49 protein-coding genes and 2 pseudogenes (2 of these 51 running past the window's edge) are annotated in these 56,239 nt (G+C 74.6%); 17 read left to right on the top strand and 34 right to left on the bottom strand.

Features of this window, described 5'->3' with window-relative positions; genetic code table 11:
- Positions 1-1,099, top strand: partial view of an ROK family protein gene (locus tag AB0947_RS27320; protein WP_366752968.1) — the 3' portion only. 86 nt of this gene lie to the left of the window's left edge; the window shows 1,099 of its 1,185 coding nt (coding positions 87-1,185); its start codon lies beyond the left edge, outside the window; its stop codon occupies positions 1,097-1,099.
- A gap of 106 nt (positions 1,100-1,205) precedes the next feature.
- On the top strand, positions 1,206-3,920 hold the full coding sequence (locus tag AB0947_RS27315) for a sugar-binding domain-containing protein (RefSeq protein ID WP_366752967.1): 2,715 nt from the start codon (positions 1,206-1,208) through the stop codon (positions 3,918-3,920).
- A 47-nt stretch (positions 3,921-3,967) separates the two neighbouring features.
- Here the strand turns inward: AB0947_RS27315 and AB0947_RS27310 are convergent, their stop codons facing one another.
- Positions 3,968-5,425, bottom strand: a complete 1,458-nt coding sequence (locus AB0947_RS27310; protein ID WP_366752966.1) for a hydrolase — start codon at positions 5,423-5,425, stop codon at positions 3,968-3,970.
- A 227-nt stretch (positions 5,426-5,652) separates the two neighbouring features.
- Here AB0947_RS27310 and AB0947_RS27305 point away from each other — a divergent pair, with 227 nt between their 5' ends.
- Entirely contained in the window at positions 5,653-5,916 is a 264-nt protein-coding gene (locus tag AB0947_RS27305; protein WP_366752965.1) for a GlsB/YeaQ/YmgE family stress response membrane protein, read from the top strand.
- A gap of 1 nt (position 5,917) precedes the next feature.
- On the opposite strand, the gene AB0947_RS27300 is transcribed toward AB0947_RS27305, so the two are convergent.
- Together AB0947_RS27300 and AB0947_RS27295 are read right to left on the bottom strand one after the other, a co-directional pair.
- Positions 5,918-6,694, bottom strand: coding sequence for a GNAT family N-acetyltransferase (locus tag AB0947_RS27300; protein WP_366752964.1), 777 nt, complete (start codon positions 6,692-6,694; stop codon positions 5,918-5,920).
- A gap of 73 nt (positions 6,695-6,767) precedes the next feature.
- A complete protein-coding gene (locus AB0947_RS27295; RefSeq protein ID WP_366752963.1) occupies positions 6,768-7,139 on the bottom strand; it encodes a MerR family transcriptional regulator in 372 nt (123 codons plus the stop codon).
- Between the two features lie 60 nt (positions 7,140-7,199).
- Between AB0947_RS27295 and AB0947_RS27290 the strand changes: the two genes are divergently transcribed.
- Together AB0947_RS27290 and AB0947_RS27285 are read left to right on the top strand one after the other, a co-directional pair.
- A complete protein-coding gene (locus tag AB0947_RS27290; RefSeq protein WP_366752962.1) occupies positions 7,200-8,486 on the top strand; it encodes an MFS transporter in 1,287 nt (428 codons plus the stop codon).
- Entirely contained in the window at positions 8,470-8,961 is a 492-nt protein-coding gene (locus AB0947_RS27285; protein WP_366752961.1) for a nucleoside deaminase, read from the top strand. The genes AB0947_RS27290 and AB0947_RS27285 overlap by 17 nt, the downstream gene beginning before the upstream one ends.
- 3 nt (positions 8,962-8,964) lie before the next feature.
- Here AB0947_RS27285 and AB0947_RS27280 read toward each other — a convergent pair whose 3' ends face one another.
- Both AB0947_RS27280 and AB0947_RS27275 read right to left on the bottom strand, forming a co-directional pair.
- Entirely contained in the window at positions 8,965-9,819 is an 855-nt protein-coding gene (locus AB0947_RS27280; protein ID WP_366752960.1) for a GNAT family N-acetyltransferase, read from the bottom strand.
- 238 nt (positions 9,820-10,057) lie between these two features.
- Positions 10,058-10,738, bottom strand: coding sequence for a chaplin (locus tag AB0947_RS27275; protein WP_366752959.1), 681 nt, complete (start codon positions 10,736-10,738; stop codon positions 10,058-10,060).
- Positions 10,739-11,023: 285 nt separating this feature from the next.
- Between AB0947_RS27275 and AB0947_RS27270 the strand changes: the two genes are divergently transcribed.
- Positions 11,024-12,628 (top strand): alpha/beta hydrolase, encoded by a 1,605-nt coding sequence (locus AB0947_RS27270; protein WP_366752958.1) that lies wholly within the window; start codon positions 11,024-11,026, stop codon positions 12,626-12,628.
- 181 nt (positions 12,629-12,809) lie between these two features.
- Positions 12,810-13,334: a DUF4232 domain-containing protein gene (locus tag AB0947_RS27265; RefSeq protein ID WP_366752957.1), complete on the top strand. Its 525-nt coding sequence runs from the start codon at positions 12,810-12,812 to the stop codon at positions 13,332-13,334.
- A gap of 4 nt (positions 13,335-13,338) precedes the next feature.
- Here AB0947_RS27265 and asnB read toward each other — a convergent pair whose 3' ends face one another.
- On the bottom strand, positions 13,339-15,180 hold the full coding sequence (gene asnB / locus AB0947_RS27260) for an asparagine synthase (glutamine-hydrolyzing) (RefSeq protein ID WP_366752956.1): 1,842 nt from the start codon (positions 15,178-15,180) through the stop codon (positions 13,339-13,341).
- Positions 15,181-15,649: 469 nt separating this feature from the next.
- Between asnB and AB0947_RS27255 the strand changes: the two genes are divergently transcribed.
- Positions 15,650-16,744, top strand: a complete 1,095-nt coding sequence (locus tag AB0947_RS27255) for a chemotaxis protein (protein WP_366752955.1) — start codon at positions 15,650-15,652, stop codon at positions 16,742-16,744.
- A 65-nt stretch (positions 16,745-16,809) separates the two neighbouring features.
- Positions 16,810-17,834 (top strand): annotated as a pseudogene (locus AB0947_RS27250) (Gfo/Idh/MocA family oxidoreductase).
- A 55-nt stretch (positions 17,835-17,889) separates the two neighbouring features.
- Here the strand turns inward: AB0947_RS27250 and AB0947_RS27245 are convergent.
- Positions 17,890-18,303: an SsgA family sporulation/cell division regulator gene (locus tag AB0947_RS27245; RefSeq protein ID WP_366752954.1), complete on the bottom strand. Its 414-nt coding sequence runs from the start codon at positions 18,301-18,303 to the stop codon at positions 17,890-17,892.
- 347 nt (positions 18,304-18,650) lie between these two features.
- Between AB0947_RS27245 and AB0947_RS27240 the strand changes: the two genes are divergently transcribed.
- Positions 18,651-20,090, top strand: coding sequence for a SpoIIE family protein phosphatase (locus tag AB0947_RS27240; RefSeq protein WP_366752953.1), 1,440 nt, complete (start codon positions 18,651-18,653; stop codon positions 20,088-20,090).
- Positions 20,091-20,138: 48 nt separating this feature from the next.
- Here AB0947_RS27240 and AB0947_RS27235 read toward each other — a convergent pair whose 3' ends face one another.
- On the bottom strand, positions 20,139-21,635 hold the full coding sequence (locus AB0947_RS27235) for a hypothetical protein (protein WP_366752952.1): 1,497 nt from the start codon (positions 21,633-21,635) through the stop codon (positions 20,139-20,141).
- Positions 21,636-21,979: 344 nt separating this feature from the next.
- On the opposite strand from AB0947_RS27235, the gene AB0947_RS27230 reads away from it, so the two are divergent.
- Together AB0947_RS27230 and AB0947_RS27225 are read left to right on the top strand one after the other, a co-directional pair.
- The gene (locus AB0947_RS27230; protein WP_366752951.1) at positions 21,980-23,125 is read left to right on the top strand and encodes an aminoglycoside phosphotransferase family protein; all 1,146 of its coding nucleotides are present in this window, start codon (positions 21,980-21,982) and stop codon (positions 23,123-23,125) included.
- 264 nt (positions 23,126-23,389) lie between these two features.
- Positions 23,390-25,360 carry an N-acetylmuramoyl-L-alanine amidase gene (locus AB0947_RS27225; protein WP_366752950.1) on the top strand — a complete coding sequence of 657 codons (1,971 nt, stop codon included), beginning with the start codon at positions 23,390-23,392 and terminating at the stop codon, positions 25,358-25,360.
- A gap of 48 nt (positions 25,361-25,408) precedes the next feature.
- Here AB0947_RS27225 and AB0947_RS27220 read toward each other — a convergent pair whose 3' ends face one another.
- The 7 genes and pseudogenes from AB0947_RS27220 to AB0947_RS27190 form a co-directional block, all read right to left on the bottom strand.
- Entirely contained in the window at positions 25,409-25,906 is a 498-nt protein-coding gene (locus tag AB0947_RS27220) for a hypothetical protein (protein ID WP_366752949.1), read from the bottom strand.
- A 97-nt stretch (positions 25,907-26,003) separates the two neighbouring features.
- Complete coding sequence (locus AB0947_RS27215) at positions 26,004-27,467, bottom strand: 3-hydroxybutyrate oligomer hydrolase family protein (protein ID WP_366752948.1); 1,464 nt, start codon at positions 27,465-27,467, stop codon at positions 26,004-26,006.
- Positions 27,468-27,607: 140 nt separating this feature from the next.
- The gene (locus AB0947_RS27210; RefSeq protein WP_366752947.1) at positions 27,608-28,879 is read right to left on the bottom strand and encodes a PHB depolymerase family esterase; all 1,272 of its coding nucleotides are present in this window, start codon (positions 28,877-28,879) and stop codon (positions 27,608-27,610) included.
- A gap of 269 nt (positions 28,880-29,148) precedes the next feature.
- Positions 29,149-30,051: a universal stress protein gene (locus AB0947_RS27205; protein WP_366752946.1), complete on the bottom strand. Its 903-nt coding sequence runs from the start codon at positions 30,049-30,051 to the stop codon at positions 29,149-29,151.
- A gap of 117 nt (positions 30,052-30,168) precedes the next feature.
- Positions 30,169-30,411 carry a DUF397 domain-containing protein gene (locus AB0947_RS27200; RefSeq protein WP_366752945.1) on the bottom strand — a complete coding sequence of 81 codons (243 nt, stop codon included), beginning with the start codon at positions 30,409-30,411 and terminating at the stop codon, positions 30,169-30,171.
- A 116-nt stretch (positions 30,412-30,527) separates the two neighbouring features.
- Positions 30,528-30,765: pseudogene (locus tag AB0947_RS27195) on the bottom strand (thiolase domain-containing protein); the annotation flags it as partial.
- Between the two features lie 39 nt (positions 30,766-30,804).
- Positions 30,805-31,641 (bottom strand): alpha/beta hydrolase, encoded by an 837-nt coding sequence (locus AB0947_RS27190; protein ID WP_366752944.1) that lies wholly within the window; start codon positions 31,639-31,641, stop codon positions 30,805-30,807.
- A gap of 171 nt (positions 31,642-31,812) precedes the next feature.
- Between AB0947_RS27190 and paaK the strand changes: the two genes are divergently transcribed.
- The 3 genes from paaK (at position 31,813) to AB0947_RS27175 (ending at position 34,566) form a co-directional block, all read left to right on the top strand.
- Positions 31,813-33,117, top strand: coding sequence for a phenylacetate--CoA ligase PaaK (gene paaK, locus AB0947_RS27185; RefSeq protein WP_366752943.1), 1,305 nt, complete (start codon positions 31,813-31,815; stop codon positions 33,115-33,117).
- A gap of 120 nt (positions 33,118-33,237) precedes the next feature.
- Positions 33,238-33,570, top strand: a complete 333-nt coding sequence (locus AB0947_RS27180; protein ID WP_366752942.1) for a metalloregulator ArsR/SmtB family transcription factor — start codon at positions 33,238-33,240, stop codon at positions 33,568-33,570.
- A 114-nt stretch (positions 33,571-33,684) separates the two neighbouring features.
- Positions 33,685-34,566, top strand: coding sequence for a TIGR03620 family F420-dependent LLM class oxidoreductase (locus tag AB0947_RS27175; protein WP_366752941.1), 882 nt, complete (start codon positions 33,685-33,687; stop codon positions 34,564-34,566).
- 89 nt (positions 34,567-34,655) lie between these two features.
- Here the strand turns inward: AB0947_RS27175 and AB0947_RS27170 are convergent, their stop codons facing one another.
- A complete protein-coding gene (locus tag AB0947_RS27170; RefSeq protein ID WP_366752940.1) occupies positions 34,656-36,152 on the bottom strand; it encodes an acyl-CoA synthetase in 1,497 nt (498 codons plus the stop codon).
- A gap of 255 nt (positions 36,153-36,407) precedes the next feature.
- Between AB0947_RS27170 and AB0947_RS27165 the strand changes: the two genes are divergently transcribed.
- Complete coding sequence (locus tag AB0947_RS27165; protein ID WP_366752939.1) at positions 36,408-38,195, top strand: serine hydrolase; 1,788 nt, start codon at positions 36,408-36,410, stop codon at positions 38,193-38,195.
- A 14-nt stretch (positions 38,196-38,209) separates the two neighbouring features.
- On the opposite strand, the gene AB0947_RS27160 is transcribed toward AB0947_RS27165, so the two are convergent.
- The 3 genes from AB0947_RS27160 to AB0947_RS27150 form a co-directional block, all read right to left on the bottom strand.
- The gene (locus AB0947_RS27160; RefSeq protein WP_366752938.1) at positions 38,210-39,772 is read right to left on the bottom strand and encodes an NAD(P)/FAD-dependent oxidoreductase; all 1,563 of its coding nucleotides are present in this window, start codon (positions 39,770-39,772) and stop codon (positions 38,210-38,212) included.
- Positions 39,773-39,825: 53 nt separating this feature from the next.
- The gene (locus AB0947_RS27155; RefSeq protein WP_366753050.1) at positions 39,826-40,623 is read right to left on the bottom strand and encodes an oxygenase MpaB family protein; all 798 of its coding nucleotides are present in this window, start codon (positions 40,621-40,623) and stop codon (positions 39,826-39,828) included.
- A gap of 345 nt (positions 40,624-40,968) precedes the next feature.
- Positions 40,969-41,340 (bottom strand): ferredoxin, encoded by a 372-nt coding sequence (locus AB0947_RS27150; RefSeq protein ID WP_366752937.1) that lies wholly within the window; start codon positions 41,338-41,340, stop codon positions 40,969-40,971.
- A 130-nt stretch (positions 41,341-41,470) separates the two neighbouring features.
- Between AB0947_RS27150 and AB0947_RS27145 the strand changes: the two genes are divergently transcribed.
- Positions 41,471-41,836, top strand: coding sequence for a DUF6479 family protein (locus AB0947_RS27145; RefSeq protein WP_366752936.1), 366 nt, complete (start codon positions 41,471-41,473; stop codon positions 41,834-41,836).
- Between the two features lie 46 nt (positions 41,837-41,882).
- Here AB0947_RS27145 and AB0947_RS27140 read toward each other — a convergent pair whose 3' ends face one another.
- The 15 genes from AB0947_RS27140 to AB0947_RS27070 form a co-directional block, all read right to left on the bottom strand.
- Positions 41,883-42,332 (bottom strand): RpiB/LacA/LacB family sugar-phosphate isomerase, encoded by a 450-nt coding sequence (locus AB0947_RS27140; RefSeq protein WP_366752935.1) that lies wholly within the window; start codon positions 42,330-42,332, stop codon positions 41,883-41,885.
- A 95-nt stretch (positions 42,333-42,427) separates the two neighbouring features.
- Complete coding sequence (locus AB0947_RS27135) at positions 42,428-42,631, bottom strand: hypothetical protein (protein WP_014670861.1); 204 nt, start codon at positions 42,629-42,631, stop codon at positions 42,428-42,430.
- 99 nt (positions 42,632-42,730) lie between these two features.
- Positions 42,731-43,981 (bottom strand): ANTAR domain-containing protein, encoded by a 1,251-nt coding sequence (locus AB0947_RS27130; protein ID WP_366752934.1) that lies wholly within the window; start codon positions 43,979-43,981, stop codon positions 42,731-42,733.
- 134 nt (positions 43,982-44,115) lie between these two features.
- Positions 44,116-44,634, bottom strand: a complete 519-nt coding sequence (locus AB0947_RS27125) for an anti-sigma factor antagonist (protein ID WP_366752933.1) — start codon at positions 44,632-44,634, stop codon at positions 44,116-44,118.
- Between the two features lie 123 nt (positions 44,635-44,757).
- Positions 44,758-45,690, bottom strand: a complete 933-nt coding sequence (locus AB0947_RS27120) for a glycosyltransferase (RefSeq protein ID WP_366752932.1) — start codon at positions 45,688-45,690, stop codon at positions 44,758-44,760.
- Positions 45,691-45,853: 163 nt separating this feature from the next.
- Positions 45,854-46,795 (bottom strand): glycosyltransferase, encoded by a 942-nt coding sequence (locus tag AB0947_RS27115; RefSeq protein ID WP_366752931.1) that lies wholly within the window; start codon positions 46,793-46,795, stop codon positions 45,854-45,856.
- Positions 46,785-47,789, bottom strand: coding sequence for a glycosyltransferase family 9 protein (locus AB0947_RS27110; RefSeq protein ID WP_366752930.1), 1,005 nt, complete (start codon positions 47,787-47,789; stop codon positions 46,785-46,787). The genes AB0947_RS27115 and AB0947_RS27110 overlap by 11 nt, the downstream gene beginning before the upstream one ends.
- A gap of 382 nt (positions 47,790-48,171) precedes the next feature.
- Positions 48,172-49,593: a PfkB family carbohydrate kinase gene (locus AB0947_RS27105; RefSeq protein ID WP_366752929.1), complete on the bottom strand. Its 1,422-nt coding sequence runs from the start codon at positions 49,591-49,593 to the stop codon at positions 48,172-48,174.
- Positions 49,590-50,387 (bottom strand): SIS domain-containing protein, encoded by a 798-nt coding sequence (locus tag AB0947_RS27100; RefSeq protein WP_366752928.1) that lies wholly within the window; start codon positions 50,385-50,387, stop codon positions 49,590-49,592. The genes AB0947_RS27105 and AB0947_RS27100 overlap by 4 nt, the downstream gene beginning before the upstream one ends.
- A complete protein-coding gene (locus tag AB0947_RS27095) occupies positions 50,384-51,616 on the bottom strand; it encodes a glycosyltransferase (protein ID WP_366752927.1) in 1,233 nt (410 codons plus the stop codon). The genes AB0947_RS27100 and AB0947_RS27095 overlap by 4 nt, the downstream gene beginning before the upstream one ends.
- A complete protein-coding gene (locus tag AB0947_RS27090) occupies positions 51,613-52,575 on the bottom strand; it encodes a glycosyltransferase (protein ID WP_366752926.1) in 963 nt (320 codons plus the stop codon). The genes AB0947_RS27095 and AB0947_RS27090 overlap by 4 nt, the downstream gene beginning before the upstream one ends.
- On the bottom strand, positions 52,572-53,582 hold the full coding sequence (locus AB0947_RS27085; protein ID WP_366752925.1) for a glycosyltransferase family 9 protein: 1,011 nt from the start codon (positions 53,580-53,582) through the stop codon (positions 52,572-52,574). Before AB0947_RS27085 ends, AB0947_RS27090 begins: the two co-directional genes overlap by 4 nt.
- The gene (locus tag AB0947_RS27080; RefSeq protein ID WP_366752924.1) at positions 53,579-54,613 is read right to left on the bottom strand and encodes an HAD-IIIA family hydrolase; all 1,035 of its coding nucleotides are present in this window, start codon (positions 54,611-54,613) and stop codon (positions 53,579-53,581) included. The genes AB0947_RS27085 and AB0947_RS27080 overlap by 4 nt, the downstream gene beginning before the upstream one ends.
- Positions 54,610-55,605 (bottom strand): glycosyltransferase, encoded by a 996-nt coding sequence (locus tag AB0947_RS27075; protein WP_366752923.1) that lies wholly within the window; start codon positions 55,603-55,605, stop codon positions 54,610-54,612. Before AB0947_RS27075 ends, AB0947_RS27080 begins: the two co-directional genes overlap by 4 nt.
- On the bottom strand, positions 55,602-56,239 hold the final stretch of the coding sequence (locus AB0947_RS27070; protein WP_366752922.1) for a carbamoyltransferase C-terminal domain-containing protein. It continues 997 nt past the right edge of the window; the window shows 638 of its 1,635 coding nt (coding positions 998-1,635); its start codon lies off the right edge, out of view; the stop codon is at positions 55,602-55,604. Before AB0947_RS27070 ends, AB0947_RS27075 begins: the two co-directional genes overlap by 4 nt.

Raw genomic sequence — 56,239 nt, 5'->3', positions numbered from 1 at the left:
CCGGCTGCGTGCCCTCGGCTCCGCCTCGCGCGCCCAACTGGCCCGGGAGACCGGCCTGTCCAAGCCGACGGTGTCCAGCGCGCTGGCCTCGCTGGCGGCGGCCGGGCTGGTGCACGAGGTCGGCACGCAGGCCCCGGAGCGCGGGCGCACCGCCGTGCTCTACGCACCCGATCCGGCCGCCGGGTACGCGCTCGGCGTGGACATCGGCCGGGGCTGGCTGCGCGTGGCGGTGGTGGACCTGGACGGCACGGTCGTGGCGCGGGCCGACAGACGCAACCGGGCGCGCGCCTCGGCCGCCCTCACCGACCTGGTCGTGGGCACCGCCCGCCAGGTGATCGCCAACTCGGGCGTGGACCCGGCTCAGGTGGTGAACGGGGTGGTGGGCACGCCGGGGGTGTACGACGAGAAGCGGCGGCGGGTGCGCTACGCGATGCACCTGCCGGGATGGGGGCGGGCCGGGCTGGTGGACGGCATGCGCACGGAGCTGGGCGTGCCGCTGGAGGTGCACAACGACGCCAATCTGGCGGCGCTCGGCGAGTACACCTACGGCGTCGGCGCGGGCAGCCGGCTCTTCGCGTACATCCTGATCGGCACCGGCCTGGGGATGGGGGTGGTCAGCGAGGGCCGGCTGTTCACGGGCGCGCACGGGCTGGCCGGGGAGATCGGCTTCCTGCCGTGGCACGGCCGGCAGAAGCAGGAGCGGCTGGAGGACGCGGTGTCGGGGGTGGCGGTGGTGGAGTCCGCCCGCGAGTTCGGGATGCGCGGGCAGCTCACGGCGAAGGCCGTGTTCGACGCGGCCCGGCAGGGACATCCGGGCGCGGTGCGGGCGGTGGAGCTGGAGGGCGAGCGGATAGCGCACACCGTGGCGGCGGCCGCCGCCGTGCTGGATCCGGACCTCGTGGTGCTCGGCGGTGGTGTCGGGCACAGCGTCGACCTGCTGCTGCGGCCCGTGCGGGAGCGGCTGCGCGCGCTGACCCCGCTGCGGCCCCGGATCGCGCCGAGCCGGCTCGGTGAGGACGCCGTGCTGCTGGGCGCGGTGGCGACGGCCCTGGACACGGCCCGCGACCTGGTGTTCGAACGCCGTACGGCCGGAACCTGACCCGTTCAACGGCCACCGCGGCGGGGGTCGTTGACACGGTCCACGGCGCGCCCTAGCGTGGCCGGAGTTAGTAAAGTTTCCTAACTTTACGAGGCTGGAGACCGCCGTGTTCCCTCGCCCCGCCCGCCGGCTCCCCATGACCGCCGCACTCATCGCCCTGGTCGGCTCCCTGACCGCCGGCGCCTGGGCCGGCCCCCGGGACACGGCGGAACCCCACCGGCCCGCCCCGATCACCCATGTGCCCTCCGCCGCCGGCAGCAGCACCCCGCTGTCCGGCTACGCCGTCCAGTCCACGGCGAAGGTGGGCGACTCGGCGGCGGCCGTGTCCTCCCCCGGTTATCGGGCGCGGGACTGGTATCCGGCGGGCCCGCGCTCCACGGTACTGGCCGCACTGCTGGCGAACGGGGTCTACGGCGACCCGTTCCACTCCACCGACCAGCGGAAGATCCCCCGGGCCGACTTCGAGGTGCCCTGGTGGTACCGCGCCGACTTCACCGTCCGGGACACCCGGCAGCGCACTTCCCTCGACTTCAGCGGGGTCGTCTCGGCGGCGGACGTCTACGTGAACGGCCGGCGGGTGGCGAAGGCCGCCGAGGTGACCGGCGCCTACACCCGCCACGAGCTCGACATCACCCCGCTGGTCAGGTCCGGCACCAACACGGTCGCGTTCCGCGTCCGGCCCAACGACCCGCTCAAGGACCTGACCATGGGCTGGATCGACTGGCTCCAGCCGCCGCCCGACCAGAACATGGGAATCGTCCGGGACGTGCTGGTCCGCAGGGGCGGCCCGGTCGCCCTGCGCGACGCGCACGTGGTCACGAAGCTGGCGGTGCCGAAGCTCGGCACGGCCGACCTGACGGTCAAGGCACAGGCCCGCAACGACACGGACGCGCCGGTCACGGCGGAGGTCGGCGGCAGCGTCGCCGGGACCGCTTTCCGTACGACGGTGCCGCTCGCCGCGCACGAGACGAAGACCGTCACCTTCTCCCCCGCCGGCACCCCCGGCCTGCACCTGACCGGCCCCAAGGTGTGGTGGCCGGCCGGCATGGGCGGGCAGCCGCTGTACGACCTCCGCCTCACCGCCACCGTGGCCGGCACCACGTCGGACACCGCGCACGAGACCTTCGGCATCCGGGACGTGAAGGCCCCGCTGGACTCCCACGGCGCCCGGCAGTACCGGATCAACGGCCGCAGGCTGCTGATCAAGGGCGGCGGCTGGTCCCCGGACGAGTTCCTGCGCTGGGACCCCGCCTATGTCGAGGACCGCCTGAAGTACGCCCTGGACCTGGGCCTGAACACCCTCCGCCTGGAAGGACACCTGGAACCGGACGAGTTCTTCGCCCTGGCCGACCGCTACGGCCTGCTCACCCTGCCGGGCTGGGAGTGCTGCGACAAATGGGAGGGCCAGGTCAACGGCAGCGAGAAGGGCGACCGGTGGACCGACGCCGACTACCCGGTCGCCCGGGCGTCCATGGCCGCCGAGGCCGCGCGGCTGCGTGACCACCCGAGCGTCGTCTCCTTCCTGATCGGCAGCGACTTCGCCCCCGACGCGACGATCGAGAAGACCTACCTGGACGCCCTGGAGTCCGCCGACTGGCCCACCCCCGTGGTCTCCTCCGCCTCCGACCGGTCCTCCCCCCGGCTGGGCAGCTCGGGCATGAAGATGACCGGCCCCTACGACTGGGTACCGCCCGGCTACTGGTACGCCAAGCGGGAGGGCGGGGCGACCGGGTTCAACTCCGAGACCAGCGCGGGCCCCAGCATCCCCACCCTCGACACCCTGCGCCGGATGATGACACCCGCCGAACTCGACACCCTGTGGAAGGACCCGGACGCCAGGCAGTACCACCGCTCGCCGTCCCCCGTCTTCGGCACGCTGAAGATCTACGACGACGCCCTCGCCGGCCGCTACGGCGCCCCGACCGGCCTCACCGACTACGTCCGCAAGGCCCAGCTGGCCCAGTACGAGAACGTCCGCGCCCAGTTCGAGGCGTACGGACGCAACGCGACCGACCGGGACCGGCCCGCCACCGGGGTGATCCACTGGATGTTCAACAGCGGCTGGACGTCCCTGCACTGGCAGCTGACCGACCGCTACCTCGACCAGAACGGCTCCTACTACGGCGCGAAGAAGGCGAACGAGCCGCTGCACATCCAGTACTCCTACGACGACCGCTCGGTCGTGGTGGTGAACAACCGGCCCGCCGCCGCCGAGGGCCTCACCGCGCGGGCCACGCTGTTCGATCCCGACGGCACCCGGAAGTACGACAGGACCGTCACCGGTGTCGCGGTGGGCGGCGGCGGGGCGCACGGCACACCGCTCACCCTGCCGTCCTCGGTGAGCGGGCTGGCGCGGACGTACCTGCTCCGGCTGGTGCTGACGGACGCGGACGGCAGGGAGGTCAGCCGGAACGTGTACTGGCTCTCCACCCGGCCCGACAGCCTCGACTGGAACGGCACCACCTGGTACCACACGCCGACGACGAGCTACGCCGACATGAAGGGGCTCACCTCGATGGCGCGGGTCCCGGTGACGGCGACGGCGACCACGCGGGCCTCGGACGGTACGGCGACCACGACCGTGACCCTGCGCCACGGCGGAAGCGGGGCGACCCCGGCGCTGCTGACGGACGTGCACCTCGTCGACGAGCACGGCAAGCCCGTGCTGCCGGTGCGCTGGTCGGACAACGAGGTGAGCCTGTGGCCGGGCGAGTCGGTGACGCTGACCGCCACCTACCGGACGGCCGGCCTGCGCGGCTCGGCACCGGCCGTGCGGATCTCCGGGTGGAACACGCCGGAGCGGACGGTGCCGGCGGGCTGACACCGCACAGGGGGGCGGACCCGCGTGGCCCACCCCCCCGTCCCGGCTCAGCTCACGGTGAGCGCGGTGTCGTCGAGGACGAACGACGTCTGGAGGGTGGAGCCCTCGGTGCCGGTGAACTTGATCGTCACGGTCTGGCCGGCGTAGCTCGCGAGGTTGAAGCTGCGCTGGGTGTAGCCGCTCCCCGCGTTCAGGTTCGAGTAGGTCGCGAGGGTGGACAGCACCGTTCCGCCGCTGCCCAGGACCTGGGCCTTGAGGGTGTCGTAGGCCGTCGTGGTGGTCGTCTCGGCGGTGTCGACGTGGAGGTAGAAGCTCAGGGTGGCGCTCGTGCAGCCGGCCGGGATGGTCACCGACTGCGCGAGGGTGTCGGTGCGGGCCGAGCCGTAGCCGTCCAGCCAGGCCTTGTAGGAGCCGGTGCGGGCGGCCTCGCCGGTGTCGTTGGTGATCACACCGCTGGAGGCGGTCCAGGAGGCGGCGCCGGACTCGAAGCCGGGGTTGGCCAGGAGCTGGGCGGACGTGCAGGTGCCGCCACCTCCACCGCCGCCACCGCCGCCGCCACTGCCGCTCGCGCCGGACAGCCACTCGGTGGCGTTGAGGGCGAGGGCCGCGTCGTTGGCGGAGGAGTCGTTCCAGCCGTCGTACAGCGTGTTGCCGGACTGGCCGGTGCCGTCGTCGATCGGGGAGCTGTCGCCCCAGAACGCCACCCGGCCGCTGCCGAAGGTGCTGGTGGCGAAGAAGACACCGGTGTTGCCGGAGTAACCGGTGCGGTGGAGCAGGCCCTTGACGGACGGGTTGTCGGCGGGCTTGAGCGTGGCGGTCGTACCGCTGGCGATCAGGCTCTTGGTGACGGTACCGAAGGAGCCGTGCAGCACCGGGTCGGTGCTGTCGCTGATCGCGGCCGGGTGGTCGGAGCTGATGCTCAGCGAGTCGACGGAGAAGCCGAACGGGTCGGTGGAGTCGACGCTGTTGTTCGTCATCAGGTCGTTGAGGATCTCGACCGCGTCGTAGCCGTCGTTGTTGCGGTCGGCGCCCGTGTGGTCGGAGATCATGAACAGGCCGCCGCCGTTCTTCACGAAGTTCATGATCGCCGTCTTCTCGGCGCTCGTGAACAGCGTGTTGGGTTCCGGCAGGACCAGCGTGTCGAAGTTCGACAGGTCGGTCGCGGACGTGCCGCCGTAGGCGAGGCTGGAGCCCGACGGCAGCGTCTTCAGGCTGTAGCCGCCGGTCTTCTGCAGCGCCACGCCCCAGGAGGACAGCGCGCCGGTCCAGTCCGTCTCGGCGGACGGGGTGGAGTCCTGGCCGAGCGGGTCGGGCTGGCTGGTGGAGATGATCCAGTCGGCGTTGCCGGCCGTCTCGGCGTGGGCGTTGTCGAACAGGACGCGGTGCGTGGTCGCCGCGTGGGCGGGGGTGCCGGTGCCGGCCTGGAGGGCGGCTGCGGTGACCAGCAGGCCGAGGCCGGCCAGGGCGGTGGTGAATCTGGGGCGGGATCTCCCGGATCCGGGCATCCGTCGAACCTCCGTGAAGGGGTGGGGAAGCGGGCGGTGCGGGCGCCAAGTCTGCGCGCGTAGAACCGGCGTGAGGTTCTACACGCGTCGAACGGTTGAAAGGTACATGGCATGAAGGGCCGTGAACAGAGGCTTCCGGGGACAACCGGGGCGGAGTGGCTCCGCTTACAGCGGGCACATGCCACATCAACGGGGATCATCAACAAGACCGTCAAGGAGGGTCGGCCATGGAGATCTCGGGCATCATCAGCGCCATCGTCATCGGCCTCGTCATCGGTGTGCTGGGGCGGCTGGTCGTCCCGGGGCGGCAGCACATCGGGATCCTGTGGACCGTCGTCGTCGGCATCGTGGCCGCGCTGCTGGGCTCGGCGATCGCCGCCGGGCTGGGGGTCGCCGACACCAAGGGGCCCGACTGGATCGAGTGGCTCATCCAGATAGCCCTGGCGGCCGTCGGAGTGGCCGCGCTGGACCGGAGCCGGGCCCGGCGCTGAGTCAGTTCCCGTAGAGGTACGGCGTCGTCGTGGTCAGCGCGTGGAAGCCGAGGCGGTCCAGGATCGGGCGGCTCATGGACGAGGCGTCGACGTGGACGTAGCGGTAGCCCCGGGCGGCGGCGACGCGGACGCGGTGGGCGATCAGGGCGCGGTAGATGCCCCTGCCCCGCCAGGCCGCGACCGTGCCGCCGCCCCACAGCCCGGCGAACCGGGTGCCGGGCACCAGCTCCATGCGGGCGGCGGCGACCGGCTCGCCGCCGGCGAGGGCGGCCACGGCCACGACCGTGCCGGGGTCGGTGGCCAGGCGGGAGAGCAACCGGTGCCGCAGCCCGCCGCCGTCGGTCCCGAAGACCCGCTCGTGCACGTCCACGACGAGGTCGACGCCGGCCGGATCGGTGGCCTCGACGAAGCGGACGCCGGCCGGTGGCGCGGTGTCCAGCGGCAGCTCGGTCACCTCGGCCACCATGAGTGTCTCCGCGGGCTCGGCCCGGAATCCGGCGGCGAGCAGCCGGTCGCCGAGATCGGCCGGCTCGTCGTGGGCGTAGAGCTTCCACTCGAAGTCCAGTCCCAGACCGCCGAAGTAGGCGATCTGGTCGCGGACGGCCCGGTCCGCGTCCGCCGCGTCCAGGGCGGACCAGAGCACGCCGTTCCAGCCGGGCGCGTCCGCGACCTGGCGCACCACCCCGCCGGCCCGCTCGATCCGGGCCCCGGGTCCGTCGGGCCGGGCACCCTCGCGCAGGTCACGGTCGTACACAGCGAGCACTGAGGCATGATCCATGGCCCCACTTCAGCACGGCGGCCGGGCCGGGACAAAGGATTAACCAGCCGGTCCGGCGGCAACCGACGGGACGTCAGCGGCCGTCCGGCCGTACCGCCGCCAGGTACGCGGTGAGGCGGTCGCGGTTGCGGGCCAGGCAGTCGATGCGGGACTGGATGCGGTCGATGTGCCCCTGGAGCAGGGCGGCCGTCTCCGCCGGCACGTCCTCGGGGGCCGGCACGAGATGCCCCGGACCGCACAGGTACGGCAGGATCGCGCGGATCATCTCGGTGGTCAGGCCGGAGTCCAGCAGGCCGCGGATCTGTCCCACCCGCGCGACCGCGGACTCCGGATAGCTGCGGTAGCCGTTGCCGGCGCGTTCCGGATGGAGCAGGTGCTGCTCCTCGTAGTACCGCAGCAGCCGGGCGGGGACGCCCGTACGGCGGGACAGCTCACCGATCCGCATGCCGGCCTCCCGGAGCCGCGCTTGACCTTCACACTGATGTGAGGCTTCGACCATGGTGGCATGACCCTGTCCTCCCAGGTCAAGGGCGGCCGCCTGCCGTGGTCGGGGCTGCTCGCCCTGTCCTGCGCCGCGTTCACCGCCGTACTGACCGAACTCCTCCCGGCGGGCCTGCTGCCCGCGATGGCGCCCCCGCTGGGGGTGGCCGAGTCCCGGATCGGTTTCCTCGTCACCGCCTACGCCGCGGCCTCGTTCGTGGCCGCGATCCCGTTGACCGCGGCCCTGCGGGGGCTCCCCCGGCGGCCGGTCCTGTGCGGCGCGCTGCTGGGGTTCGCCGCGGCGAACGCGCTCGTCGCGGTGTCGTCGTCGTACCCGCTCACCGTCGCGGCCCGGCTGCTGGCCGGGGCGACGGGCGGCACGCTGTGGGCGATGCTCGCCGGGTACGCGGCCCGCATGGTGCCGGCCGAGCGGCGCGGCCGGGCCGTCGCGGTGGTGCTCGCCGGGATCACCCTGGCCCTGGCGCTGGGCGTGCCCGCGGGTACCGCGCTGGCCGGGGCGGTGGGCTGGCGGGCCGCGTTCGGCACGCTCGCCGTGCTCGCCGTGCTGCTCGTGGGCTGGGTACGGCTGCGGGTGCCCCGCTTCCCGGGCGCACCCCCGCACGCGCGCCTGCCCCTGGTCCGGGTCGCCGTGCGCCCCGGGATCCGCCCGGTGCTGTCCGTCACGCTGTTCCTGCTGCTGGGGCACCAGGTGATGTACACCTACGTCGCCCCGTTCGCCGCGCACGCGGGATACGGCCGTACGGACGTGCTGCTCGCGGTGTTCGGCTGCGCCACGGTGGCCGGCGTCTGGCTCACCGGCCTGCTGGTCGACCGCAAGCCGCGTCCCACCCTGCTCACGGCGCTCGCCCTGGTCGCGGCCGTGCTGCCGGTGATGGGCCTGGGCGCCCGGGTGCCCTGGCTGCTGGCCGGCGCGGTGGCGCTGTGGGGTGTGGCCTTCGGCGGGGCGCCCACGCTGATCCAGACGGCGCTCGTCGACGTGTCGGGGCCGGCCGACGCCGATGTGGCGACCTCGTTGCAGACCACGGTGTACAACGCGGGCATCGCGGCCGGGTCGTTCACCGGCGGTCTGGCGCTGGACGCCGCGGGCGCGGGGGCCCTGCCCTGGACCGCCTTGCCGCCGGTGCTGCTGGCGCTCGCCACGGTCGCGGCCGGGCGCCGGTACGCCTTCCCGGCGCGGCGGCCGGCCGTTGCCACTGAGGCAAACGCGCTGGCGGGGGCGGCCGAGGTGGCCGTAACGTGCCCCGCCGGAGATCATGCCGTGAGGAGGTGGGCCGATGGTACGGGACAGTGAGCTGCGGTACCTGCGCCGCTGTGTGGAGCTGGCCGAGGAGGCGCTGGACGCAGGTGACGAGCCCTTCGGTTCGGTGCTCGTGGCCGGGGACGGGACCGTGCTGGCGGAGGACCGCAACCGGGTGGCGGGCGGGGACCGCACCCGGCATCCCGAGTTCGAGCTGGCCCGCTGGTCGGCCGCGCACCTGACGCCCGGGGAGCGGGCGGCGGCGACCGTCTACACCTCCGGCGAGCACTGCCCGATGTGCGCGGCGGCGCACGCCTGGGTGGGACTCGGCCGGATCGTGTACGTCGTCTCCTCCGTCCAGCTCTCCGGTCTGCTGGCCGAGCTGGGTGTGCCCGCGCCGCCGGTGCGCACGCTGCCCGTGCGGGACATCGCGCCCGACGTGGCGGTGGAGGGGCCGGTACCGGAACTGGTGGACGAGGTAGGGCGGTTGCACCGCCGTTTCCACGCCGGGAACGCCGAACGCGCCTGACGGTCAGCCGAGTTCGAGCGTGGTGACGCCGAACACCCGCTGCCGGGCGTACGCGCGCACCGGTCCCGTGTACATGCGGGCGGTCTCGAAGGAGGGGCGCAGGCCCGCCTCTTCGGCGAGGGCGACGGCGGCCGTGTTCGGCTCGGGGACGTCGATCGCCACCTCGCTGCCGGCCGCCTCGGCGGTGAGGGCGGCGAACAGGACCCGGGCGTCGTCGGCGGTGTCCGCGAAGAGGGGGCCGACGCGCAGGGTGTCGTGGCCGGGGCGGAGCACGCCGTAGCCGGTCGGGCGACCGCCCTCCTCCCGGACGACGGCACGGTGGCCGGGCGTGCGCAGCCACTCGGCGAGGAAGCGGGGGCGGTCCGCGGGGTGGCAGGCGCTGTCGTAGGCGGTGAGCGCGGCCAGGTCGGCGGGTCCGGCCGGGCGGACACCGGCGGGGGTGCCGGTGTGGGGGGCGGTGCCGGTGAAGCGGATGGTGCGGTGGGCGGGACGGAAGCCGGACCGGCGGTAGTTGGCCTGCTGGGCGACGACTCCGTCCAGGCCCACGGTGCGGTTCCCGGCGTGGGCGAGCGCGGTCTTCCACGTGGTGAGCCCGTGTCCCTGGCCGCGCAGGTCGGGACGGACCAGGTAGCAGCCGAGGAAGGCGTAGTCGGGGCCGTGGTTGACGACGGAGATGGCCGACACCGGCTCCCCGTCGATCCGGCCGAGGAAGAACCCCTCGGGGTCCTGCGCGAAGAACGCGGGCCCGTCGGACAGCCCGGGGTTCCATCCCTCCGCGGCCGCCCACCCGCTGATCACCGGCCAGTCGTCGAGAGTGGCCCGCGTGACGACGAGGTCGTGGGGGGTGGCAGGGGTCATCGCTGCGCTCCGTTCTCCGTCGGGGTGGGGCTGTCCGCACGGCAGGGGCGTCCGCCGGCCGCCCGCAGCATCCTTCCGGATCAAGACGGGCCGCGCCACGGGGGGACCGGACGGTGCGGCTGGACTGCGCCGCTGGGGCGGGGAGTTGGAAGACTCTCGGGTACGGAGAGGCGAGGGCAGGAGGGGACGCGGCACGGCCCCGCCGGGCCGGGGTCCGGTGGGGCCGCGTGGGGGTGGGTCAGTGGGCCCGGCCCGGGCGGAAGCGGCGGTACAGGATCGCTCCGGTGAGCAGGAGCGCGGCGCTGCCGGCGACGGCGGGGGCCGTCACGTCGGCTCCCGTGTGCGCCAGCGTGGAGGTCGCCGGGTGCGGGGCGGGGTGCGACCGGACGGGGGCCGGCGGCTTCGGCGCCCGGTGCGTCGGGGCCGGGGTCCGCGGGGGCCGGGTCGGCTCCTCGCCGGGGCCGTTGACCGACTGGTTGCCGTGGGCCGGGTTGCCGATGCCGACGACGTCGACGCTGTTCCCGCTGACGTTGACCGGCAGATCGACGGGGAGCTGGATGCCGTTGCCCGACAGCACCCCGGGCGAGTCCTCGGCGCCACCGTGGGCGGAGGCGCCCCCGGACGCGGTCGCCGCCTCGGTCTTCCCCGTGCCGCCGCTCCTGCCGCCGGTGTTCGCGCACGCGTTGCCCGCGGCCGGATCGAGCAGCCCGACGACGTCCACCGTGTTGCCGCAGACGTTCACCGGCACGTGCACCGGCAGCTGGATGTCGTTGCCGGAGACCAGCCCGGGCGAGCCGGCCGCCGAGCCGCGGGCGTCGGACCCGCCCGCCGCGAAGGCGGTGGACACCGGCAGCGCCACGGCCATCGCGCCGGAGGCGGCGGCGACGGCGATCACACCGTTTCGGGTAGCCCGTCTCATAGGTTCCCTGCCTTCCAGACTTCATCGCGAGCACTCACCCGCACCACCTAAAACGGAGTCGAACCAATCGGAGTTATGGCTAATCGGTCTTTCACCCCATCGAGCGGCACGGTTATCGAACTGCATGTGAAGCCGCCGAAAGATCACCAACAGGGGCATGGAGGGCGCGCAGATTACACCGGCCGCAGCCGCCCCGCTCGCCCGGAGGCGGGCCGTCCGGGGCCCGCTTAACCTGATCCGAGGGCGCCGTCCCCGGTCCCGGCGGGCGCCCCGGGAGGCGTAACGATGCTGGCCAAGCTGTCCACACGGCCCGCCGTCCGGCGCTGCGCGGGTGCCTCGGCCCTCGTCCTGGCGCTGCTCGGAGCCGGGCTGCCCGCGGCTGCCGCCGACCAGCCGCAGCCCGACCTGTCGCGGTTCTACCGGCAGAAGCTCACCTGGACCGCCTGTCCGGGGACGGACACGCCCGACGACCTCCAGTGCGCGAAGGTCACCGTCCCCCTCGACTACGCGCGACCACGCGACGGCACGCTCGACGTGGCCCTGGCCCGCTACCGCGCCAGCGGGACGTCCCGGGGCTCGCTGCTGCTGAACTTCGGCGGTCCGGGCGGCGCCGGCGTCCCCGCGCTGGCCGCCGAGGGCAAGCAGTTCATGGACCTGACCAAGGGCTACGACGTGGTCACCTTCGACCCGCGCGGGGTCGGCCGGTCCTCCCCCGTCAGCTGCGGCGACGGCGACGCCCTCGCCTCGGCCTGGACGGAGGGGGACACCGACGCCGGCCGTCCGCAGACGCTGCTCAAGCAGCTGCGGCAGGCCGCCGACCGGTGCGCCCGGTCCTCCGGCCCGGTGCTGGCGCACATCGGCACCGTGAACGCCTCCCGCGACCTGGACGTCATCCGCCAGGCGCTCGGCGACGACCGGCTCAACTACCTGGGCTTCTCCTACGGCAGCCGGCTCGGCGCGGTGTACGCGGCGCAGTTCCCCGGCAAGGTCGGCCGGGTCGTCCTGGACGGCGTGGACACGCTGACCGAGTCGCCGGCCGAGCAGGGGGTGGCGGGGGCCGAGGGGCAGCAGACGGCACTGGACGACTTCCTGGACTGGTGTACGACGGATCTCGGCTGTCCGTTCGGGCAGGACCGGCGCAGGGCCGGGGACCAGGTGATCCGGCTGGTGCGCTCGCTCGACGAGAACCCGGTGCCCACGGACTTCGGCGGCTCGTTCTCCGGCCAGGACCTGGTGGGCGCCATCGGACAGGGCCTGTACAGCAGGGAGCTGTGGCCCTCGCTGGAGCGGGCGCTGGCCTCGCTGATCGACGACGGCGACACCCGGCGCGTCCTGGCCTTCGCCACGGGCGGCATCGGCCTGCCCCGCGAGCGGCACCGGACGGACGGCGGGCTGGCCGACACCGAGGACGTCCCGGCGGACAACCTGCCGGCGGCGCTGATGGCGATCAACTGCGCGGACGACCCCGACCGGCCCACCGCGGCACGGCTCACCAGGGACCTGAAGGACCTGCGGGCCGTCTACGACCAGGCGTCACCGGTCTTCGGCCGCTACCGGCTCACCCAGTTGCTGCTGTGCTACGGCCGGCCCAAGGGCACCGACTTCATCCGCGACCGGGTGAAGGACGTGCACACGGCGAAGATGCTGCTCGTCGGCACGCGCGGCGATCCGGCGACGCCGTACCAGTGGACCGTGGAGACGGCGCAGCGGCTCGGCCCGTCGGCGGTGGTGCTCGACAACAAGGGTGAGGGCCACACCGGGTACTCGTCCTCCGTGTGTGTGCACCGCAAGGTCAACGACTTCCTGCTGTACGGCTCGCTGCCCGCGAACGGCAGCTCCTGCCCGGCCGACGCGGGTCGCCAGAGTGTCACCCCGGGCAGCGGCGGCTGAGGGCCGCACGCCACCGGCCGCCGGTCGCCGCCGCACCGGCCGGCACCGGCTGTGGCGCATCCGGGTGAACGCCGCGCACCGGGGCAACCTCCCGGCCGCCCCGGCCGTCCCCCACGACAAGGCGCGCCCAGGCCGCCGTGTCCCGCCCCATCCCGTACCTGACCGTGACAGGGAGCCCGTCATGCGCATGCGCGCCGTCATCGCCGTACCCGCCGCCTCGGCCGCCGTGGCGGCCCTGCTGCTGACCGCCCCGCAGAGCCAGGCCGCCACCGGCCCGGACCGGCCCGCCCGCTGCGCGGAGAAGACGCTGACGATCCGGGCGCAGGCCGTGAGCGGTCACCCGACCGTGCTGCGCACCAGCGTCACCAACCGCGGCCCGCGCGCGTGCGTCGTCGACCGGGTGCCCACGGTGAGCTTCGGGGACCTGGACGGGATCGCGTTGCCGGTGCCGGAGGGCGGCGCGGGCGGCTACCGGCTGGCGGCCGGCAGCACGGCGTACGCCGACGTGCGGACCATCGCCGACCCGGCGGACCCGCAGGCCCGCCGGGTGGTGGGGGTCGGGGTGGCGGCGTCGGCCGAGCACTGGGGCCGCTCGTTCACCGCGGGGCGGCTGGGCACCGGGCGCCGGGTGCTGGTGTGGGAGCCGGTGACCACGTGGTGGCAGCGGTCGGCGGCGGCCGCCGACCGTGCCATCGGACTCGGCTGACCGCTCAGTCGAGCACCAGCTCGGGCGAGTAGAGGTCCAGCCACGCCGCGAGGTCCAGGGTGCGTTCCAGGCCCCGCCGGGCCGCCTGGGTGCTGACCGGCGCCTCGCGTTCGGCGGCCTGCCGGACCCGGTCCCGGTCGACGAGGTCGAAGACGCGGTGGGAGGGCCGGGCGAGCAGGTCCTTGGCCTGCTCCTGGAGGGCGCGGGCGTAGCGGGGGTCCTGCGTGGACGGATACGGGCTCTTGACCCGCTCGTACACCGAACGCGGCAGCACGTCCGCCGACGCCTCCCGCAGCAGGCTCTTCTCCCGGCCGTCGAAGGACTTCAGGGCCCAGGGCGTGTTGTAGACGTACTCGACCAGCCGGTGGTCGCAGAACGGCACCCGGACCTCCAGTCCGACGGCCATGCTCATGCGGTCCTTGCGGTCGAGCAGCATGCGCACGAAGCGGGTCAGGTGCAGGTGGCTGATCTGCCGCATCCGGTACTCGAAGTCGCTCTCGCCGTCCAGCCGGTCGATGCCGGCGACGGCGGTGCGGTAGCCGTCGGCGACATAGCTCTCCAGGTCGAGGGACTTGGCGAGGTCGGCGCGCACCACGCCGGCGTCCTCGCCGAAGTGGCGGCTCATGGTCGTCAGCCACGGGAAGGCGTCGGCGCGGCGCGCCTCCTCGTCGAAGAACTGGAGGTAGCCGCCGAAGACCTCGTCGGCGGACTCGCCGGACAGGGCCACCGTGGACTTCTCCCGGATGGCGCGGAAGAGCAGCAGCAGGGAACTGTCCATGTCGCCGAGGCCGGACGGCAGGTCACGGGCCCGGATGACCTGGGCGCGGACGGCGGGGTCGGCGAGGGCCTCGGCGTCGAGCACGATGTCCTGGTGGTCGGTGCCGGCGAGCCGGGCCACGTCGTGCACGAAGGGCGTGTCGGGGGTGCCGCGCAGCTCGTCGGCGACGAAGTTGTCGGTCTGGCCGACGAAGTCGACGGCGAAGCTGCGCACCTTCTCGCCCTGCGCGGCGAGTTGCCGGGCGGCCAGGGCGGTCATGGCGCTGGAGTCGAGCCCGCCGGAGAGCAGGGTGCAGCGCGGCACGTCGGCGACCAGCTGGCGGCGCACGATGTCGTCGAGGAGCGAGCGCACGGTGGCGATGGTGGTGTCGCGGTCGTCGGTGTGGGGGCGGGTCTCCAGGCTCCAGTACACGCGGGTGGACAGGCCGGAGCGGTCGACGGTGACGACCGTGCCGGGCTCCACCTCGCGCATGCCGTCCCAGAAGGCGTGGCCCGGCGTCTTGACCATGACGAACAGCTCGCGCAGGCCGTCCAGCGTGACGCGGGGCCGGACCAGCGGGTTGGCGAGGATCGCCTTGGGTTCCGAGCCGAAGAGGACGCCGTCGGCGGTGGGCTGGTAGTAGAACGGCTTGATGCCCATGCGGTCGCGGATCATGACCAGCTTGTCGGCGCGGCCGTCCCACACGGCGAACGCGTACATGCCGTTGAGCCGTTCCGCGACGGCGTCGCCCCACTCCAGGTAGCCGTGCAGCACGACCTCGGTGTCGGAGTCGGTGGTGAAGCGGTGACCGCGGTCCGTCAGTTCCCGGCGCAGCTCGGTGAAGTTGTAGGCCTCCCCGCTGTAGACGAGGGCGACGGTGCCCTCGGGGGTCGGCACTGACATCGGCTGCCGGCCGCCGGGGAGGTCGATGATGGCGAGCCGGCGGTGTCCGAGGGCGGCGGGGCCCTCGGTCCAGGTGCCGCGGTCGTCCGGGCCCCGGCAGGCCATCGTCTCGGTCATCGCATGCAATGTGGTGGCCTCGGCCGTCAGGTCACGGTCGAAGGAGACCCACCCGGTGATGCCGCACATGCGCTACCTCCTGCCTCCGGCTGCCCGTCGGCCCCGCGTTCAGCTGCGCTTTCGCGGCCGCGGGAGTTCGGCCGGCAAACCAGTTGTATCGAGCACCTATATGACGAGCGTCCGCCAGCCGGTCGGCCGAGTCAACGCGGCCGTAACACGGCGGGGACATCCGCCCCACGGTTTCGGCCGCGTTTTGCCTCAGCGAAATCCGCGGACAGGCCCGCCACCGGGCACGGGGCGAAAAGAACCGGCCACAGGAAAAAACTTCCTCAAGCGGCCCAGGCGGTACGCCCACGCTACGCCTTCGCGGTCAGAAACGAGCCCGGCACCCGGACCGGCCCGGCCGGGCTCCGCGGTCACCGGCCGCGGGCTCCGTGTCACCGCCGTTCACCGGGGCCGCCGACGGCGGTCGGCCGGGGGCACCGGGGCCCGGATTAGCCCGAATGCCGTAATGGTGAATCCGCCCTATCGTCGTGTCATGGAGCACGCACTGAGTCCCGTGACCCTTGCCGAACTGCGGCGCCCGCGCCCCTATCCGGCAGTCTCCGTTCTGACCCCGACGCACCGTCGCGAACGCGGGAGCGGCCAGGACCCGGTCCGGCTGCGCAACGCGCTGACCGAGGCGCGCAGGCGCCTGGAGTCCGACCCCGCCGTCACCCGTGAGCGGCGCGCCGACGTCGTGGCACAGCTCGACCGCGCCCTCGCGGAGGTCGACCTGACGCATGCCGAGGACGGCCTGGTGATCTTCGCGGCGCCGGGTGAGCACCAGGTCTGGTCCCTGGCCCGGACCGTCCCCGAGCGGGTGGTGCTGTCCGACACCTTCCTCACCCGCAACCTGGTTGCCGCGCACACCGCCGAGCGGCCCTACTGGGTGCTGTCCGTCTCCGCGGACCGCGTCACCCTGTGGAGCGGCGGCCCGGACCGCGTCGTGGAGGAACGCTGGGGCGGCTTCCCGCTGGAGCGCAGGCGGGAGAACTTCGACGCGGAGCGCCAGATGCGCATCGGTGATCTGCCGAGCACCTTCCGCGACGAGGGCACCCGCCAGTTCCTGCGCGAGGCGGACACCGCCATGAGCACGGTCCTGCGCGAACAGCCCCGGCCGCTCTACGTCATCGGCGAGCAGGCGGCGCTGTCGCTGCTGGGCGAGGTCGGCAGCGTCGCCGCGTGCGCCGTCCACGTCCCGCGCGGCGGCCTCGGACACGCCGGCCCCGACGCGGTCTGGCAGGCGCTGCGCCCGGTCCTGGAGGAGGAGTCCCGCAAGGACACCACGGCCGTGGTCGAGGAGCTGGTCTCGGCGCGCGGTCACCGCACGTACGCGGCCGGGCTGGACGAGCTGTGGCAGAGCGCCCGGGAGGGCCGGGTGCGGCTGCTGGCGGTGGAGGAGGACTTCCGGGCCACCGTCCGCGATCTCGGCGAACATCTGGTGCCGGCCGAGCCCGGCGACCTGGACGCCCGCGACGACATCGTGGACGAGATCGTCGAGCAGTGCCTGGAGACGGGCGCCGAGGTGCGCTTCGTGCCCGACGGCGCGCTCGGCGACGCCCACGGCATCGCGGGAGTGCTGCGGTACTGACCCCGAAGGGCCCCCGTGCGTCGGCGTACGCTACGGCGTGATCGTCGGCGTAAGGGAGCACACGCATGGGTGACCTGCTGGGTGTGGCGGTACTGGGTGCCGGGCACATGGGGGCCGATCACATACGACGGCTCGACCGGGTGGTCAGCGGAGCCAGGGTCGCGGCGGTGGCCGACCCCGATGCCGAGCGGGCCGCGTCAGCGGTGGCCGGGCTCGACGGGGTCAGCGTGCACACGGACCCGCTCGCCGCGCTCGACGCGCCCGGTGTCGCGGCCGTCCTCATCGCCTCCCCCGGCCCCGCGCACGAGGAGGCGCTGCTCGCCGCCTTCGCGCGGCGGCTGCCGGTGCTGTGCGAGAAGCCCATGGTGCCGGACTCCGCCGGTGCCCTGCGGATCGTGGAGGCCGAGGCGGCGCTCGGCCGCCGGCTGGCCCAGATCGGCTTCATGCGCCGCTACGACGCCGAGTACCGGCGGCTGAAGGCGCTGCTGAACGGGGGCGGCCTGGGCCGGCCGCTGATGCTGCACTGCACGCACCGCAACGTCTCCTCCCCCGCCGGCTTCACCAGCGCCATGCTCGTCAACAGTTCCGTCTCGCACGAAATCGACGCGGCCCGCTGGCTGCTCGGGCAGGAGCTGACGGCGGTCACCGTGCTGCGGCCCACGCCGGCCTCGGGCGCGCCCGAGGGCCTGCTCGACCCGCAGTTCGTGCTGTTCGAGACCGGGCGCGGCGCGCTGGTGGACGTGGAGGTCTTCGTGAACAGCGGCTTCGGCTACCAGGTCCGCTGCGAGGCCGTGTGCGAGGCGGGCAGCGCCCGGATCGGCGACGAGCACACCATGGTGGTCACCACCCGGGGCGGCGCCCGGGAGGAGGTGGCGCAGGACTACCTCGTCCGCTTCGCCGACGCCTACGACCGCGAGGTGCAGGCGTGGGTCGACGCGACCCGGCGCGGGAGGTCACCGGGCCGGACGTGTGGGACGGCTACGCGGCGTCCGCCGTCGCCGAGGCGGGGGTCCGGGCGCTGGAGACGGGAGGCCGGGCGGCCGTCGACCTGGCCCCGCGTCCGGACCTGTACGCCACCGCGAGCCGCTGACGCCGGGGCGCGGCCGGCCGGCGACCCAGCCGCCACCGCTCGGGGAACCGCCGCCTCACACCCCGCCGAACAGCGCGCTCAGCCCCCGCTCCACCACGTCCGCCACGTCCTCCTGCCCGCCCGCCACCACCTCGTACGTGCGCACCAGGAAGCGGCGCAGCGACGACTCCGGGAACAGCAGCAGGGCCATGCCGTGCGGCGAGTGGAACTCCACGACCGTCCGGGTCCGGCCGTACGGCCATATCTGCACGTCCCCGTGGCCGGCCGGGGCCCGCAGCCCCTGGTCGAGCAGGGCGCGCGCGAAGGTCCAGGTGACCTCCTCGCCGTTCAGCGCGGCCTCGGCCGGGAAGTCCACGAACACGGCGAGGGGGTCGTCGGCGGTGTAACGAAGAGTGGCGGACACCGGGACCTCCTGGTCCTGGGCGGTGACGAGCCGGGCCTCGGCGAGCTGTGCGACGGTGATGTCCATGCTCTTAAGGAGTCGGCGCGGCCCCGTCGCATGCCGCCAATTCCGGTCAGACTTCGGCAGGTACCGGCCGCTTGGCATCGCCATGGAACACACATGCGACGAACATGCGCTTGAGCCCTGGGGACGGAGCGTGTCGACTGGCTCAACTCGCGTATCGATGCTACGACTTGACCGCCCCGCCGCGTACGCCATTCGTCCCCGCGGAACCCTCCGGGAAGACTCTGGCATATGCCGGAAGCACCACCGTATCGTGTGTTGCCGAATCCCTTACAGGGCGTCGCGGGCTGTGCGACAGTCGTAGCGGTCCCCCATCGTCCCCGTCGTACCGTCCCCCATCGGAGTGCGTCATGCCGTCCCCAGTCTCCGCGGACCGCCCAGCCGCCCAGCCGCCCGGGCGCGGCTCGGTCGAAGCGCTGATCACGCAGGCGCGGCGGCTCAAAGGCGACGTGGACGCCGTACGGCGGGACACCCGGAGCGACGGTGCGGACCCCGAGGAACGCTGGCAGCGCGCCCTGTGCGACCTCGCCCTGCACCAACTCGACGATCTGGACGCCCACCTGGCCCAGCTGCGGGACGGCCCGCAGCCCGCTCCTGCCGAGCCCGCGACAGCGCCCCCGGAGCCGCCCGCGCCGCCCGCTCCGGCCGCCGCCCCGAGCGGCTCGCTGCTCAGCCGCGTCGGCAGCGCCGAGTGGGATCTGCTGACGGACGAGGCCACCTGGTCCGGCGAGCTGTACCGGATCCTCGGCCTCGACCCGGCCCGTCCGGCCCTCACCCTGGACGAGCTGCCCAGCCTGGTCCTGGACGAGGACCGGCCGAAACTCACCGCCATGGTCACGGACTGCCTGGTCGACGCCAAGCCGATCGACGGCGAGTTCCGTGTCGTACGGCCCGACGCCTCCGTGCGGACCGTGCACATGATGGGCGAGCCGGTGCTCGGCGCCGACGGCGGGACGACCTCCATGTGGGCCGTGCTGCGCGACGTCAGCGAACTGCGCCGCAGCCAGCGCACGGTGCGCGAGACCCGTGACTCGCTGCACCGCCACCGCCGGCAGGAGCAGACCGAACACCGGATCGCGGCAGAGTTGCAGGAAGCCGTGCTGCCGCCCTGGCGCGGCTCCCTGCGGCTCCCGCGCCAGGGGCCGGGCGCGCTGGACCTGGCGGCCCACCGGCTCCCGGCCGCCGCCCCCACGCTGCTCGGCGGTGACTGGTACGACGCCCTGGAACTGACCGACGGTCAGACGCTGCTCAGCGTCGGCGACCTCACCGGACAGGGCGTGGCCGTCGCCTCCGGCATGGCCACGCTGCTCGGCGCCGTACGCGGGATGGCGATGGCCGGCACCGAGCCCGGTCACCTGCTCACCCTGCTCAACCGGTTACTCGACACCACCGTGCAGCCCGCCCTCGGCAGCGCCGTCTGCTGCCGCTACCGGCCCGAGACCCGCACCCTGGTCTGGGCGCAGGCAGGACACCCCGCCCCGCTGCTGTACCGCGACGGGACGGGGCGCGTGCTGAACACACCGGACGGCGTCCTGCTCGGCGCCTCCTCGGGCGCCGTCTACGGACAGTCCGTCCTCACCCTGCGACCGGGCGACCTGCTTCTCCTGCACACCGACGGGCTGCTGTCGGGGCACAGCGGGACGGCGGCCGCGGACCGGCTGCTCGGCCTCGCCCCGCGGTTCGGCGCGGCGCGTACCGCGCAGGACTGTGTGCGCACGGTCGTCGAGGAGTTCGGTGGCGCAGGGCGCGAGGACGACGCGTGCGTGCTCGTCGCCAAGGTCACGACCTGACGGTCACCCCATGTGAGCGGCCCGCCGGGCCGGTCGGCGCCCAGGCCCCTATGCCTGTGCGCTGGTGCCGTCCCCCTTGCTCCTTGGCTTGGGCAGCGCGAGCCGGATCTCCTCCCGCAGTTCGTGGATCCTCGGGTAGCCGGCGTACTCCGCGGTCAGCCGGTACATCTGCCGCAGCCGGTCCCAGGTGCGCCGGGAGGAGTTCGAGCCCATCGACATCAGGGCCAGCCGGGCGTAGCGGTCGGCCTGTTCGGGGTCGTCGGCGATGAAGCAGGCCGACGCCATGGACAGATGGTCGAAGATCTTCGACCGCTCCCGCCCGTCGACGCGCAGGGCGAGCGCCTTCTCCGCGTAGTGCTGGGCGTGCGCGGCCGCGCCCGGGTCGAACTCCGCCAGCGTGCGGTACGCGAGCGCCTGCATGCCGTACAGATCCTCGTCCTTGAAGGTCTGCATCCAGTCCGGCGGTTCCACGTCCTGCCGGTCGGAGACGAAGAGGTCCTCCGCCCGCCCGAGCGTGCGGCGCATCGCCTGGCCCTTGCCCATCGACGCCTGCGCCCAGGCCTCGATGGTGTGGAACATCGCCTTCGTCCGTGGCTGCAGACGGTCGCCGGCGCCGGACCGGGCGAGCTTCATCAGGTCCAGGGCGTCGTCGGGCCGGCCGAGGTGCACCATCTGCCGGGCCGCCCGGGACAGCGCCTCACCCGCGCGCGGCCGGTCACCGCCCTCTCTGGCGGCGTGGGCGGCGATGACGAAGTACTTCTGCGCCGTGGGCTCCAGGCCGACGTCGTGCGACATCCAGCCCGCGAGGACGGCGAGGTTGGCCGCGACGCCCCACAGACGCCGCTGGAGGTGGGGTGGATGGCGGTAGGCGAGCATGCCGCCCACCTCGTTGAGCTGGCCCACGACCGCCTTGCGCTGGAGCCCGCCGCCACGGGCCGCGTCCCAGGCGCGGAACACCTCGACCGAGCGCTCCAGCTCCTCGATCTCCTGGGACCCGATGGGAGCGGCCTCGTAGCGGTCGTATCCGGCGGGGTCGGCGTTCAAGGGGTCGTCGAGGACAGGGGCGTCGGCCCTCAGGGCCGGGTCGGTGTGCAGCCAGTCGTGCATGGCGCTGCTGAGTGTGGATCCCGCGGCGAGCGCGGCACCCGCGCCCACCAAGCCGCGTCGGTTGAGCATGAGGTCCATTCCCGTGAATTCGGTGAGGACCGCGGCGGTCCGTTCGGGCGCCCACGGCACACCGTCGGGATGTTCCTCGATCCCGTCGCTCTGCCGTTTCCCCGTACGCCCGTGCCGCACCAGACCTAGGTCCTCGATGGTCACGACACGGCCGAGACGCTCGGTGAACAGGGCCGCCAGCACCCGCGGCACCGGATCGCGCGGGATCTCTCCCATGTCGATCCACCGCCGCACCCGGGAGGTGTCGGTCGCCAGCTGGGAGTGGCCCATGGCCGCCGCCTGCCGGTTGACCAGCCTCGCGAGTTCGCCCTTCGACCAGCCGGCCAGGCCGAACAGGTCCGCAAGGCGGGTGTTGGGTTGTCCGCTCACGTCAAGCCCCCAGGTTCTCGGCTGAGTTGACAGTAGCCCGGTGCAACTTGCCGAGCGACTATTCGCCACGGTTCGCCAGGGTCCGCCAGATGGTGTGCCACCGGCGATCGGGTGTCAGGTAGGAACGCGCCACCCCGACCCGGTCGCCACCCGCATATGACGGCCGTATACGGCGGAGCACGGCGGGCGACGACGGGCACACTCCCCAGGGTGTACCCGGACGGCCGGGCCGGGTGGGCGCACGCTCCCGGAACCACGCTCACGGGGCACGCGACCTGAGCACGAGTTCGGGACGCGGACGTACAGGCAGGCACCGCAGGCACACGAAGGGATCTGTTTCTCCCATGTACGCAGCATCGTCCTCCGTGTCCGCCCCGCCCCGGCCGCTGCGCCCCCGCCCGGCGGGCGGCGGGCCCTACCTCGACCCGGCACCGCGCCCGGGCGGTCCCGTGCCGGTCGCGGGCCGGGCCCGGCGGGTCCCGGGCCAGCCCGGCACCCAACCGCTCAGCGGGAGGCTGGACCTGTCCGGCCCCCAGGGCGCGCAGCTGCGCACCGCGCTCGCCTCGGTGCAGCGGATCTGCCCGGAGTTCGCCCCGGTGCAGGTCCTGCGGCGCAGCGGACGGTCCGTCCTCCTCGTCGGGACGACAGGGCGCAGCACGGCCGTCGCGAAGTGTCTCCTGGACCACTCGCCCGCCTGGGCGGAGCGGAGCCGCCAGGAAATAGCCGCATACCGCTCGTTCGTCCGGCACCGGCCGCCGGTCCGGGTGCCCAGGCTGATCGCGGCGGACCCGGACAACTGCACGCTGGTGATCGAGCGGATGCCGGGCCGGACGGCCTCGTTCCAGCGGCATCCGGTGGAGGCCCCGCCGCGCGCGGACATCCGGGCCGCGCTCGGCGCGATCTGCCGGCTGAACGCCTGGCGGCCCCCGGCGGGCACCTTCGACATGCCGCTGGACTACGCGGCCCGGATCTCCCGGTACCACGAACTGGGCCTGTTCACCGACCGGGACCTCGGCGACCTGCAGAAGCTGCTGCACGGCATCGCCCAAGAGGTGGGCCGGCACGGCATGCTCCAGTTCTGCCACGGCGACGCCCTGCTGTCGAACATCCTGTTGTCACCGGCCGGTCCAGTGCTGGTGGACTGGGAGCACGCGGGCTGGTATCTGCCGGGGTACGACCTGGCGACGCTGTGGCTGGTCCTCGGGGACGCGCCGGTGGCCCGGCGGCAGATCAGCCAGATCGCCCAGTCGGCGGGCCCGGCCTCCCGGGACGCCTTCCTGGTGAACCTGATGCTCCTGCTGACCCGGGAGATCCGTACGTACGAGACGGCCGTGCAGCGTTCGATGCAGGACACGGCCCCGGCGGCACCGGTCGCGGCTCACCCCGGTGCCATGCCGTCCGGCGAGGAACAGCGGCTGCTGCTCAGGCGGTTGCACGACGACTGCCAGATGGCTCGCAAGGCCGTCCGCGCGGCGGTCGGTACTCGCTGACCGGGCGACGGCTCCGCGGTGCGCCCTGAGCGGCGGCGTGCCGCGGACCTTCGTGAGCGTGCCCGGACTCCGGGATCCACTGGTGTATGCCAGTGACGCCCCGCAGGCCCGGGCGCCGCCGCCGCGAAACTCGCCGGAAACCCTCCGTGACATGGGAAATCACGTTTCCCCGGGCATCATTGACGGATCGTCGGCAAGCCGGTACCACTGACCCAGCTCGGCGCCGTACGCCCCGCCACGCCCTGCCCGTCACAGGAGGCCGCATTGCGAGGACCCGCCACCGCCCCCACGTCCACACCCGGCCACAGACGTCTGCGGCGGACCGCCGTCCCGCTGGCCTCCGCGGCCCTGTTGCTGCCCCTGCTCGGCGCCGCCCCGGCCCCCGCCGCCGCGGATTCCGCGCACCGGCTGCAGCACGCGTTCGCCACCGCGGCGGCCGACTACCACGTGCCGCAGAGCGTGCTGCTGGCCGTCTCCTACCTCCAGTCCCGCTGGGACGCGCACGGTGGCGCGCCGAGCGTGACCGGCGGCTACGGCCCGATGCACCTCACCGACGCCCGGACCGCGCTCGCCACCACGGAGCACTTCGCCGAGGGAACGGAGGACGCCCGGGGCGACAGCGCTCGTGCCGCGCTGCACCCCGTGGCCGACGTGCCGGCCGAGTCGGCGGTCCCGGCCCGGCTGAAGACGCTGCCGAGGGCGGCCGAGCTGAGCGGCATCCCCGCCGAGGAGCTGCGCACCGACCCGGCGGCGAACGTGGCGGGCGGCGCCGCCCTGCTCGCCGCCACGCAGAAGGAGCTGGGCCGGCCGCTGAGCGCCGACCCGGCCGACTGGTACGGGGCGGTGGCCCGGTTCTCCGGCGCCGACGACACCGCGACCGCCACCGCGTACGCCGACGACGTGTACGACGTGCTGCGCACCGGCGAGGAACGCGTCACGGACGACGGCCAGCGGGTGTCCCTGGCCGCCCGGCCACGGCTGACCGCCGACAGCAGCAGGCTGGGGCGGACGGGCCTGCGCACGCTGTCCGCGGACGGCACCGAGTGCCCCCGGTCGGTGTCCTGCGTGTCGGTCCCGGCGCCGTACGAGGAGTTCGGCGACAACGACTACGGCAACCACGACCTCGGCGACCGCCCGGCGTCGCAGAGCGTCAAGTACATCGTCATCCATGACACCGAGGGCGCCTGGGACGGGGTCATGAACCTCATCAAGGACCCCACCTATGTGTCCTGGAACTACACGATCCGCTCCACCGACGGTCTGATCGCCCAGCACGTCCAGGGCAAGGACGTGGCCTGGCACGCCGGCAACTGGTACGTCAACGCCAAGTCGATCGGCATCGAGCACGAGGGGTTCCTCGTCTCGCCGGACCCCTGGTACACGGAGGCGATGTACCGGTCCTCGGCGCGGCTGGTGCGGTACCTGGCCCGGACGTACGACGTCCCGCTGGACCGGCAGCACATCCTGGGCCACGACAACGTGCCCGGTCCGACCGCGTCCAGTGTCCCGGGGATGCACACGGACCCCGGCCCGTACTGGGACTGGCAGCACTACTTCCAGCTGCTCGGCCACCCGTTCCGGCCCACGGCCGGCCGGCACGCCGGCGTGGTGACGATCCTGCCCGACTACACCTCGAACCGGCCCGTGTACACCGGCTGCACCACCAAGGGCGAGCCGTGCCCGGCGCACGGGTCCAGCGAGGTGCGGCTGTACACCGACCATGACGTGACCGCCCCGCTGGTCAGGGACATCGGCCTGAAGACGGACCCGACGGACGGGGTCAACGACCTGTCCTCACGGGTCTCCACCGGCCAGCAGTACGCGGTGGCGGACCGCTGGGGCGACTGGACGGCCATCTGGTACCTGGGGCAGAAGGCCTGGTTCCGCAACCCCCTCAAGGACCCGGCGGCCGTGCCGGCGAGGGGCCTCCTGGTGCGGCCGAGGGACGGCCTGACCAGCATCCCGGTGTACGGCCGCGCCTACCCGGAGAAGGAGGCCTACCCGGCGGGCGTCCCCGCCCAGTCGGTGGTGCCGCTGCCCTACACGATCCCGGCCGGGCAGAAGTACGTGGTGGGTGACGAGGTACCGGGCGAGTACTACTACGCGGTGACCTTCACGCCCGACTCGCACCGGGTCGTGGTGGGCCAGGACCTGTACTACGAGATCCAGTACGGCCACCGGGTCGAGTTCGTCCGGGCGGCGGACGTGACGCTCGAAAGGCCGGCGCACCAGTGAGGGCCGGGGTGTCTCACCCCGGCCCTCACCCCGCGCGCGTCCCTGCTCTCAGCCCTGCTGGAAAAGCTCCGCCGGGAGCGGCTTCAGCAGGGCGTACAGGTCGTCGGTGATCGGGCGGTCCCAGGCGGCGATGGTGACGAGGACGCCGTCGCTGCGGTCGAACTGGACGCAGGAGATCCGGCTCTCGGAGAGCTTCAGCCGCCGCACGATGAGGAGGTTGTCGCCCTGGAGCACCGGGGTGTCCTCGACGCCGACGACGGTGACCTCCTCGTCGTTCTCCAGCGCCAGCAGCAGCTGCCCCACCTCGAAGGGGATCTCCCCCTCGGCGACGTCACGGGCCGGGGAGCCCGCGGGGAGGTTGCCGATGATCATGGCGGGGCCGCGTCCGCCGAACAGGTCGTAACGCAGGAAGACGCCCTGGCAGGTCCCGTCGGGGGCGGGCAGCAGACCCGCGCCGAGGTTGCCCGGCCAGTCGCCCGGGTCCATGGCCAGCACGTCGAAGTCGGGTCCGGCAGGGGTCGCGCTGCGGCGGCGGAGGAACGACATGCGGCCATGGTACGTGCCCGGGCTCCGGCGGGTGACCTGTGGGCGCCCGGAAGATCGACTGCGCCCTGCCGTTCGGACCCGTCCCGGGACAGCACACCTAGCGCAGGGGGCAGCTGGTGAGCAGGGTGGTGGGGTCCGCGCCGGCGGGGCGGGCGACGGTGCGGTCGGCGGGCGGGCGGGCGGTCCCGGCGAGCCAGCGTTCCAGGGCCGTGAAGGCGGAGCGGTGGCAGGGCACCATCGGGCGGAGCCGGTCGGGGAAGACGTCGGCGAGCGAGTCGGTGTGCGTGCCGTCCTCGATGCGGTAATAGCGCAGCAGGGAGCCGCGGCCCGCCTCGTGCACCATGCGCGCGTAGACGTCCGAGTCCTGGCTGATCGGCAGCAGTACGTCGAGGGTGCCCTGGAGGGTGATCAAGGGCTTGCCGATGCGTCCGGTCAGAGCGATGCGGTCGACCGCCCGGTGGACGGCGGCGGGCCGGTCCGGGTAGGCGTAGTCGGCGTCGCAGGCCGGGGTGCCGGAGGCGCAGTACGGGGTGCCGGCCTCGGTGTCACCGTCGTAGCCGGGGTCGAGTTCCTCGCGGTAGATCCGCTGGGTGAGGTCCCAGTAGACCTGGTAGTGGTACGGCCACAGGAACTCGGAGCCGGCCGGGAAGCCGGCCCGGTGCAGCGCCGCCTCGGCCTCGGCCGCGCCGGGGCCGCCCGCGGCGTACGCCGGGTAGTGGCGCAGCGCGGCCGGCAGGAAGGTGAACAGGTTGGGGCCGTCGGTGCGCCAGAGGGTGCCCTCCCAGTCGACTCCGCCGTCGTACAGCTCCGGGTGGTGCTCCAGCTGCCAGCGCACCAGGTAGCCGCCGTTGGAGATGCCGGTGGCGAGGGTGCGGGCCGGGGGCCGCTGGTAGCGCTGGGTGACGACGGCGCGGGCGGCGCGGGTGAGCTGGGTGAGGCGGGTGTTCCATTCGGCGATGGCGTCGCCGGGACGGCGGCCATCGCGGTAGAAGGCCGTGCCGGTGTTGCCCTTGTCGGTGGCGGCGTAGGCGTAGCCGCGGGCGAGCACCCAGTCGGCGATGGCCCGGTCGTTCGCGTACTGCTCGCGGTTGCCGGGGGTGCCGGCGACCACCAGGCCGCCGTTCCAGTGGTCGGGCAGCCGGATGACGAACTGGGAGTCGTGGTGCCAGCCGTGGTTGGTGTTGGTGGTGGAGGTGTCCGGGAAGTAGCCGTCGATCTGGATGCCGGGGACGCCGCTGGGGGTGGGCAGGTCCTTGGGGGTGAGGCCCGCGTAGTCGGCCGGGTCGGTGTGGCCGGTGGCCACGGTCCCGGCGGTGGTCAGCTCGTCCAGGCAGTCGGCCTGCTGGCGGGCGGCCCCGGGGACGTGCAGGCGGGCCTGCTCCGCGCAGTGGGCGTCCATGGGATCCGGGCCGACGGGTGCCGCGGTGGCGGGGGTGACCAGGAGGGAGCAGGCGGCGGCCAGCGAGAGCGCGGTCAACGCGGTGCGTCGCACGGCCCGGGCGCGCCGTCCGGGGCCGGGCCGTCCGGGGTGGCCGAGCGGTGGTGTGTGGTGGGGCAGCATGTGGTTCCTCCGGCGGGTTGGGGACGCGCTGGAGGCTAGGGGCGGTATGAGGGTTCCGGACATGTGTGGGGCCACCATGATGACGGCGCGTTCGGCGGCGTCGGCCACCATGGTGGCCCGTCTCGGTCGCTGACCGCCTGTCAGGGGCAGCCGGTGTCGGCGAGGGTGAAGTATCCCTGGGGCGCTTCCTTCAGGGTGTGGGTGACGAACGTGTTGTAGAGGCCCATGTTCTGCTGGGATCCCTTGGCGTAGGTGTAGCCGCCGCTGGTGGTGGCCCGGCCCGCCTGTACGTGGGCGTAGTTGCTCGCCGTCCAGCAGGCGGCGGTGCCGCCGCCCGGGTCCGGGTCCCCGCCGCCCGGGTCCCCGCCGCCCGGGTCGCTGGTGTCCAGGCCGAAGAACCGGGCGATCCAGCGGCTGGAGCAGATCGAGTCGAGGAAGTACGGGGCCGCGGTGCTTCCGCACTGTTCGCCGCCGGTCCCCGGGTCGACCGGGGTGCCGTGCCCGATGCCCGGGACCCGGTCGACCTCGACGGCGACCGTGCCGTCGGCGGCCAGGTACTGGTCCTGCCGGGTGGCGTCCGGCCCGATCGTCGTCGTGCGCGTGGGCGTCTGGGACAGGCCGTGGAGGGCCGTCCACTGGTCGCGCAGTTCGGTGGCGTTGCGCGGTGCGACGGTGGTGTCCTGGTCGCCGTACCAGATGGCCGCGCGCGGCCACGGCCCGCCGTACGAGGGGTAGGCGTCCCGCACCCGCTGGGCCCACGCGGCCGGACTCAGGTCGACGCCGGGGTTCATGCAGGTGTAAGGGCTGTTGTCCCGGGCGCAGTCGTAGGGCAGGCCGGCGACGACCGCGCCCGCCGAGAACACGTCCGGGTAGGCGGCGAGCATGACCGCGGTCATCGCGCCGCCGGCGGACAGGCCGGTGACATAGACGCGCTGCGGGTCGGCGCCGTAGGTGGTGACGGCTTGGCTCACCATCTGCCGGACGGACAGGGCCTCGCCCTGACCGCGCCGGTTGTCGCCGGTCTGGAACCAGTTGAAGCACTTGCTCGCGTTGTTGGCGGTGCCGGTCTCGGCGAGCACCAGCAGGAAGCCGTCGCGGTCGGCGAGTTGGGGCAGCCCGGAGTTGTCGGCGTAGACCTGGGCGCTCTGGGTGCAGCCGTGCAGGGCGACGACCACCGGTGGGTGGGCCGGCAGGGTGGCGGGCCGGTAGACGTACATGGTGAGGGCGCCCGGGTTGGAACCGAAGTCGCTGACCCGGGTGAGCGTGACGGCGGCGTGGGCCCGGGGCGCGGGACCGGCGAGCGCGGTGCCGAGGACGACGGCGAGGACGGCGAGCAGGCGGGGCAGGAGGCGAGGCAGCGGGCGGGCCCGTGGTGGCGCTCCGGGTGCCCTGCTGAACGGGGGCAGTGGCATGGCGGCTCCTTCGGTGGACACATGGGTCCCGGCCGCTCCCACGCGGGGGCGCGCCTGGCGCGCCGAGCGCGGCGGACCAGCCGGGAGTGCCGGAACCATAGGTTCGGGTGTGTCCGGGCACCATGGCGCGGCGCACCACAGCGGTGGGATCGCCGGTCGGCACCGGACGGATTGCGCAGCGCGGGGCGGTCTGCTAGGCCGACGCCGCCATGGATCACGCGGACTGGATCACGCCGCCCGCATCCGTGAGCCGACCGACTCTGCCGGCCTCACTCCTGTGGTGGCGCCGGTGGCACGACCGCGACCGGGCTCGCCGCGTGCAGCAGTACGGCCTGGGTGACCGAGCCCATCATGCGGGCCGGGGCGAGCAGCCGCCGCCGGTGCCGGCCGACGACGACCAGATCGGCGTCCTTCGAGGCGGCGACGAGGTGGCCGGCCGCGTCGCCCGGCAGCGCCTCGGCGTCGGCGCGTACCTCGGGGTGCCGCTCGCGGTGCGGGGCGAGGAAGCCCTCGGCGAGGGTGCGGGTCTCGTGCGCCACGGCGTCCTGGTCGATCGGGGGCGGCACCATCTGGGCGGGCGCCGACCAGGTCGGCACCGGCCACGGGTAGGCGGCGATCACCTGGAGCCGGGCGCCGCGCAGGGCGGCCTCGGCGAACGCGAGGCCGAGGACGGACTCGTCGGGGCTGTCGACGTGCAGACCGGCGACGACCCGCGGCCCGGGTTCGGCCGGACCCTCCCCGTGCACCTCCCGGTCGGGCCGGGGCACGACGACCACCGGGCACTCGGCGTCCCGGGCGGCGGCGAGGCCGTTGGAGCCGAGGAGCAGGCTGGCGAAGCCGCCGCGGCCCCGGGAGCCGAGCACCAGCAGCTGGGCGTCGGCGCCGAGTTCGGGCAGGACGGCACCCGGTACGCCCTCCACGGCGAGGTACTCCACGGCCGGTGGCGCGGCGTGGTCCGCGAGCCGGCCGCGCGCCTCGTCGAGCACCGGATCGCCCTCCGCCCCGGGCGGCCCGGCGACCAGCACGTCGGCCTGGCCCCAGGCGGCGTACTGCCGTACGTGCACCACGCGCAGTGGTGCCGCGCGGCGGCGGGCGGCGTCCAGGGCCCAGTCCAGGGCGCGCAGACTGTCCGCGGAACCGTCGACCGCGGCGATGACCGGCGCAGCGTTCATCCTTGCCCCACCTCCGGAACACGACCTTCCCCTTGCTGGGGCCAGCCTGGCTCAGGTCCGGCCCCGGCAGGGCCCTGCCGGTCGCGTGTCCGGAAATCGGGCCGGAACACCCCCGGTTCAGGTGAGGTCGAACTCGCCCTCCCGGGCGCCGGAGACGAAGGCGCCCCATTCGGCGGGGGTGAAGATCAGGGAAGGACTCTCCGCCCGGCCGCTGTTGCGCATCGCGATGAAGCCCTCGACGAAGGCGATCTGGACGTCGCCCAGACCGCGGCTGCTGGACTGCCACTCGGCCTTGCTCAGGTCCAGCTCGGGCTTGTCCCAGCCCGCGAGCGGCGGCTGCTGGATGGTGCTCTCGGCCACGTCCCTGCTCCTCCCGGTTCGTCGTCCGCGGGTCAGCCTAGCGACCGGTCGCCATGGCGGACAGGGCACGCGGGGAGAACCCTCCGGCGGGCCGGCCGGCCGCCGCGGCGGGACCGTCAGGAGTCGGGGGCTCGGCGCGCACGAGCCCCCGTCGAGAAGAGCGGGGAGCCGCCGCCGTACGCGTGCCGGAGCACCCTGCGGGCGCCGTCCGCCCGCGGTGGACAGCACGCCGCCCGGCATGTCGACGGGCAGCTCCCCGACGCGTTCGGTCACACCGGACTCGGTGAGCTTCCAGCCCTCGCCCCCCGTGGCGAAACACAGGTTCTGCAGCCACATGGGCTCGTATCACGAGAACGACCGCGTCGCCCTCCCCGTCTCCGGCAGGGGAAGCCGTCACCGGTTGAGGAAGGCGAGCGTCCGGCTGACGAACCGCTCCGGGTCGTCCAGCCAGGGGTAGTGCCCGGCGCCGGGCTGGACGGCGCGCTCGGCGTGCGGGAAGGCGTCTGCGGTGCGGCGGGCGACGGCGGGGCTCGGCCAGCCGTCGAGTGCGCCCGCGTACACGAGGACGGGCGCGGTCAGGGCGGCGAGGGCCTCCCGGGTCGCGTCGGGGGTGAGGGCTCCTTCGGCGAAGTAGCGCTCGCCCGCCTCCTCGTTGACCTGTCGCGGCTCGGCGTCCGCGTGGGCCCGGGCGGTGTCGTCCCAGCGGCCGTGGAAGAACGGCAGGAACACGTCGTCGAAGTCCGCCCCGCCCGTGAGCCAGGCGCGGTAGGCGGGGAACGCCCGCCCGAACCACGGCTCGCCCTCACGCAGCCGGGCCGCGGCCAGCCGGTCCTCGGGCACGGCCCGCAGGCCCAGGGCGGACGGGTTGGGGGTGACCAGCACCAGCCGTCGTATCCGCTGCGGGCGGCGGGCCGCGTAGAGCATGGCCAGGACGGCACCCGCCGAGTGGGCGAGCAGATCCATGTGCTCCAGGCCCATGTGGTCCCGCCATGCCTCCAGGTCCTCGACCATCCGGTCGCAGCGGTACGTCGCCCGGTCCGCGGGCACCTCCGAGTCGCCGGTCCCCCGCAGGTCGAGCAGGGCCAGCCGGCGGTGCGCGGTCAGCCCGCCCAGCTCCCCGAGGTACTCGGAGGCCCGCATGGGCCCGCCGGGCACCACGGCGAGCGGCTCCCCCTCCCCCCGCAGGTGGTAGGCGAGCCGGGTGCCGTCGGACGCGGTGAAGGCCGGCATGCCGCCGATCATGGCGGGGCCCACGGCTGCACCGCAACGCCTTGCGGGCCCCGCCCGGAAATTCTTCGACGCCCTCTTGCCTCAGGGCTCGTGAGCTGCATTTACTGACCCGGGACACATCGACCGAATGATCGGTCGGTGGATGGCGCTGCTGGTGAGGGAGACGTCGCGATGGCGGATGTGGCGGACCTGCTCGACGCGGGCGAACGGCTCGGCCCCGGGGAACTGCGGGCGCTGCAGCTGGAGCGGCTGCGCGCGTCGCTGCGGCACGCGTACGAGAACGTGCCGTTCTACCGCGAGTCCTTCGACAAGGCCGGCGTCCGCCCGGAGGACTGCCGCAGCCTCGCCGACCTCGCGCACTTCCCCTTCACGACCAAGGCGGACCTCCGGGAGAACTACCCGTACGGCATGTTCGCGGTGCCCCGGGAGAAGATCCGCCGGCTGCACGCCTCCAGCGGCACCACGGGGCGCCCCACGGTCGTCGGCTACACGGACAACGACCTTTCCATGTGGGCCGACATGGTGGCGCGGTCGATCAGGGCGGCCGGCGGCCGGCCCGGCGATGTCATCCATGTGGCGTACGGCTATGGGCTGTTCACCGGGGGTCTCGGCGCGCACTATGGCGCAGAGCGCCTGGGCTGTACGGTCGTCCCCGCGTCCGGCGGCATGACGGCCCGGCAGGTGCAGCTGATCCGGGACCTGGAACCGTCCGTCATCATGGTGACCCCGTCCTACATGCTCACCCTGCTGGACGAGTTCGAACGGCAGGGCGTGGACCCGCGCTCCACCTCGCTGCGGGTGGGCGTCTTCGGGGCCGAGCCCTGGACCGAACAGATGCGGCGGGAGATCGAGGAGCGGTTCGCGATCGACGCCGTGGACATCTACGGGCTGTCCGAGGTGATCGGCCCCGGTGTCGCCCAGGAGTGCGCGGAGACCAAGGACGGCCTCCATGTGTGGGAGGACCACTTCTATCCGGAAGTCGTGGATCCGATCACGGGTGAGGTGCTGCCGGAGGGCGAGCGGGGCGAGCTGGTGTTCACCTCGCTGACCAAGGAGGCCATGCCGATCGTCCGGTACCGGACGCGGGACCTGACCCGGTTGCTGCCCGGCACGGCGCGGGCGTTCCGGCGGATGGAGAAGATCACCGGGCGCAGCGACGACATGGTGATCCTGCGCGGGGTCAATCTGTTCCCGACCCAGATCGAGGAGATCGTGCTGCGTACGCCCGGCGTGGCGCCGCACTTCCAGTTGCGTCTCACCCGCGAGGGGCGCATGGACGCGCTGACCGTGCGGGCCGAGGCGCGCCCCGACGCGCCGCCGGAGGTGCGGGAGGCGGCGGCCCGGGCCATCGTCGCGGCGGTCAAGGACGGCATCGGGGTGTCGGTCGGGGTGGAGATCGTGGAGCCGGAGTCACTGGAGCGCTCGGTGGGCAAGATCCGCCGGATCGTGGACCTGCGGACGCGCGACGCCGGGTAGGGACCGGGCACCTGGCACCCGGAGGCGGGTCCGGCCCGGCCGTCGGCACCGCCCCCGGCCGACCCGCGCGTTCGTATCGACGTACTGCGAAACGTCGGCCGCCGCTTATACTCCGGAGCCATGACGGACACCGCCCCCACTCCGGACCCGGACCTGGTCAATGCGCTGCGGGCGCTGTCCAACCCGATGCGCCTCCAGATGCTGGGATGGCTGCGCGAGCCCGAGCGGCACTTCCCGATGGAGGCGGCCATCGCGGATCCCGCCGAGGTGGGTGTGTGCGTGAGCCACATACAGGCGAAGGCGGGGCTGGCCCAGTCGACCGTGTCGGCGTACATGGCGGAACTCCAGCGCGCGGGCCTGGTCCGGGCGACGCGGGTCGGCAAGTGGACCCACTACAAGCGGGACGAGCAGCGCATCGCGGACCTCGTCGCCCAGCTGGGACGGACCCTCTAGCCACCGCCTCCCACTGGCCCGTTCGCGCCACCGGCGCCGGTCACCCTTGCGCTATATATCGAAAATCTGCGATATTCCGAATCGACGAAACATTGTCTGCGAGGGAGCACACCCATGAACCTCGGCACGTTCGGGATCTACACCTTCGACTTCGAGCACCAGCCGGCCGCGCGGATCCGGGACTCCGTCCGGGAGCTGGAGGACCTGGGCTGGCGGGCGCTGTGGATTCCCGAGGCACTCGGCCGGGACGCGTTCACCCACGCCGGCCTGCTGCTCTCCGCCACCGGGCGGCTGACCGTCGTCAACGGCATCGCCCGGATCTGGTCCCGCGAGGCCCGCTGGACGCACGGTTCGGCCCTGCTGCTGGCGGACGCCTACCCGGGCCGGCACGTACTCGGCCTGGGCTTCGGCGGTGAGCCCCGGCCGGGGGTCAGGCCACTGGCCGCCATGTCCGCGTACCTGGACGAGCTGGACACCATCGAGTCGCCGAACCCCTACCCGAAGACCCCGGTCCGGCGACTGCTGGCCGCCTACGGGCCGAAGATGCTCCGGCTGGCCCGCGACCGCGCCGCCGGCGCCCACACGTACCACGTGAACACGGCCCACACCGCACAGGCCCGGGAGATCCTCGGCCCGGACGCGTTCCTGGCCGTCGAGCACGCCGTGCTGTTCGAGACCGATCCGGTTCGGGCCCGCGGCCTCGCGCGCGAGCATCTGCGCGGTTATCTCCGGACGCCGTACAACCTCGCCAAGTTCCGCCGGCTCGGCTACACCGACGACGACCTCTCCGGCGGCGGCAGCGACCGCTTCGTCGACGACCTGGTGTTCTGGGGCGACCCGGACACCATCGCGCGGAAACTGCGCGGGCACGTCGACGCGGGCGCCGACCATGTGGCCGTACAGGTGATCGGCGTGCGGCCGGGCGAGTCGGCGCTGCCGCACTGGCGGTCGCTGGCGGACGCGCTGCTGCCGGGCGAGGCCCCGGCCGGCCGGTGAGCGACCGGTCCGGTCGTGGTGCACGCGGGCCGGGCACCGTGCGCCCGGACCCGGACGCCGTACGCCCGCCCGGACGCCGTGTACCCCGGCTAGCCGCCGAAGCGGTCGCGCAGCTCGCGCTTGAGGATCTTGCCGCTCGCGTTGCGCGGCAACTCGTCCGCGAACAGGACCCGTTTGGGCGCCTTGAACGGCGCGAGCCTCGCCTTCACGTGCGCGATCAGCTCCTCCTCCGTCACCTCGCCGCGCGGGACGACGACCGCGGTGACGGCCTCGATCCACCGCTCGTCGGGCAGGCCGACCACGGCGGCCTCGGCGACCGCCTCGTGGGTGTACAGGGCGTCCTCGACCTGGCGTGAAGCCACCAGGACGCCACCGGAGTTGATGACGTCCTTCACCCGGTCCACGATGGTGAAGTACCCGTCGGCGTCCCGCACGGCGAGGTCCCCGGAGTGGAACCAGCCGTCGCGGAAGGCCTCGGCGGTCTCCTCGGGCTTGTCCCAGTACCCCTCGCACAGCTGCGGTGACCGGTAGACGATCTCGCCGGGCGTGCCGGCGGGGACGTCCTTGCCGTCCTCGTCGACCACGCGGGCGTCGACGAACAGCACGGGCCGGCCGCAGGAGTCCATCCGGCCCTGGTGTTCGTCGGGCGCGAGGACGGTGGCCAGCGGGCCGATCTCGCTCTGGCCGAAGCAGTTGTAGAAGCCGAGCCCCGGCAGCCGCTCGCGCAGGCGCTCCAGGACGGGCACCGGCATGACCGACGCGCCGTAGTAGGCCTTGCGCAGTCCGGACAGGTCCCGGGTCGCGAAGTCCGGGCGGCCCGCCAGGCCGATCCAGACCGTCGGCGGGGCAAACAGGCTGTCTACGCGCCCCGCTTCGATCAGGTCGAACAGCCGGTCCCCGTCGGGCGCGTCGAGGATCAGGTTGGTCGCGCCCACCGCGAGGTAGGGCAGCAGGAAGACGTGCAGTTGCGCGGAGTGGTACAGCGGCAGGGAGTGCGCGGGGCGGTCGCCGGCGCTGAGGTCGAGGGCGGTGATCGCGCTCAGGTACTCGTGGACCAGGGCGCGGTGCGTCATCATCGCGCCCTTGGGCAGCGCGGTGGTGCCGGACGTGTACAGGAGCTGCACCAGGTCCTCGGCGCGTGGCTCGGGGCCGTCGTACGGGGGTGTGGTCGCCAGGCGCGCCAGGAGTGAGTCGCCGGTGTCGCGCAAGGGCAGCGTGCGGGCGTCGCCGGGGAGCCGGCCGGCGATACCGGGGTCGGTGAGCACCAGGGAGCTGCCGGACTGGCGGACGAGGTACGCGAGGTCGTCACCGGCGAGGTGGTGGTTGACCGGCACGTGCACGAGACCGGCGCGGGCGCAGGCCAGGAAGCCGATCAGGTACGCGTCCGAGTTGTGGCCGTAGGAGCCGACCCGGTCGCCGGGGGCGAGGCCCTGGGCGAGCAGGACGCCCGCCGCGCGGGAGACGGCCTCGTCCAGTTCCTCGTACGTCCAGGCCCGGTCGGCGTACTCGACCGCGACCCGCGCCGGGGTGCGACGGGCGCTGCGCCGCAGCACCCCGTCGACCGTGCTGCCCTGTCCCTGCGTCATGCCTCATGATCCTGGGTCCGGCGCCGGGGCGGGTCAAGCACCCGGACGGCCCGGAAGCGAACCGCTCGGGGGAGCAATCGGTCGTTCCCGTCACGACGTTGGGAGGCACGACGCGCGGATCGGGAGTGCTCCGGCTGATACGACGTCAGGTTTCCCGGAAGCTCACGCGCCCCGTTGACACATCCCCTTCCTGACAGGAAAGTTTCACGATGCAAGGCAGGCGCCGAAAGATTCTTTCACGCGGGAGGCCGCAGGATGACGGACGACGTGGCAGGCGCACGAGCCGGCGGACCGACCCGCCGCCGGCTCGTCGCGGGCACCCTCGCGGCGGGCGGCGCACTCGCCCTCGGCGCGCTCCCGGCGGGCCCGGCCGCCGCCGCGCCCGCCTCCGGCCGCCACCGCACCCTGCGCCACGGCACACCCGAACGCGCCGGGCTGCTCCCCGCGCATCTGCGGCAACTCGTCACGGACGCCGAGGCGTTCCTCGCGCCCTCCCCCAAGCACCCCTGGTACGCGGGTGCCGTGCTGCTCGCCGGGCGCGGCGGCACCGTGGCGCTGCACGAGCCGATCGGCATGGCCGTGCGCTACGCCCGGTACGACGAGAAGACCGACACGGGCGTCGAACTGCCGCCGGAACAGCAGCTCCCGATGACCCGGGACACCGTGTTCGACCTGGCCTCCGTCTCCAAGCTGTTCACCTCCCTCCTCGCCGTGCAGCAGATCGAGCGGGGCGCGCTGGCACTGGAGGGGTCGGTCGCCTCGTACCTCCCGGAGTTCGGACGCGCCGGGAAGCAGACGGTGACGATCCGTCAACTCCTTACCCACACCTCGGGCTTCCGCCCGTGGCTCCCGCTGTACGACGCGCCGGCGTACGAGGACAAGCTCCGGCTCATCTGGGACGAGGCGCCCCTGAACCCGGCGGGCACCGCCTACCTCTACTCGGACCTGAACCTCATCTCGCTCCAGCTCGTCCTGGAGAGGATCACCGGCCGCACGCTGGACGTGCTGCTGCGCGAGGAGATCACCGGACCGCTCGGACTCGACAGCACCCGCTACAACCCGCCCGCGTCCTGGAAGCCGCGGATCGCGGCCACCGAGGACGCGCGCCGGCCCTGGTCCGGGCTAAACCGCGGGATGGTGTGGGGCGAGGTCCACGACGAGAACGCGTACAGCCTGGGCGGGGTGGCCGGTCACGCGGGCGTGTTCGCGAACGCGTGGGACCTCGCGGTCCTCGGCCGTACGCTGCTCGACGGCGGCCGCCACGGCCGGGCCCGCATCCTGCGGCCCGAGTCGGTGGAGCTGATGTTCACCGACTTCAACACGGCCTTCCCCGGCGACGAGCACGGCCTCGGCTTCGAGCTGTACCAGCACTGGTACATGGGGGCGATGGCCACCCCGCGCACGGCCGGGCACACCGGCTTCACCGGCACCTCTCTCGTGCTCGACCCGACGACCGACTCCTTCCTGGTCGTCCTCGGCAACTCCGTGCACCCGGTGCGTTCCTGGCGGTCCGGCTCCGCCCCCCGCGTCGCCGCCGGGAACCACCTCGCCCGCGCGGTGCCGGTCCGTCCGGCGAGGAGCCGTACGGCCTGGTTCTCGGGCATGGCCGACGCCACGGCCGCCACGCTCACCCTGCCGGCGCTGGACACCTCCTCCGGCGCGGCCCGGCTGCGCTGCGCCCTGTGGTGGGACACCGAACCCCGTGCCGACCTGGTGGCCCTCGAGTCCACCACGGACGGCGGCGCCACCTGGCACCCGGTCCCGTTCACCACCACCCGCCGCGACGCGGACCCCGAGGACCACCCGGCGGGCACGGTCACCGGCTGGTCGGGCCGCGTCTGGCACCGGCTGGCCGCGGACCTGCCGGCCGACCCCCGGCTGGTCCTGCGCTGGCGGTCCACCACCGACGCGCGGTACGTCGGCCGGGGCGCGTACGTCGACGGACTGCGCGTCGACGCGGGCGGGACGGTGCTGTTCGACGGGGCACGCCCGGCGGACGCGGCACGGATCGCGGCGGCGGGCTGGCAGGGCTCGGCCGACTGAGCCGGGGCCGGTGGTCAGTGCCGCTCCAGCACCGCCATCGCCGCGTTGTGCCCGGGCACGCCGCTGACCCCGCCCCCGCGCACCGCGCCCGCCCCGCACAGCAGGACGTTGGGGTGCCGGGTCTCCACACCCCAACGGCCGCCGTCCTGCTCGGCGTACGGCCAGGACAGGGCCCGGTGGAAGATGTTGCCGCCGGGCAGCCGCAGGTCCCGTTCGAGGTCGAGCGGGGTCTTCGCCTCGATGCAGGGGCGGCCGTCGGCGTCGGTGGCCAGGCAGTCCGCGAGGGGCTCGGCGAGATGGGCGTCGAGCTGGGCGAGGGTGGACGTCAGCAGTTCCTCGCGTACGCCGTCGTTGTCCCGGTCGAAGAGGCGGGCCGGGGCGTGCAGGCCGAAGAGGGTGAGGGTCTGGTAGCCGCGTTCGGCGAGGCCCGCGCCGAGGATGGTGGGGTCGGTCAGGGAGTGGCAGTAGATCTCCGAGGGCGGGGCGGCGGGCAGCTCGCCGGCGGCGGCCTGGGCGTGGGCGGTGGCCAGTTGCCGGTACCCCTCGGCGATGTGGAACGTGCCGGCGAACGCCTCGCGCGGGTCGGCACCGGGGTCGCGCAGCCGGGGCAGCCGGGTGAGCAGCATGTTGACCTTGAGCTGGGCGCCCTCGACGGGTTCGGGCGCCGGGTCGCCGGTGAGGACGGCGAGTTCGTGCAGGGAGGCGTTCACCAGGACGTGCCGGGCGGCGGCGGTGCCCTCGCCGGTGGCGGTGCGGTAGACGACCTCGGCGGTCGTGCCGTCCGTGTCGATCCGCAGTGCCTCGTGCCCGGTGGCGATGCGCGCGCCCGCCGTGCGCGCCGCGTCGGCCAGCGCGTCGGTCAGCGCGCCCATGCCGCCGACGGGCACGTCCCAGGCGCCGGTTCCGCCGCCGATGACGTGGTAGAGGAAGCAGCGGTTCTGCACGAGGGTGGGGTCGTGGGCGTCGGCGAAGGTGCCGATGAGCGCGTCGGTGAGGACGACGCCGCGGACCAGGTCGTCGGTGAAGGTCCGCTCGATGACGGCGCCGACCGGCTCCTCGAACAGGGCGCGCCAGGCGGCCTCGTCGTCGATGCGGCGGCGCAGTTCGTCGCGGCTGGGCAGCGGTTCGGTGAGCGTGGGGAAGACGCGCTGGGCGACGTGGCCGGTCATGCCGTAGAAGCGCTGCCAGGCCTCGTACTCGCGGTCGCCGCCGGTGAGCCGGGCGAAGGCCTCCCGGGTGCGCTGCTCGCCGCCCCCGACGAGGAGGCCGGTGGGCCGGCCCGCGCGCTCCGCCGGGGTGTACGACGAGATGGTGCGGGAGCGGACGCGGAAGTCCAGCCCGAGGTCGCGCACGATCTTCTCCGGCAGCAGGCTGACCAGGTAGGAGTAGCGCGACAGGCGGGCGTCGACCCCGGCGAACGGGCGGGTGGAGACGGCGGCGCCGCCGGTGTGGTCCAGGCGTTCCAGCACCAGCACGGAGCGGCCGGCCCGGGCCAGGTAGGCGGCGGCGACCAGGCCGTTGTGGCCTGCGCCGACGATGACGGCGTCGTACGCGCGGGTTCCCTCGTTCGCGGACATGGTCCTTCGTAGCACGCGGTGATCCACGACGGCCAGAGGGGGGCGGGGCCGGCTCAGGCCCGCACCTTGTGCGGTGCCGGACGCGTCTGCGGGCCGAGCCGCGCCATGGCCCGCAGGATGTGCTTCGGCGGGAGCTGCCAGCGCACCCGCGCGGGGATCCGGCGGAGCACGGACCCGGTGACGCGCAGCCGGCGGGTGACGGCGGCGGGCGCGGGGGCGGGCCTGCCGTACAGCTCATGGGCGTACGGCGGCAGGGCCGCGTACGCCAGCAGGGCCACCCGCCGCCACAGCAGCTCGCGTGCCGGTACGAGCAGGGGGTGGGCCGGCGGCCGGAGCAGGAAGGCGTCCACGTCCTGGGCCTCGGGGCCCGCGGCCAGCTCCGGCCGGACCGCCTCGAAGTACGCGGCCAGCTCCGCCCGGCTCGCCGGCACGGTGTGCGGGTCGAGCCCCACGAGGCGGGCGCTGACGCGGTGTTCGGCTATGTACCGGTCGGCCTGGGCGTCGGTGAGCGGGAAGCCGGAGCGGCGCAGCACGTGCAGGTAGGAGTCGATCTCCGCGCAGTGCACCCACAGCAGCAGCTCCGGCTCGTCGACGCCGTACCGCTCGCCGGTGTCCGGGTCGGTCGCGGTGAGCATGCTGTGGATCTTCCGCACCCGCGCCCCGGCCCGCTCGGCGGCCTCGCTCGTGCCGTAGGTCGTGGTCCCGACGAAGTGGGCGGTCCGCATCAGCCGCCCCCAGGCGTCCCGCCGGAAGTCGGAGTTCTGCATGACGCCCCGGACCGCACGCGGATGCAACGCCTGGAGGTAGAGCGCACGGATCCCGGCGACCCACATCATGGGATCGCCGTGCATCTGCCAGGTCACGGAGGCGGGGGTGAACAGTCCGGGGTCGCCCCTGCCCGCACGTGTGCCCACGGCCACTGGACGTCACCCCCTGCCCCTGTCGACGCATGTGTGTGCCGGGGCGTCACACCCGGCTTCCTCGGCGCAGCCTATTCGCCCAGCCCCGTGCGGCGGAATCGGAGCGTCGAGGATGTCGACGGCGAACTCCGGGGTCCCCTTGCCCGCGAAGTCGGCGCGACGTGCTCGTCCACGTCCTCAGCAGCCGCGTCTCGGGGCCGGAAGCGCCCAGGTGCGCGGCTCAGATAGGCATGCCGAGACCCGGGCGGAGGCGGGAGCGGAGACGGCCGGGGGCGGTCACCTGAGCGTTTCCAGGAAGTCCGCGCAGGCGTCGGCGCAGGCCCGGCAAGCCGCCGCGGCCGACTCCGCACCGGGGTGCTCGTCGAACGCGCGGGCGCACTCCAGGCAGACCGAGCGGCACCAGTCCACCCGGACCCGGATCGCCTCCTCGTCCTGCCGGTTCTCCTCGCACAGCACGCGGCAGGTGGCGTCGCACGCCTCGGCGCACATGATGCCCAGCCGGCGCGCCCGCTCCTGGTGCTCGCTCCCGTCCGGGTCGACCAGGCTCGCGCGCACGGCACAGGCCCGGGCGCACTCCGTGCACGCCTGGGCACAGGTGAAACGGTCCTCCAGGAACCGGTACAGCTGCTGCGAAGTCGGCGATGTCACACCGTGCGGGTAGCCGGGGCGGGCCGCCACAAACCACTGTCCCGCCGCCCGGCGGGCGGGCACCGCCCGGACATCCGCTGTAACCCATAGTGTCCGGGTTCGTCGTGTTCTGACCGGGTATTCCTGTCCTATGAACACCGCATCGATGCAGCTGGCCGCCGCGAGCGGCCTGATGAGCCTCTTCCTGTTCATCGTGGCCGTGGGCGTGCTCGCGCTGCTCGCCGGCGGCTTCTGGATGACCTCGCGCGTCAGGTACCGCGAGTCACCGCGCCCCCGCCCCGAGGAACAGCCCAAGCTGCCGCCGGAGGGGCCGGTGCACGAGGTCCGGGAGAACCGGGAGTCCGCGGAGATACCCCGCATCCCCAAGGGCGACCGCCCGCTCACCCCGTACGAGCTGACCAACATGGACACCCGGACGAGTGCGTCGAAGGAGCGTCCGCGCTGGAGCAAGGGTTCCAGCGGCTCGTTCGGCGGCGGAGGACTCGGCGCCCACTGAGCCCCGGCCCCACTGGTCCCGGCCCGCGCCGGACCGCCGTGCGCCCCTAGGAGTGCCGGGCGTCCAGGCGTCCGACGCGGGCCACGTTCTGCCGGTCCTCGGGGTCCTGACTGGGCTCGGCCGCGAACCAGGCGTCCAGGATCTCCTTCAGCACCGGTTCCGAGGTGAGCCGCAGGCTCAGCGCCAGGACGTTGGCGTCGTTCCAGCGCCGCGCCCCGTCGGCCGTACCGGCGTCCACGCACAGCGCCGCGCGCACACCCGGCACCTTGTTGGCCGCGATGGACGCGCCGGTACCGGTCCAGCAGCACACCACCGCCTGGTCGGCCGCGCCCTCGGCCACCTCCCGGGCGGCGGCCTCCGAACAGACCGCCCACCGCGCGTCGGCCCCGGGCCGCAGCGCGCCGTGCTCCCGGACCTCGTGGCCACGGCGCCGCAGCTCCGCGACCAGCAGACGGGCCACGGGTTCGTCCATGTCGGAGGAGACGGAGATCCGCATACCCCGGAGCGTAGCGCGTGGCGCCCGGACCCGGCCGGACATGCCGAACGGCCCCGCACAGGGGCCGTCCGGCATGCATCGGGCAGGACGCGGGGTCAGGGGTGGTCGGGCTGCTGTGCCGGAGGCACCCCGCCGCCCTCTCCCCCGCCCTTGCCGCCCTTTCCCGCCTTGTCCGAGCCGTGCGGGCGGCCGCCCGCGTCCCGGCCGGCCGGCTGGCGGGCCTTCAGCTCGCCGCTGTCCTGCGGGGTGGCGCCACCCTTGTCACTGCGCCGCTGTTCGGGCTGCTGCGGATTGGACATGCGCCGGACTCCCTCCGGATGGTGCGTGATGGTGCGTGCTCCGTACGGGGCCCGGGTTCCCAGGGGGACGCGGGTGACGCACACCGGCGCGGACCGGGCTCACGGCGCCGGACGGGTCAGCGCCCGGTGGAGGTGTTCGAGGGCGTCCAGCAGCACCGAGCGGTGGTACCAGCTCAGCCAGGCCGCCGTGTCCGAGGCGAGCAGGGCGAACGCCTCGGCCTGCGCGGCGCTCGTCCGGTGGCCGGCGTCCGGCCAGTGCAGGGTGATCACCCCGGTGCACGAGCCGGCGGAGGAGAGCACCGGGACGCTGTGCACGGCCTGGGTCCCGGTGGCCAGCAGCACGCGCCGGCAGTCGTCCGACAACTGCCCGTCCGCCGCGACGTCGGGCACGCCCACCTGGCGGCCCCGCACCCGGGCCGCCGCGTCGGCCGTGCCGTCGCCCCGGCCGCGCACGAGCTGGTCCAGGAACGTCTCCGCGCAGCCGTAGTGGGTCTCCAGCATCAGGGCGTTCACGGCCGGGTCCACGAACTGCACGTATCCGGCGGGCGCCTTCCCGATGGCCAGCGCCTCGTGCAGGACGGCGTCGATCATCTGCCGGCGGTAGCGCGGGTCCCGGCCGCCGCGGGCCAGCGTCCGCAGCTGCGGCACCGGCAGCGAGCGCCGCCCCGGGAACCACACGTCGCCGTCCGGGGGCCGGGCCACCACCACGGCCGAGACGAGGACCCGCAGCGGCACGTTGAACCGCTGCGAGGCCTCGCGCAGCGCCCGGAAGGCGCTGCCGGAGTCCGGCAGCCCGTAGCGGACCATGAGCGTGCCCTGCGCCATGCCGATCACCGGCGCGGTGCGCACCCGGGCGCGCAGCGCGCGGACCTCCTTGTGCAGGTCCTCGTACGAGGGCCGCAGCGGGTCCGCCATCTGCGACCGCCAGGCGGGCAGCTCCTCCACCCGGGAGGCGGCGCGGGCCAGCTCGCGCAGCGCCTCGTCCAGCGTGGCGTACAGCTGGACACCGTCCAGGCGGGCCAGGTGCACCGCCTCGCGGACCCCGGGCCGGGCGCGGACGATGATCAGGTCGGGGCGTCCGGTGCGTGCCCGGGTCGTCTCGCTGAGCGCGCGCAGCACGGCGGCGCCGCCGAGCTGGACGTGCGCCATGTCGAGCACGGGGCGCAGTCCGGCGCGGTCCGCCTGTTCCAGGTGCCCGCGCAGCTCCTCCGACCAGGCCTGGACTCCGTCGGCGTCGAGGCTGCCCGACATGCGCAGCAGGAGGGCGCCCTCGGCGGGCAGCCCCTCGACGACGGAGGACTCGATCACGAGGGGAGCCGGTGCCGGGGGCCGGCCGGAAGAAGGTTTCATCGCATCACCCAGACAGGACGTCCCACAGAACTCGATCGGTCTCTTCCCGGCCTACGCACCACCCCGCACGGTAGGCCCCGGGCCGGCGGCCGCGCCATGCACCGCGCCGTACGGCCCAGCGGCGGGCCGGGCCGTCACCATCCGAGGTCGCCGGACTCCGGGCGGGCCGGTTCGTACGCCGGCCAGCCCGCCCGGTCCCCGGCCGGTTCGCGGACCGGTTCGCGGGTGGTCAGGGCGTCCAGGGCCGACGCCAGGGTGGCGTGCACCCGGATGCCCGGCAGGCCGGCCGAGGTCAGCGCCTCCCGGACGTGCGGTCTGGGCTGTACGACGGACAGGGCGCGACCGGTGTGCGCGAGGGCCCCGGTGGCCCGGTCCAGGGAGCGGACCGCGTCGGCACAGGCGAGGTACGCCTCGCTCAGGTCCAGCAGGGGGTGCTCACCGGCCTGGCCGGCGTGGGCCACGTGCTCGGCGAGGGCTTCGGAGAACAGCCGGGCGTTGGAGGCGTCGACCGTGCCCCGGGTCTTCAGGACGCTGATGCCGCCGAGCCCGGGACGGCGCTCGTGCACGGTCTGCAGGAGCAGGGGGGCGGGGCCGCCGGGGCGGACGCGGGCGGGTGACGGCTGACCGTCTTCCCTGGGTGATCGGGTTTCCACGGGGATCGGGCTTCCTGGAGGGGGAGGAAGGATCAGCCGGCCGCGTCTTGACCGGGACATCACTGTGCCCGCGCCGTGCGGGGGATGCAACGACGTCCCCGCGCGTGTCGTACCGCCGCGGTCTCATCCGACGTACCGCCGGGCGGGTGAGTCCCTGCGCGCCCGTTCCAGCGCGGCGAGGCAGCGTTCCAGGTCGGGCGGCACGGGGTCGCGCTGGCGCAGCACCCACGGCAGTCCGGCGGTGGCGTGGGCGAACGCGCGGGCGGAGGCGGCGTCCCGGGGGACGGTCCGGATGAGGTGCCCGGTACGGCGCAGCGCCGGCAGCAGGGGGCGGCGCAGCCAGGTGAACCACAGCGTGTTGCGCAGTCCGAGGACCCGCCGGGCCGTGCTGTCGCGCAGCCGGGAGGCGTGGTGGTGGACGGTGAGTTCCTCGGCGTAGGCGAGCCACCAGCCCTGGCGCAGCAGGTCGCAGGCGAGCAGTTCCTCCTCGCCGCCGAGCCACAGGCCCGGGTGGAAGCCGCCGCCGGCCCGGAAGGCCTCGGTGCGCAGCACGGTGGCGGCGGCGAGGAAGGACCCGAGGGCGGGTCCGGGCAGCCAGTCGGGTCCGGACAGCGGGGACTCGCGCAGCTCGCGCACGACCGGGTCCTCGGTGCCGTCCGGTTCCACGATGATCCGTGCGGTGACGCCCGCGAGCCGGGGCCCGGCGTCCAGCAGGTCGGCGGCCCGGCGCAGACTGCCGGGGTCCCACCAGGTGTCGTCGTCGCAGAAGGCGACGTACGGCGTGCGGACCCGCTGCACGGCCAGGTTGCGGCCGATGGCGCCCAGGTTGCGTCCGGGACGCAGCAGGGTCATCTCCGGGAACTCCCGGGCCACCGCTTCGGCGGTGCCGTCGCAGGAGGCGTTGTCGGTGACGATGACCGGCGGCCGCTCGGGCAGCCGGCGCAGCAGGGCGAGGGTGCGCAGCAGTTCGTCACGGCGGTTGTGGGTGATCAGGACGACGGTCGTGCGGTCGTCGGGGGCGATCCGGGCGGGGGCCCCGGCAGCGGTACCGGTCATCGTCCGACGCCTCCCCGTGGGTGGTGGCGGCGGCGGATCGGGGGCACCGTCGTCCGGCGCCTTCCCGTGGCGGGCGGCCGGGGGTGGCCGCCGTCCGGCGCGGGGTGGTCCTCGTCTGGTCCCCGTCCGCACGTCCCGGGTACGGGTGCCGGGGTCGTCCCGGTCATCGTCCGCTGCCTTCCCGGGGACGGCCGGGCGGGTCGCGGTCGAGCAGGCGGGCGGCGTGTTCGACGCGCGGGGGCAGGGGCCGGCGGCGGGCGAGGGCGGCGGGGAACCGGACGACGGTCTCCTTCAGGGCGCGGCGCGCTCCGGGCCGGCCGGCCGCGGCGGCCAGTGCGAGTGCGGTGCCGGCGCGCAGGGCGACCGGCCAGGGGCGGCGCAGGCAGGTGGTCAGCACGTGGTTGCGCCGGACGAGGAAGGAGCGGCCGGTGCGGCCGTGGTCGTCGGGGTGGTGGCGCGCGCGCAGGGAGGGTTCGAAGACGACACCCCAGCCCGCGGCGGCCAGGTCGTAGGCGAGCAGGGTCTCCTCGCCGCCGAAGAAGAGCAGCGGGTGGTAACCGCCGGCGCTGAGGAAGGCCTCGCGGCGGACCACGCAGGCGCAGCCGAGGAACCCGAGCACCGGGCGGCCCGGCAGGTCCGGTTCCAGTGGCAGCGGGGAGGCCGCGAGCACCGCGTTGAGGGGGTCCTCGGCGGCCTCGTCCCCGACCAGGGTGCGGGCGGCGAGCAGGCCGAGCCGGGGGTGGGCGTCGAGGAGGTCGGCGGCGCGGGCGAGGCTCCCCGGCTCCCACCACGAGTCGTCGTCGCTGAAGGCCACGTAGGGGGTGTCGGCGTGCCGGACCGCGAGGTTGCGGCCGAGGGCACCGGTGTTGGCGGCCGGCCGCAGCAGGCGGGCGATGGCCGGGTGGCCGGCCACGGCGCGGCGGGTGGTGTCGTCGCGGGAGTTGTCCACGACGACGACCGGCGGCCGCTCGGGCAGCGCCGCCAGCGCGTCCAGGGTGCGGACCAGGCTGGCGCTGCGGTCGCGGGTGATGACGGCGACCGTGACGCGCGGGTCGCCCGGGGTCGTGGGCCGGTGCGCACGGGCCGGGGCCTGCTCAGTGGACATGCGTCACCTCCGGTCCCGCTTGCCGCTGCCGGGCGCGCACGTCCGGCAGGAGTGTCAGGCAGGCCGCGGCGACCTCACCGGCGCGGATGCGCAGCAGGCGGGCGTCGGGGGTGCGGCCGTGCGGGTCGCCGGGCGGGCCGGGCTTCCACAGGGCGAGGTGGTCCGGGCTCGGGGGCGGCCCCCACCGCCGTGGGGAGACCGGTCCGAACAGGGTGACGGAACGGGTCCCGTGGGCCACGGCGAGGTGGGCGAGGCCGGTGTCGCCGCTGAGGACCAGGGCCGCCCCGGCGACCAGCGCGGACAGCTCCGCGAACGGCAGGCCGCCGGTCAGCACGTCGCGGCCGCGCCCGCCGCCGCGTTCGGCGACCGAGCGGACCAGGGCGTCCTCGCCGGGGCCGCCGGTGAGGACCACGTGGTGGCCGGCGGCGCGCAGACACCGTACGACGGCGGCGAACCGCTCCGCCGGCCAGCGGCGGGACCCCGAGGCCGCGCCGGGGTGCACGACGACGGCGCCCGGCGCCGGGGACGGGGTGGTGGGCCGGGGCAGCCGCAGGTCCAGGGGGTCGGCCGCGATGCCGTAGTGGTGCAGGAAGGCGCACCAGCGGTCCCGTTCGTTCGCCTGGTCCGGCCACGGCGGGCCGTCCGGGCAGGCGTGGGCGAGCAGCCGGCGCGGACGCAGGGCGGCCAGGGCGTCGCGGCTCTCGGGGCCGCTGCCCTGCAGGTCGATCGCGACGTCGGGGGGCGGGCCGGGCCAGTGGCCGAGGTCAGGCACCCCGCGGCCCGGCGCCTCGGCCGGGAACACGGCGTCGACCGCGCCGGTCCGCGCGGCGGGCTCGGTGAGCCCCGGCGGCTGGGCGAGGACGACCTGGTGGCCGGGGAAGGCCCGCCGGACGCCCCGCAGCGCGGGCACGCCGGCCAGCAGATCGCCGAGGCCCAGGGCGCGCAGGACCAGGACGGCCGGACGGTCCGCGGCAGGGATCGGGGTGGGGGTCACCGAGTGGGTCCTCCGTTGCGTGCGGAAGCCGGGGACGGACGCCGGACCGGGCTCCGCGCACCGGCGCCGCCCACCCGAGCGGGCGGCGGGACCCGGCCGGGGGTGCGGGCCGCGGGCGGGGCGTCTCGGCCGGTGGTACGGGGCGCGGGCGGAACACCTCGGCCAAAGGTGCGGGACGCGGACAGAACACCTCCACTCCCGGCGCCGAACGCGGAGGGAACGTCTCGGCCGGCGGTGCGGGGCGTCGGCCGGACGCTTGTGCCGGGGCCCGGCCGGCGGACCGTTCCGGCCGTGGGTGCGCGGAGGCACGTCCCGCCCGCCGTCCCGCCTCCCGGTCCGGGACCCGCACCGGACGCCCGGTACCAAGGAGGCCGTGCCGCGCTCACCGGGTGTCCCCGCCCATGGGCGCCGGGGCCAGGGCCGCGCGGCGGGCGAGGCCGGTGGTGGAGCGGCCGTCGAGGTAGGGCAGCAGGAGGACCTGGCCGCCCCAGCTCTCCACGAGGGGCTGTTCGGGCAGCCGGGTCCGGGCGTAGTCGCCGCCCTTGGCCCAGATGTGCGGGCGCAGTTCGGCGAGGACGCGTTCGGGGGTGTCCTCGTCGAACACGGCCACGGCGTCCACGCACTCCAGGGCCCGCAGCACCCGCACCCGGTCCGCGGCCGGGACGAGCGGGCGGCTGCCGCCCTTGCGGCGGCGGACCGAGTCGTCCGAGTTGACGCACACGACGAGGCAGTCCCCGGCCCGGCGGGCGGCCTGGAGCAGAGCGACGTGCCCGGCGTGCAGCAGGTCGAAGCAGCCGCCCGCGGCGACCACGGTGCCGCCCGCTGCCCGCACCCGCGCGGCCGTGCGCACGGCGTCCGCGGTGGTGTCGCCGTCACCCGGCGCCTCCTCGGCCGTCTCCGGGCCGTCCGGGACGGCGACCGCCCGGGCGCCGCCCTCGGCGACGTAGCGGGTGGCGGCGTGGACGGCGCCCTGTACGGCGGCCTCGGTGAGGGCGCCGTCGGCGAGCAGGCCGGCGGCGGCCGCGGCGAATCGGTCACCCGCCCCGCAGGGGTCGCCGGTGGCGGCGGCCGGGGTCGGCACGAGCAGCGGGGTCTCGCCGTGGGAGAGGAGGGCGCCGCGTTCGCCGAGGGTCACCGCGACGGCCTGGGCACGCCAGGCCCGTACGAGGACGCGGGCGTCCCGTGCGGCGGTGCGCAGCCCGGCCGCGTCGCCGGGCTCGGCGTGTTCGAGCTGCCGGGCGAAGGCGCGGGCCTCCTGGGCCGAGGGCGTGGCCAGGCGGACGCCGGGGACCGGGGGCCGGCCGCGCACGTGCGGGTCCCAGACGACGGGGGCCGCGGTGTGCGCGAGGGCGTCCCGGAGGACTTCGGCGGTACCGCGGCCGTAGTCCGCGACGAGGACGCCCCCGGCCGCCGCGATCGTCGACACCGCCTCCTGGGTCGCCTCGCGGGCGCGGCCCTCGCCGTCGTCGAGGCGGAGCAGCGGTCTGTCCCCGGCCAGGACGCGGGTCTTGCTGCTCAGGGTGCCCTCCAGCGGCACCTCGACCAGGCCGACCCGGCCGGCCAGCAGCTCCCGGAGGGTGTCGCTGGCGGTGTCCGCGCCGAGGGCGGTGACCAGGGTGACGGGCCGTCCGTCGGCCGCCGCGAGGCAGGCGGCGAGGGCGGCGCCGCCCGGCCGGGAGCTGCGCCGGGTGCCGTGCACGACGGGGACGGGCGCGTCCGGGGCCAGCCGCTCGGCACGGCCGCACAGGTCGTGGTCGAGCAGGGCGTCGCCCACGACGAGCAGGGGGGTCTGCGAGGCGGTCATGTCCGTCCCTTCCTGGGTGCTGCGGGCGCGCCGGGTGCGGCCCGGCCGGCGGTGCGGGCGCGGCCCACGAGCCGCCCCACGACACCGGGTCTGCCGTCGGCGCCCGGCCGGCCGTCGGCGCCGGTGTCCGCCGCCCCGTGGTCGGCCTCCCCCCGTTCGACGGCCTGGTCGAAGGCCTCGCAGAGCATGTGGACGGCGACCAGGTGCAGTTCCTGGACGGTGGCGCCGAGGGGGGCGTCGACGCACAGCGTGTCGTCCGCGCCGAGCTGCAACGGGTTGGGGGCCCGTCCGGTCAGCGCCCACACCGTCATGCCGAGCCGGTGGGCGCGGTCGGCGGCGGCCAGCAGGTTGGCGCTGGCGCCGCTGGTGGACATCAGGAGGAGCACGTCGCCGGGGCGGCCGTGCGCGGCGGTCTGCCGGGCGAACACCTCCTGGACGCCGTAGTCGTTCGCGATCGCCGTGGTGGAGGAGGTATCGGCGTGCAGGGCGACCGCGGAGAACGGTGGCCGGTCGTCGCGGTAGCGGCCGACGAGTTCGGCGGTAAGGTGCTGGGCCTGGGCCGCGCTGCCGCCGTTGCCCGCGACGAGCAGCCGGGCGCCCGCGCCCAGCCGCCGGGCGAGTTCGGTGCCCCAGCGCTCGATGAGCGGACCGTGGTCGCGGAACGCCTCCAGGGCCTTGGCCAGGTCGTCGCAGTGCGCGGTGGCGGTGGCGGTGTTCCCGTGCGCCGTGCCGGTGCCGGTCTTCGCCGGACCCTGCGCCGGCCCCTCCGCCGGCCCCTTCGTCGGACTCTTCATCGGACGACTCCCGAGAGCGAGTGGATGGCGGACACGGCGCCGTACACCCCGGCCACGCCGTCGGCCACCCGGTCCCAGGTGTAGTGGCTGAGCACGCGGGCGCGGCCGGCGGCTCCGTACCGGGCGAGCCGGCCGGGGTCGGCGAGGAGGGCGCGGACGACCGCGCCGAGGTCGTGGTCGTCGTCGGCCGGGACCAGGACGCCCGTGCTGCCGTCCACGACGGTGTCGAGCTGGCCGCCGACGGCGGTGGCGACCACCGGCGTGGCACAGGCCATGGCCTCCAGCGGGACGATGCCGAACGGCTCGTACCGGGGCAGCGACAGCACCAGGTCGGCGCTGGACATCAGCCGGGGCATACGGGCCCTGCTGACCCCGCCGAGCAGCGTGACCCGGTCCTGGACGCCGTACTCGCCGGCGATGCCGTAGAGGCGCTCGGCCTCGGGTTCGGCACCGAGCAGGTCGGCCTCCGGGCCGCCGGCGACGAGGAGTTCGGCGTCGGGTACGCCGGCCAGGGCGCGGATGGCGCGGTCGAAGCCCTTGCGGGGCACGAGCCGGCCGACGGCCAGCAGCCGCCTGCGGGCGCCGGACGATCGGGTGCCGGTGACGGGGGCGAACTGGTCGGGGTCGACCCCGCACGGCACGACACTGATCCGGTCCTCCGGCAGCCCCATGGCCTTCAGTTCGGCCACCTCGTCACTGCACGTGGCGATGATCCGGGCGCACTCGTGGCCGATGGCCTCCTCGATGGCGAGGCGCTGCGGGGGGCTGGTGTCGGCGGCGCCCTGGTAGCGCTTCTTGACCGTGCCCAGCGCGTGGTAGGTCTGCACCACCGGGATGCCGAGGTCGCGGGCGCCTGCCAGGGCGGCCAGGCCCGACATCCAGAAGTGGGCGTGCACCACGTCGGGCGGGCTCTTGGCCCACTGCCGGGCCAGGTAGTTCCCGAAGTCGCTCATGTGGGGCAGGAGTTCGTCCTTGGGGACGGGTGCGGGCGGCCCGGCGGGCACGTGCACCACCTGGACGCCGTCGATGAGGGTCACCCGGTCCGGCAGGCCCGCCGAGTCCCGCCGGGTGTACACCGTGACGCGGTACCCCTTTCTGGCGAGTTGCCGGGCGACCTGCGCCACGTACACGTTCTGGCCGCCCGCGTCCGGCCCGCCGAGCGCGGCCAGCGGGCTGGCGTGCTCGGAGACCATGGCGACGCGCCCGGCGGTGTGCGGTATGCGGCTCATCGGGTGACCTCCTTGATCAGGCGCTCCCAGTCGTCCAGGAAGCGCCGCTCTCCGTAGCGGGCCTGGGCCGCGGCCCGGGCTGCCGCGCCGGTGCGGCGCGCCAGCCCGGGGTCGGCGAGGAAGGCCCGTACGGCGTCCTCCAGGACGTCGAGGCGGTTCGAGACCACCCCGGCGCCCTCGGGTATCGCCTCACGGGCCTCCGTGGTGTCCAGGGCGACCACGGGCATGCCCAGGAACATGGCCTCCAGCAGGGACAGTCCGAGCGAGGTCCAGCGCACGGGGTGCAGGTAGACCCGGCAGCGGGCCATCTCCCGGTGCAGTTCGCGCTGCGGCAGGTCCCGGGTGCGGCAGCGCCCGGGCGGCAGGCCGAGGTGGGCGGCGAGTCCTTCGGTGCGCATGCCGAAGACGTCCAGGGGCGCGGTCCGGGCGAACCGGGGCAGCAGGTCGGTGCCGGTGGTACGGCCCCTGCGCACGGGCTCGTTGACCACGACGGCCGCGCGCCGCTCGGTGCCCGTGTAGCGGGGGCCGGGATCGATGATGCCGTGCTCGACGACCTCGGTGGGGGCCCGGCCGTTGTCCCACATCAGCCGGTTGAAGTGGGTGACGTGCACGACGGGGATCCCCGACTGCCCGGCCAGCGGGTGGAGCTGGCGCTCCGGCGACTCGTCGGGGCTGTTGTGCTCGACGTACACGGCGGGCACGTCCACGCCGGGACGGCGGCCGGTCCAGCGCACGGCGAGGTCGAGTTCGTGCGGGCGTTGCAGGACCATCAGGCCGATGTCGCAGTCCCGCAGTTCCTCCGGTGTGCGTTCCCGGACGTTCTCCGGCCAGTCCCAGGTGACGGCGCGGCCGAGCCCGTCGGGTCCGCGGTCGCCGGTGACCGGGACGAGGTAGGTGTGCGGGCCCTGCACGAAGGCGGTGAGCCAGGATCCGTGCACGTGCCAGACGAGGATGTTCATGACTGCCGCTCCTGGATGAGCTTGTGCGCCGCGCGCACCACGTCCTGTCCGGTGACCTCGTCCAGACAGGGGTGGCCGGGCACCGGGCAGGTCAGGGCCCGGGTGTCCGCGCAGGGCGCCGACTGGTCGCCGAGCAGGATGACGGGGACGCCGTACGGCGCCCAGCGCCCGGCCGGTACGACGGGTGCGAACAGCGAGACGACCGGGGTGCCGACGGCGGCGGCGAGGTGGGCGGGGCCGGTGTTGGCGCTGATCACGACCTCGGCCATGCGCAGCACGCCGGCGAGGACGCGCGGGGAGGTCCGGCCGCCGAGGTCCACGGCCGTGTCCCCGCTGACCCGCCGGGTGAGGCCGGTCTCCTCCGGGCCGCCGGTGACGACCACGCGGTGGCCTGCGTCGGCGAGCAGCGCGACCGCCTCGGCGCAGCGGTGCGGGCTCCAGGCGCGGGCGGGGGCGCTGGCGCCGGGGTGCAGGACGACGTAGGGGCCGTGGCCGGTGAGACTGCTGGTGTCGGGGGGCGGGAGGACGCGCAGCCGCCCGTCGTCGCCGGGCGGGGGCGGGAAGCCCAGGGCGGCGGCGGTGTCCAGCGCCGCCTCGGCCTCGTGCCGGCCGTCGCGGCGCCGGTGGCGTACGTCGAGGAGCCGGCCGGGGTGGTCGACGCTGTCGGCGCCGATCCGGCCGACGCCGGCGAGCCGGAGCAGCAGGGCGGTGGGGAGCGGGCTCTGGTGGAAGGAGGTGAGGACGAGCGCGGTGTCGTAGGCCCCGGCACGCAGGCGCGCCAGCAGTGCGTCGACGTCCGCGGGGCCGACCGGCGGCGGGTCGAACCCCTCCCAGGGCGCCTCCCACACCAGCACCTCGTCCACGCCGGGCAGCATGCGGGCGGCGTCCGCGCCGCGCGGGCCGCACAACAGGGTGACGTGCGAGGACCCGGCGGCGACGGCACGCACGGCGGGGCCGGCGAGCAGGACGTCACCGAAACTGTCGAGCCGGACGACGAGCGACTTCACGCCGGCCACCTCCCGAACGCCCGGACGCCTCCCGGGGGCACCGCGCCGGACACGGACGGCCACGCCCGGTGCGCGGCGGCCTCTCCCGGCGCGGCCTCTACCCGAACGGCCTCTCCCGGCACGGACCACGGGGACTCCCCCGGAGCCGCTTCCCCCGGCGCGGACGACGACGTCCGGTGCGAAACGGCCTCTCCCGGCACGGCCTCTACCCGCACGGCCTCCTCCGGCACGGACGACAGGGACTCTCGCCGAGCCGCCTCCCCGGGCGCGGACGACAGGGACCCTTCCACAGCCGCCTCCCCCGGCGCGGCCGACCGCCGGGCCCCGGAGGCCGGGGCGGCGCGGCCGGACGGCGGTCGCGTCCCGGCAGGGTTTGCCGCGTTCCGCACCGAGGACCACCGGCCCTCGGAGACCACCGCGGTGCCCTCGCGGGACCACCGCATCCCGCCGGCGGCCGGTGCCGTCCGCGCGGGCGGGGTGTGCGGGGGGCGCCTCGGCGGGGCGAGTCCCGCCTCCGTCAGGGCCGCGCGGACCGCGGTGAGGGGGTCGGGGGCGCTCTCCATGGCGAAACGTTCCACCTCCGCCGGTGCGGTGGCCGCGTTCGGGACCAGGACGCCCCGGGCGCCGGCCGCGCGGGCGGCCAGCACGTCCGCGGCGATGTCACCGATCACCAGGCACTCGGCCGGCGGCACGCCCAGCCGGGCGGCGGCGGTGCGGACCAGGCCGGGGCGGGGCTTGCGGCAGGCGCAGCCGGCGTCGGGGCCGTGCGGGCAGAACACCCAGGTGTCCAGGCCCCCCAGCAGCTCGTCGGCGCGCTCGTTGACGCGGACCACCTGGTCCACGGTGAGCAGACCGCGGCCGACGCCGGACTGGTTGCTGACCACCCCGGTCGCCAGCCCGGCGGACCGGGCCAGCGCCACGGCCGCGGCGGCGCCCGGCATCAGCCGCACCCGGTCGGGGTCGCCGTTGTACGGCACGTCCACGACGAGGGTGCCGTCACGGTCGAACAGGACGGCGGACAGCCTGTTCACCCGGCACCTCCCAGGGGCTCGGCGTGCCGGTGGCGGACGACCCCGCGCAGCCAGTGCCGGACGGCGAGTGGCGGGATGAGCACGCTGGTGCCGAGCATCCCGGCGATCTCGCGGGCGGTGCGCGGCCCGGGCAGGATGCGGGCGAGGGCGAACTCGGTGGTGCCGAGCGTCCACACGGCGGCGCAGGCGACCGCGGCCCGGCGCCGCCCGGCCAGGGCGCAGCCGGCCGCGGCGAGGGCGGCGCCGGTGACCGCCAGGTGGCGGGGCAGCCGGCCGCGCGGCGCCTGGGCGCGGTCCCACCAGTCCCGGCCGTGCAGCCGGTTCATCAGGGCGTCGTCGGCGTTGCCGCGCTGTGCGGGCAGCGAGGCCCACCAGTGGGCGGGGCGGACCGGGTGCCGGGTGACCCGGGTGCCCCGGGTCAGGGACCAGCCTCCTCGCTGCACACGCAGGGCGAGGTCGGCGTCCTCGCGGAAGGCCCGCGGGAAGCGTTCGTCGAAGCCGCCGGTCCGCTTCAGCGCCTCGGTGCGGTAGGCCATGTCGGCGGTGGCCCAGGCCGCGTTCTCCAGGCCCTTGGTGGTGCGTTCCCAGTCGGTGGGCCGGCGGTCCGGGGGCAGAGGGACGCGCAGCCGCCCCTGGACACCGCCGACGTCGGGGCCGGCCTGCCGCAGGTCGTCGGCGAGCCGCCGGGACCAGTCCGGCAGTACCTGGACGTCGTCGTCCAGGAACACCGTCCAGGGCGTGCGGACGGTCTGCCAGCCGGCGTTGCGGGCGGCGGCCGGTCCCCTGCCGCCGGTGCGCAGGGTGCGCACCCGGTCGAGCAGTTGCCCGGCCGGTTCCAGGGGCAGGCCGCCGTCGGGCGCGGGCCGGTCGTCCACGACGACCACCTCGTGCGGCGGATGGCCGTCGGCCGCGGCGAGCGCGCGCAGGCACTCGGCGAGGCAGGGGCGGCCGATCGTCGGGACGACGACGGTGTAGGCGGGGGCGTCGGTCATGCGAAGGCCTTCCCACGGCGGATCGCGAACGGGCCGAGCACCAGCAGGTCGACCGGGGCGGAACCGAAGCACTCCAGGGCGTCCCGGGGGTCGTCGACCATGGGCCGTCCAGCGGTGTTGAGGCTGGTGTTGACCACGACGGGCAGTCCGGTGCGCCGTTCGAAGCCCTCGATCATCCGGGCCATCAGGGGTTCCTGGGCGCGGTCCACGGTCTGGACGCGGGCCGTGCCGTCGACGTGCACCACGGCCGGGATGCGGTTCCTCCAGCCGGCTGCCACGTCGTGCACGAACAGCATGTACGGGCTGGGCAGCGGCCCGTCGAAGATCTCGCCCGCGCGCTCGGCGAGCACCATGGGCGCGACGGGCCGGAACTCCTCGCGTCCCTTGACCGCGTTGAGCCGCTCCAGGTTCTCCGCCCTGCCGGGGTGGGCGAGCAGCGAGCGGTGCCCGAGCGCGCGCGGCCCGTACTCGCTGCGCCCCTGGAACCAGGCCACGATCCCGTCGTCGGCCAGCGCCTGGGCGGCGGTCTCGGCGATGTCGGCGGGTTCCTCGTACGGCACGGCCGCCCGCTCCAGCCACCCGCGCAGTTCGGCGTCGCTCCAGCCCCGGCCGAGCGCGGCCGTCGGCATGGGTT

This window comes from Streptomyces sp. NPDC047841 (assembly GCF_040704085.1).
GTDB classification, from domain to species: Bacteria; Actinomycetota; Actinomycetes; order Streptomycetales; family Streptomycetaceae; genus Streptomyces; species Streptomyces argyrophylli.
The sequence above is the reverse complement of the archived record's forward strand: the minus strand, read 5'-3'. Positions and strand labels throughout refer to the sequence as shown.

Coding starts and splice junctions, on each gene's coding strand:
- AB0947_RS27310 (WP_366752966.1), bottom strand. CDS start 5,425: ATGCCCGGATCCGGGAGATCCCGCCCCAGATTCACCACCGCCCTGGCC.
- AB0947_RS27305 (WP_366752965.1), top strand. CDS start 5,653: ATGGAGATCTCGGGCATCATCAGCGCCATCGTCATCGGCCTCGTCATC.
- AB0947_RS27300 (WP_366752964.1), bottom strand. CDS start 6,694: ATGGATCATGCCTCAGTGCTCGCTGTGTACGACCGTGACCTGCGCGAG.
- AB0947_RS27295 (WP_366752963.1), bottom strand. CDS start 7,139: ATGCGGATCGGTGAGCTGTCCCGCCGTACGGGCGTCCCCGCCCGGCTG.
- AB0947_RS27290 (WP_366752962.1), top strand. CDS start 7,200: ATGACCCTGTCCTCCCAGGTCAAGGGCGGCCGCCTGCCGTGGTCGGGG.
- AB0947_RS27285 (WP_366752961.1), top strand. CDS start 8,470: ATGGTACGGGACAGTGAGCTGCGGTACCTGCGCCGCTGTGTGGAGCTG.
- AB0947_RS27280 (WP_366752960.1), bottom strand. CDS start 9,819: ATGACCCCTGCCACCCCCCACGACCTCGTCGTCACGCGGGCCACTCTC.
- AB0947_RS27275 (WP_366752959.1), bottom strand. CDS start 10,738: ATGAGACGGGCTACCCGAAACGGTGTGATCGCCGTCGCCGCCGCCTCC.
- AB0947_RS27270 (WP_366752958.1), top strand. CDS start 11,024: ATGCTGGCCAAGCTGTCCACACGGCCCGCCGTCCGGCGCTGCGCGGGT.
- AB0947_RS27265 (WP_366752957.1), top strand. CDS start 12,810: ATGCGCATGCGCGCCGTCATCGCCGTACCCGCCGCCTCGGCCGCCGTG.
- asnB (WP_366752956.1), bottom strand. CDS start 15,180: ATGTGCGGCATCACCGGGTGGGTCTCCTTCGACCGTGACCTGACGGCC.
- AB0947_RS27255 (WP_366752955.1), top strand. CDS start 15,650: ATGGAGCACGCACTGAGTCCCGTGACCCTTGCCGAACTGCGGCGCCCG.
- AB0947_RS27245 (WP_366752954.1), bottom strand. CDS start 18,303: ATGGACATCACCGTCGCACAGCTCGCCGAGGCCCGGCTCGTCACCGCC.
- AB0947_RS27240 (WP_366752953.1), top strand. CDS start 18,651: ATGCCGTCCCCAGTCTCCGCGGACCGCCCAGCCGCCCAGCCGCCCGGG.
- AB0947_RS27230 (WP_366752951.1), top strand. CDS start 21,980: ATGTACGCAGCATCGTCCTCCGTGTCCGCCCCGCCCCGGCCGCTGCGC.
- AB0947_RS27220 (WP_366752949.1), bottom strand. CDS start 25,906: ATGTCGTTCCTCCGCCGCCGCAGCGCGACCCCTGCCGGACCCGACTTC.
- AB0947_RS27215 (WP_366752948.1), bottom strand. CDS start 27,467: ATGCTGCCCCACCACACACCACCGCTCGGCCACCCCGGACGGCCCGGC.
- AB0947_RS27210 (WP_366752947.1), bottom strand. CDS start 28,879: ATGCCACTGCCCCCGTTCAGCAGGGCACCCGGAGCGCCACCACGGGCC.
- AB0947_RS27205 (WP_366752946.1), bottom strand. CDS start 30,051: ATGAACGCTGCGCCGGTCATCGCCGCGGTCGACGGTTCCGCGGACAGT.
- AB0947_RS27190 (WP_366752944.1), bottom strand. CDS start 31,641: ATGCCGGCCTTCACCGCGTCCGACGGCACCCGGCTCGCCTACCACCTG.
- paaK (WP_366752943.1), top strand. CDS start 31,813: ATGGCGGATGTGGCGGACCTGCTCGACGCGGGCGAACGGCTCGGCCCC.
- AB0947_RS27180 (WP_366752942.1), top strand. CDS start 33,238: ATGACGGACACCGCCCCCACTCCGGACCCGGACCTGGTCAATGCGCTG.
- AB0947_RS27175 (WP_366752941.1), top strand. CDS start 33,685: ATGAACCTCGGCACGTTCGGGATCTACACCTTCGACTTCGAGCACCAG.
- AB0947_RS27170 (WP_366752940.1), bottom strand. CDS start 36,152: ATGACGCAGGGACAGGGCAGCACGGTCGACGGGGTGCTGCGGCGCAGC.
- AB0947_RS27165 (WP_366752939.1), top strand. CDS start 36,408: ATGACGGACGACGTGGCAGGCGCACGAGCCGGCGGACCGACCCGCCGC.
- AB0947_RS27160 (WP_366752938.1), bottom strand. CDS start 39,772: ATGTCCGCGAACGAGGGAACCCGCGCGTACGACGCCGTCATCGTCGGC.
- AB0947_RS27155 (WP_366753050.1), bottom strand. CDS start 40,623: ATGCACGGCGATCCCATGATGTGGGTCGCCGGGATCCGTGCGCTCTAC.
- AB0947_RS27145 (WP_366752936.1), top strand. CDS start 41,471: ATGAACACCGCATCGATGCAGCTGGCCGCCGCGAGCGGCCTGATGAGC.
- AB0947_RS27140 (WP_366752935.1), bottom strand. CDS start 42,332: ATGCGGATCTCCGTCTCCTCCGACATGGACGAACCCGTGGCCCGTCTG.
- AB0947_RS27135 (WP_014670861.1), bottom strand. CDS start 42,631: ATGTCCAATCCGCAGCAGCCCGAACAGCGGCGCAGTGACAAGGGTGGC.
- AB0947_RS27130 (WP_366752934.1), bottom strand. CDS start 43,981: ATGAAACCTTCTTCCGGCCGGCCCCCGGCACCGGCTCCCCTCGTGATC.
- AB0947_RS27120 (WP_366752932.1), bottom strand. CDS start 45,690: ATGACCGGTACCGCTGCCGGGGCCCCCGCCCGGATCGCCCCCGACGAC.
- AB0947_RS27115 (WP_366752931.1), bottom strand. CDS start 46,795: ATGTCCACTGAGCAGGCCCCGGCCCGTGCGCACCGGCCCACGACCCCG.
- AB0947_RS27105 (WP_366752929.1), bottom strand. CDS start 49,593: ATGACCGCCTCGCAGACCCCCCTGCTCGTCGTGGGCGACGCCCTGCTC.
- AB0947_RS27100 (WP_366752928.1), bottom strand. CDS start 50,387: ATGAAGAGTCCGACGAAGGGGCCGGCGGAGGGGCCGGCGCAGGGTCCG.
- AB0947_RS27095 (WP_366752927.1), bottom strand. CDS start 51,616: ATGAGCCGCATACCGCACACCGCCGGGCGCGTCGCCATGGTCTCCGAG.
- AB0947_RS27090 (WP_366752926.1), bottom strand. CDS start 52,575: ATGAACATCCTCGTCTGGCACGTGCACGGATCCTGGCTCACCGCCTTC.
- AB0947_RS27075 (WP_366752923.1), bottom strand. CDS start 55,605: ATGACCGACGCCCCCGCCTACACCGTCGTCGTCCCGACGATCGGCCGC.